This is a genomic window from Opitutaceae bacterium TAV5, from assembly GCA_000242935.3.
Classification (GTDB): domain Bacteria; phylum Verrucomicrobiota; class Verrucomicrobiia; order Opitutales; family Opitutaceae; genus Geminisphaera.
This window is the reverse complement of the sequence record CP007053.1, coordinates 1318152-1375822: the sequence shown is the minus strand read 5'-3', so window position 1 is coordinate 1375822 and position 57671 is coordinate 1318152. Positions and strand designations below refer to the sequence as shown.

General features: G+C 62.4%; 51 protein-coding genes and 1 pseudogene (2 of these 52 cut by a window edge). 33 read left to right on the top strand and 19 right to left on the bottom strand.

Annotated elements, in window-relative coordinates; genetic code table 11:
• The 9 genes from OPIT5_06320 to OPIT5_06280 all read right to left on the bottom strand — a co-directional run.
• Positions 1–4961, bottom strand: the 5' end (the start) of a protein-coding gene (locus OPIT5_06320; protein AHF89896.1) for a filamentous hemagglutinin. Its footprint begins 6040 nt before the window's first position; 4961 of the gene's 11001 nt are visible here — the first part of the coding sequence; the start codon lies at positions 4959–4961; its stop codon lies beyond the left edge, outside the window.
• Positions 4962–5150: 189 nt separating this feature from the next.
• Positions 5151–6074: a peptidyl-prolyl cis-trans isomerase gene (locus OPIT5_06315; GenBank protein ID AHF89895.1), complete on the bottom strand. Its 924-nt coding sequence runs from the start codon at positions 6072–6074 to the stop codon at positions 5151–5153.
• A 57-nt stretch (positions 6075–6131) separates the two neighbouring features.
• A complete protein-coding gene (locus OPIT5_06310; GenBank protein AHF89894.1) occupies positions 6132–6770 on the bottom strand; it encodes a hypothetical protein in 639 nt (212 codons plus the stop codon).
• A 9-nt stretch (positions 6771–6779) separates the two neighbouring features.
• Complete coding sequence (locus OPIT5_06305; GenBank protein AHF89893.1) at positions 6780–8498, bottom strand: hypothetical protein; 1719 nt, start codon at positions 8496–8498, stop codon at positions 6780–6782.
• Positions 8499–8514: 16 nt separating this feature from the next.
• On the bottom strand, positions 8515–9267 hold the full coding sequence (locus OPIT5_06300; GenBank protein ID AHF89892.1) for a hypothetical protein: 753 nt from the start codon (positions 9265–9267) through the stop codon (positions 8515–8517).
• Positions 9268–9669 carry a transporter gene (locus OPIT5_06295; protein AHF89891.1) on the bottom strand — a complete coding sequence of 134 codons (402 nt, stop codon included), beginning with the start codon at positions 9667–9669 and terminating at the stop codon, positions 9268–9270.
• Position 9670: 1 nt separating this feature from the next.
• On the bottom strand, positions 9671–11551 hold the full coding sequence (locus tag OPIT5_06290) for a biopolymer transporter ExbB (protein ID AHF89890.1): 1881 nt from the start codon (positions 11549–11551) through the stop codon (positions 9671–9673).
• A 23-nt stretch (positions 11552–11574) separates the two neighbouring features.
• Positions 11575–13152 (bottom strand): hemin-binding protein, encoded by a 1578-nt coding sequence (locus OPIT5_06285; protein AHF89889.1) that lies wholly within the window; start codon positions 13150–13152, stop codon positions 11575–11577.
• Complete coding sequence (locus OPIT5_06280; GenBank protein ID AHF94137.1) at positions 13152–13262, bottom strand: hypothetical protein; 111 nt, start codon at positions 13260–13262, stop codon at positions 13152–13154. The genes OPIT5_06285 and OPIT5_06280 overlap by 1 nt, the downstream gene beginning before the upstream one ends.
• Positions 13263–13704: 442 nt before the next feature.
• On the opposite strand from OPIT5_06280, the gene OPIT5_06275 reads away from it, so the two are divergent.
• From OPIT5_06275 to OPIT5_06250, 6 genes are all read left to right on the top strand, one after another.
• Complete coding sequence (locus OPIT5_06275; GenBank protein ID AHF89888.1) at positions 13705–14256, top strand: hypothetical protein; 552 nt, start codon at positions 13705–13707, stop codon at positions 14254–14256.
• Entirely contained in the window at positions 14253–14840 is a 588-nt protein-coding gene (locus OPIT5_06270) for an RNA polymerase subunit sigma-24 (GenBank protein AHF89887.1), read from the top strand. Before OPIT5_06275 ends, OPIT5_06270 begins: the two co-directional genes overlap by 4 nt.
• Positions 14837–14935, top strand: a complete 99-nt coding sequence (locus OPIT5_06265; protein AHF94136.1) for a hypothetical protein — start codon at positions 14837–14839, stop codon at positions 14933–14935. The genes OPIT5_06270 and OPIT5_06265 overlap by 4 nt, the downstream gene beginning before the upstream one ends.
• 45 nt (positions 14936–14980) lie before the next feature.
• Positions 14981–16075: an anti-FecI sigma factor FecR gene (locus tag OPIT5_06260; GenBank protein AHF89886.1), complete on the top strand. Its 1095-nt coding sequence runs from the start codon at positions 14981–14983 to the stop codon at positions 16073–16075.
• Positions 16076–16222: 147 nt separating this feature from the next.
• The gene (locus tag OPIT5_06255; GenBank protein AHF89885.1) at positions 16223–17404 is read left to right on the top strand and encodes an endoribonuclease L-PSP; all 1182 of its coding nucleotides are present in this window, start codon (positions 16223–16225) and stop codon (positions 17402–17404) included.
• 16 nt (positions 17405–17420) lie between these two features.
• Positions 17421–17630 (top strand): hypothetical protein, encoded by a 210-nt coding sequence (locus OPIT5_06250; GenBank protein ID AHF94135.1) that lies wholly within the window; start codon positions 17421–17423, stop codon positions 17628–17630.
• Between the two features lie 223 nt (positions 17631–17853).
• Here OPIT5_06250 and OPIT5_06245 read toward each other — a convergent pair whose 3' ends face one another.
• The 3 genes from OPIT5_06245 to OPIT5_06235 all read right to left on the bottom strand — a co-directional run bounded on the left by OPIT5_06245 (position 17854) and on the right by OPIT5_06235 (position 21410).
• Positions 17854–19263: an MloB gene (locus OPIT5_06245; GenBank protein AHF89884.1), complete on the bottom strand. Its 1410-nt coding sequence runs from the start codon at positions 19261–19263 to the stop codon at positions 17854–17856.
• Positions 19264–19490: 227 nt separating this feature from the next.
• On the bottom strand, positions 19491–19769 hold the full coding sequence (locus OPIT5_06240) for a hypothetical protein (protein ID AHF89883.1): 279 nt from the start codon (positions 19767–19769) through the stop codon (positions 19491–19493).
• 15 nt (positions 19770–19784) lie between these two features.
• Positions 19785–21410, bottom strand: a complete 1626-nt coding sequence (locus tag OPIT5_06235; protein ID AHF89882.1) for a hypothetical protein — start codon at positions 21408–21410, stop codon at positions 19785–19787.
• A gap of 319 nt (positions 21411–21729) precedes the next feature.
• Between OPIT5_06235 and OPIT5_06230 the strand changes: the two genes are divergently transcribed.
• The 16 genes from OPIT5_06230 to OPIT5_06155 all read left to right on the top strand — a co-directional run bounded on the left by OPIT5_06230 (position 21730) and on the right by OPIT5_06155 (position 37356).
• Positions 21730–24441: a conjugal transfer protein gene (locus tag OPIT5_06230; GenBank protein ID AHF89881.1), complete on the top strand. Its 2712-nt coding sequence runs from the start codon at positions 21730–21732 to the stop codon at positions 24439–24441.
• On the top strand, positions 24441–24809 hold the full coding sequence (locus OPIT5_06225; GenBank protein AHF89880.1) for a hypothetical protein: 369 nt from the start codon (positions 24441–24443) through the stop codon (positions 24807–24809). Before OPIT5_06230 ends, OPIT5_06225 begins: the two co-directional genes overlap by 1 nt.
• A 206-nt stretch (positions 24810–25015) precedes the next feature.
• Entirely contained in the window at positions 25016–25429 is a 414-nt protein-coding gene (locus OPIT5_06220) for a hypothetical protein (GenBank protein AHF89879.1), read from the top strand.
• A gap of 27 nt (positions 25430–25456) precedes the next feature.
• Complete coding sequence (locus tag OPIT5_06215; GenBank protein AHF89878.1) at positions 25457–26065, top strand: hypothetical protein; 609 nt, start codon at positions 25457–25459, stop codon at positions 26063–26065.
• A 2-nt stretch (positions 26066–26067) separates the two neighbouring features.
• Positions 26068–28767 carry a hypothetical protein gene (locus tag OPIT5_06210; protein ID AHF89877.1) on the top strand — a complete coding sequence of 900 codons (2700 nt, stop codon included), beginning with the start codon at positions 26068–26070 and terminating at the stop codon, positions 28765–28767.
• A gap of 4 nt (positions 28768–28771) precedes the next feature.
• On the top strand, positions 28772–29434 hold the full coding sequence (locus OPIT5_06205; protein ID AHF94134.1) for a hypothetical protein: 663 nt from the start codon (positions 28772–28774) through the stop codon (positions 29432–29434).
• 14 nt (positions 29435–29448) lie between these two features.
• The gene (locus OPIT5_06200; protein ID AHF89876.1) at positions 29449–29940 is read left to right on the top strand and encodes a hypothetical protein; all 492 of its coding nucleotides are present in this window, start codon (positions 29449–29451) and stop codon (positions 29938–29940) included.
• The gene (locus tag OPIT5_06195) at positions 29937–30743 is read left to right on the top strand and encodes a hypothetical protein (GenBank protein ID AHF89875.1); all 807 of its coding nucleotides are present in this window, start codon (positions 29937–29939) and stop codon (positions 30741–30743) included. Before OPIT5_06200 ends, OPIT5_06195 begins: the two co-directional genes overlap by 4 nt.
• A gap of 41 nt (positions 30744–30784) precedes the next feature.
• Positions 30785–31036 carry a hypothetical protein gene (locus OPIT5_06190; protein AHF94133.1) on the top strand — a complete coding sequence of 84 codons (252 nt, stop codon included), beginning with the start codon at positions 30785–30787 and terminating at the stop codon, positions 31034–31036.
• 5 nt (positions 31037–31041) lie between these two features.
• Entirely contained in the window at positions 31042–32262 is a 1221-nt protein-coding gene (locus OPIT5_06185) for a hypothetical protein (protein ID AHF89874.1), read from the top strand.
• A 174-nt stretch (positions 32263–32436) separates the two neighbouring features.
• On the top strand, positions 32437–33105 hold the full coding sequence (locus OPIT5_06180) for a hypothetical protein (GenBank protein AHF89873.1): 669 nt from the start codon (positions 32437–32439) through the stop codon (positions 33103–33105).
• Positions 33106–33114: 9 nt separating this feature from the next.
• On the top strand, positions 33115–34020 hold the full coding sequence (locus OPIT5_06175; GenBank protein ID AHF89872.1) for a hypothetical protein: 906 nt from the start codon (positions 33115–33117) through the stop codon (positions 34018–34020).
• A complete protein-coding gene (locus tag OPIT5_06170) occupies positions 34017–35126 on the top strand; it encodes a hypothetical protein (protein AHF89871.1) in 1110 nt (369 codons plus the stop codon). The genes OPIT5_06175 and OPIT5_06170 overlap by 4 nt, the downstream gene beginning before the upstream one ends.
• Before the next feature lie 2 nt (positions 35127–35128).
• On the top strand, positions 35129–35671 hold the full coding sequence (locus tag OPIT5_06165; protein ID AHF89870.1) for a hypothetical protein: 543 nt from the start codon (positions 35129–35131) through the stop codon (positions 35669–35671).
• A 10-nt stretch (positions 35672–35681) separates the two neighbouring features.
• A complete protein-coding gene (locus tag OPIT5_06160; GenBank protein ID AHF89869.1) occupies positions 35682–36608 on the top strand; it encodes an ATPase in 927 nt (308 codons plus the stop codon).
• A gap of 4 nt (positions 36609–36612) precedes the next feature.
• Positions 36613–37356 (top strand): LuxR family transcriptional regulator, encoded by a 744-nt coding sequence (locus OPIT5_06155; protein ID AHF89868.1) that lies wholly within the window; start codon positions 36613–36615, stop codon positions 37354–37356.
• A gap of 45 nt (positions 37357–37401) precedes the next feature.
• Here OPIT5_06155 and OPIT5_06150 read toward each other — a convergent pair whose 3' ends face one another.
• From OPIT5_06150 to OPIT5_06135, 4 genes and pseudogenes are all read right to left on the bottom strand, one after another.
• Positions 37402–37770, bottom strand: a complete 369-nt coding sequence (locus OPIT5_06150) for a hypothetical protein (protein AHF89867.1) — start codon at positions 37768–37770, stop codon at positions 37402–37404.
• Between the two features lie 305 nt (positions 37771–38075).
• Positions 38076–38396, bottom strand: a complete 321-nt coding sequence (locus OPIT5_06145; GenBank protein AHF94132.1) for a hypothetical protein — start codon at positions 38394–38396, stop codon at positions 38076–38078.
• A 332-nt stretch (positions 38397–38728) separates the two neighbouring features.
• Positions 38729–39029, bottom strand: a pseudogene (locus OPIT5_06140) (hypothetical protein).
• A 97-nt stretch (positions 39030–39126) separates the two neighbouring features.
• Entirely contained in the window at positions 39127–39585 is a 459-nt protein-coding gene (locus OPIT5_06135; GenBank protein AHF94131.1) for a hypothetical protein, read from the bottom strand.
• A 185-nt stretch (positions 39586–39770) separates the two neighbouring features.
• Here OPIT5_06135 and OPIT5_06130 point away from each other — a divergent pair, with 185 nt between their 5' ends.
• From OPIT5_06130 to OPIT5_06115, 4 genes are all read left to right on the top strand, one after another.
• Positions 39771–40814, top strand: coding sequence for a DNA methyltransferase (locus tag OPIT5_06130; GenBank protein ID AHF89866.1), 1044 nt, complete (start codon positions 39771–39773; stop codon positions 40812–40814).
• A 21-nt stretch (positions 40815–40835) separates the two neighbouring features.
• Positions 40836–41450, top strand: coding sequence for a DNA methyltransferase (locus OPIT5_06125; protein AHF89865.1), 615 nt, complete (start codon positions 40836–40838; stop codon positions 41448–41450).
• A 157-nt stretch (positions 41451–41607) separates the two neighbouring features.
• Complete coding sequence (locus OPIT5_06120; GenBank protein ID AHF89864.1) at positions 41608–41988, top strand: hypothetical protein; 381 nt, start codon at positions 41608–41610, stop codon at positions 41986–41988.
• Positions 41989–42295: 307 nt separating this feature from the next.
• Positions 42296–42640 carry a hypothetical protein gene (locus OPIT5_06115; protein AHF94130.1) on the top strand — a complete coding sequence of 115 codons (345 nt, stop codon included), beginning with the start codon at positions 42296–42298 and terminating at the stop codon, positions 42638–42640.
• 259 nt (positions 42641–42899) lie between these two features.
• On the opposite strand, the gene OPIT5_06110 is transcribed toward OPIT5_06115, so the two are convergent.
• A complete protein-coding gene (locus tag OPIT5_06110; protein ID AHF94129.1) occupies positions 42900–45587 on the bottom strand; it encodes a hypothetical protein in 2688 nt (895 codons plus the stop codon).
• 228 nt (positions 45588–45815) lie between these two features.
• On the opposite strand from OPIT5_06110, the gene OPIT5_06105 reads away from it, so the two are divergent.
• Entirely contained in the window at positions 45816–47249 is a 1434-nt protein-coding gene (locus OPIT5_06105; protein ID AHF89863.1) for an integrase, read from the top strand.
• Positions 47250–47409: 160 nt separating this feature from the next.
• On the opposite strand, the gene OPIT5_06100 is transcribed toward OPIT5_06105, so the two are convergent.
• Positions 47410–47976 (bottom strand): hypothetical protein, encoded by a 567-nt coding sequence (locus OPIT5_06100; GenBank protein AHF94128.1) that lies wholly within the window; start codon positions 47974–47976, stop codon positions 47410–47412.
• 98 nt (positions 47977–48074) lie between these two features.
• Between OPIT5_06100 and OPIT5_06095 the strand changes: the two genes are divergently transcribed.
• The 6 genes from OPIT5_06095 to OPIT5_06070 all read left to right on the top strand — a co-directional run bounded on the left by OPIT5_06095 (position 48075) and on the right by OPIT5_06070 (position 56417).
• Complete coding sequence (locus tag OPIT5_06095; protein AHF94127.1) at positions 48075–49592, top strand: hypothetical protein; 1518 nt, start codon at positions 48075–48077, stop codon at positions 49590–49592.
• 177 nt (positions 49593–49769) lie between these two features.
• Positions 49770–50813, top strand: a complete 1044-nt coding sequence (locus OPIT5_06090; GenBank protein ID AHF94126.1) for a hypothetical protein — start codon at positions 49770–49772, stop codon at positions 50811–50813.
• Between the two features lie 64 nt (positions 50814–50877).
• A complete protein-coding gene (locus tag OPIT5_06085; protein ID AHF89862.1) occupies positions 50878–52647 on the top strand; it encodes an ATP-dependent OLD family endonuclease in 1770 nt (589 codons plus the stop codon).
• Entirely contained in the window at positions 52644–54158 is a 1515-nt protein-coding gene (locus OPIT5_06080) for an ATP-dependent DNA helicase (GenBank protein AHF89861.1), read from the top strand. The genes OPIT5_06085 and OPIT5_06080 overlap by 4 nt, the downstream gene beginning before the upstream one ends.
• 164 nt (positions 54159–54322) lie before the next feature.
• Positions 54323–54877 carry a hypothetical protein gene (locus tag OPIT5_06075; protein ID AHF94125.1) on the top strand — a complete coding sequence of 185 codons (555 nt, stop codon included), beginning with the start codon at positions 54323–54325 and terminating at the stop codon, positions 54875–54877.
• Between the two features lie 190 nt (positions 54878–55067).
• Entirely contained in the window at positions 55068–56417 is a 1350-nt protein-coding gene (locus OPIT5_06070; protein ID AHF94124.1) for a hypothetical protein, read from the top strand.
• A gap of 171 nt (positions 56418–56588) precedes the next feature.
• On the opposite strand, the gene OPIT5_06065 is transcribed toward OPIT5_06070, so the two are convergent.
• Positions 56589–57671, bottom strand: the end of a protein-coding gene (locus OPIT5_06065; GenBank protein AHF94123.1) for a hypothetical protein. It continues 3651 nt past the right edge of the window; only the last 1083 of its 4734 coding nucleotides appear in the window; its start codon lies off the right edge, out of view; the stop codon is at positions 56589–56591.

The following is a 57671-nucleotide window of genomic DNA, read 5'->3' as shown; positions in this document are numbered from 1 at the left end:
GCGGACTGGAGCGAGGGGACGACCGCATACACGCCGGTGCCGGCGAGGAGGTCGCGGGAACCGCCGGTGCCGGGGACGAACTCGGCCGCGGTGATGTCGCCGCCGCCGGAGAGGTCGATCACGGCACCGGCCTGCACGTCGATGTCGCGCGCGGCGACCGTCACCCGCTTGTCCGGCGCGGCTTCGAGGAGCCAGAGAGCATCCGTGCCCGTAATCGATCCGCTTCCGCGGCCAAACCAATTGCCGTTGATGACATCTCCGTAGGGAATCGACAGGCCCTCCAAAGAAACGGACGTGAGGCTGTTTTCCCCGAACGTGACAGTGCCGACAGGTCCGGCGTCGAACGTGATCTGGCCGAGGGGGGCGCGAACGGTGCCGTTCTGCTGGATATTGGCCGCCGTCACGAGGAGGCTGCCGCCAGCGGACAGCGGGGCCGATCGGTCAACCGACGCGGTCGGCGACTCGAAGACGACATCCGCGGCGGGGGCGGTGATCGCGGCCGGCACGCCCGAGGCCGGATAGAGGCGGGCCGCCGAGAACGTGAGGGGTGCGGACGCCCGCAGGTCGGACACCAGCGCAAAGATGGCGTCGCTGAGAGCGCTTCCAACGGACCCAAAGCGGGAGGCACCCACGAACCGGATGTCGCCGGTGCTGTAAAACCCGGCGGCACCCACATTGGACAGGACGGTGTTGCCGGCGAAGTCGATTAGATCCGCCTCCACCCGCAATTCGCCTGGACCGGAGGAGGCCGATGGCGAGGTGGAGCCGCTGGCGATGCCATCACGAACGATGCCGGTATCGCCCAGAGAAACCCAAGGAGCCGCCACCGTGGCGGCGGGCGCGCTCACTTCGGGCGTGGCCTCGACGCGAAGGAGCGGCGTGTCGAGCGCGATACGCCGGCCCGCCTCCAGGCGAACGTCGCCGCGGAAGGTCACCCCGGTCATGGCGGTCAGGTCGAGCGTGGAGAAACCGGACTGCGCCAGCGTATCGGCCGAAAGGAACGCCTGTCCCAAAGAGGATGTGAACGCATCGCCCGGCCGCAGGGATTCGGGGAGCGCGGCGTCGGCGTCCTGTCGGACAACCAGCGTGCCGGTGGTGGCGCCACCAAAAGCCCCCGCAAGCGAACCCGCGACGACCGTGAGACTACCGTTCTCGGCCTCGGGCACGAGCCCGGCGGCGCGATAACTGCCGTCGAGGTAGCCACCGTCGCGCATCCGAATGGTGACAAAGCCGGCATCGCTCCACACCTCGACCGGCGCGGTGGCCGGCACGCCGGTAACGGAGGATGAAACGGACGGAGCGGAGAGCGCGGCCAAGTCGAGCGTGGCAAGGCCGCCGGACACGTCGATCAGCGAACCGGCTTCCGTGACCACACGGCCGGCCCGCGACGTATCGAGAACCACGCTGCCGCCGGACAGCACCTCGCCGGTGCGAAGGCCATGCAAGTTGACGGAGGGCAGCCATGCTCCAGGCGCGAGCAACTGCGCAGTGGAGGTCAGCCAGACCGCACGGTCCTGACGCTGCGGCACCAAGGAACCGAGATTGCCCTGATTCGGCAAGATGACGCGGGCGTCGATGGTCCCGCCGGGGGCGCGGACCGTGCCGGCGACAACCACCTGATCCACCGCGCCCAGCGATACCGAGCCGCCGAGCCCAGAGTCGATGACACTGCCCTCGGCCAGAGTGAGAGTGCCCCGGTAGTCGGTTGCCTGATAGGTGGCGCTGGTGGTGGTGATGACATAACTCCACCGGACGGAACCGGCGGAAAGAGAGAGGCTGGCGGATTTGCGGTGTCCCTCGGGCAGAAGGGTGAGCGCGCCGAGGGTGCCGGGAGCCGCGCCGGTGGCGAACGAGGCAGGGTCGAGGATGAGGCGGTTTTGCGCCGCGGGGGCGACGTGCGCGTCGCCCTCAACCGAGAGTGAAGCGATGCCGTGCAGGGAATAATCGGCAAAGCCGCCACGCCGGAAAAAGGCGTCGTCGAGCCAGAGGGTGGCGCCGGCGGGGTCTTCGGAAGGTGTGCCGACTTGGATGGCGCGATGGGTGAGCGAGAGGCTACCGCCGCGGCCGGCGGAGGTCGTGGTGGCGAGCGCATAGCCGCGCAGGCCGTCATAGGTGGCAAGGCCGTCGCCGAAAAGGATGTCGGTGGCACCGATGACGATGGAGCCGGCATTGCCGAGGCGGGAGAGGCTGCCCCTGGTATTGACGTAGCCGCCGCCGGACACGTCGATGACGCTGCCTTGCGCCAGGGTGATGACGCCGCTGGCGACGCCCTCGCCTTCAAGCGAAGGCAGGCTGTTGACGGGCGTAAGCTCGTTGGTGAGGAGGCTGACGGTGCCGCCGTGGACGGCGAAGGGGGCATCCACGTTTCCCGTGAAGGCGTTGACCCACTGGCCGCTCACATCGAGCACGGAGGATTCGCCAAGGGTGATCGCCAGTGGCGGACGGGGTGCCGAGGATTGGGTCGAAGTGGAAAAAGGCGGAAGGTCGGCATAATCGGCCCGCAGCGTGATCGAGCCGCCAGCGGCCCGGATCGTGCCGTCCACCGCGATCTCGCGGGCGGCCAGCACGGCGGAGCCGCGCGCGCCCAGGTCGAGCGTGACGCCTTGGGCCACGCTGATACCTTCGATCGCATATACATGGAGCGAGCCGACGCCGCCCTCCGCCAGCATCCCGGTGGAAAGAGCGGTGCGGAAATCGTCGGCGAGACGATCCCCGAAAGAAAAGTCGTCATCCAACCGAGCGCCGTCCGAGACGATGTCGGCACCGGTCAGACGGTAGTCGAGCTGCCAAGTGGGATTCGAGCGGGTGGCGCCGGCATGGCCGATGACGAGCGCCCCGCCGATGGGCGCGGCGGAGTTGCCTACCTGCCGTTCACCAAGGGTGACATGGGCGTTGATCTGCCCGTCGAGGGCGACGCGCTGGGCATCGAGCGAGACGGTGCCGGCGGCCTTGCCTTCGGTGTAGGCTTCGGAGAAGCGCGGGGAGGAGACGAAGGGCAGATAAAAATCCTCGGTGACGCCCCAGCGGCCGTGATCGACGGAATGGATGCCCACGATGCCGGTGTAGGATTCGCCCCAGGTCGCGTTGCCCACATCGACCGTGGCGCCGGAGGCGGAGCGCAGGCGGGTGACTTGGCCGACGGCGGCGGTGTAATTGACGGTGCCGCCGGAAACGTCGAGCACCGCGCCCTCGCGCACCACGATGTCGCCGTAGGCGCTGGCGGTGATGTTGCCTCCGGTAGCGGTGAGTTCCCCGACTCCGCGGCGGAGCTGGTTGATGTAGCCGGTGGCGTCGAAAAGCGGCGAGCCAATCCAGACGCCGGGCCGGCTCTCGATCCATTCGACGTCGGCCATGAAGGGGTCGTCGAAGGTGCCGGTGTCGCGCAGATCGACCCACACTTTCTTGCCGTAGAGGAGATCGTAAAGGAGCGGGTTGTCGCGCAGCTCATTGCCGCGCAGCTCGACCTCCACGAAGTTGCGCGTGCCGTCCGCGACCACGCCGAGACTGCCGGACACGTCGATGAGGGCGTTTTTGCCGATGTAGATGCGGGATGCGCCGCGCTCCGTCTCGCTCTGCTGGGCATAGGGCACCAGCAAGCTGGATACACTGGTCAGGGCGACGTCGCCAGAAGGGGCGACAATGGCGGAATCATCCCCGAGGTGAATCGTCTTCCCGTAGAGATCGACCTGCGAAGGATCGATCAGCGCGGTGGCCGTAACCGTATCGGTGGAGGAATACTCGGGGAGGATGTCGATGACCGTCCCAGCCTCGATGGTCAGAATGCCCGAACGGAGAAACCCGACACCCTCGAAGATACCGTTGTCGTTGAATTGGGCGAGCGCCTCGTCGCGGGCGTGCAGGAAGACGGAGCCGTTGGCAGTGGCCGAGGTGGTGGCGGCGAGGCGGCCGGCGACGGAGACATCCTTGCCGACAAGGGTGATGTTGCCACGCTCGGCGATGATCTCACCGGAGTTGGCGGCAAGGCCGGTGTCGGCGGTGTTGCCGACGACCTCGATCTCCCAGCCGCGCAGGTTGGACTCGGTGCTGGCCTTGAGAAAGGCACGCTGCCCGGCGGCGAGGATCGTCTGGCCGTCGGGGGTGCGGATCGTGCCGTGGTTGGCGACGTTGCCGCCGAGCAAGAAAACACGGCCGGAGGCATCAGTCTCGATGCGAGCGCCGGCCTCGACCTTGATGTCGCCGGGGACAACGCCGGCGACGGCCTGGAAGGTCGGGGTCTGCTGCCAGACAGAGGTGACGAACTCCCGCTGGAAGTTTTCGTCGGTGATATTGAGCGAGGAGGCTGTGAGGGCGCCGACGTTCACTTGGGAGGAACCGCCGAAGATGATGCCGTTCTGGTTGACGATATAGACCTGCCCGTCGGCCTTCAACTGGCCGAGGATTTGCGAGGGGTTGGTATCGGCGCCGGTGACGCGATTGAGGGCGATCCAGTCGGCGTTGCCGCGCTGGTCGAAAGTGAGCGTGGTTTCCTTGCCGATGTTGAAGGACTCCCAGGTGAGGATCGCCTTGGCCTGTTGCTGGACGATGTCCACCTGAGTGCGTGGGCCGTTTTGCGTCTGGACCGGAGCGGCGGCGCCGAGCCAGAGGGAGGAGCCGGGCGTAGCGCCGGGAGCGACGACGAGGCCGCCGGGAGCGAGGCCGTTGGGAACATTCGAAACTGCGGCCTGAGCGGCGGCGCGGGCCACATCCTGAGCGGCGCGCACGGCGGCGACCGATTGCGTGATGCGGGCAAAGGACTGGTTGGCCCCGCCGTGGCTGGCCGGCAACTGCGCCGCCGGGTTGGCGGCGGGAGGAAGGCCCGGCGTGCTCCCGCCGTTACGGGGACGGAACATGTCGTTCCCGCTCGCCGCGGCCAGCGGCAGCACACCGGAAAGCGAAAGACTGAGCTGTGTGGCGGCGAGCGCCCGGATGGCGCGGAAGAGACGGCGGGAGGCGGGAGACATGGCGGGAAGGACGGAAGGACGAAAAGGCGGAAGAGCTGACGGAACGCGGAAGCGCGGAGATGGCATCGCCGAAGGCGATGGCCCCGAAGGGGCTGACTGAATCGGGTGCCCTCAAAGCGGGCGGATGAAGGAACAAAGGCCGGAGAGAACCCGGCTGGCCGGAGGGACCAGCCGGGTCGGCGGAGACGTTTAGTTGCCGGGCTTGGCGAGGAGCTGGGGCAGCGCGAGTTCGTTGATCACGAGCGGATTTTGCTCCAGCAGGCGGGCGAGGTAGGTCTGGCGGTTGGCCTTGGCCTTCTCGGTGCGAATCTGCTGGGTGAGCTGGCCGCGGACCTGGTCGAAGGCGAGCGTCTGCGGCTCCTTCTCCTCGTGGATTTTCACGAAATGCCAGCCGTCATCCAGTTCGACGGGGCCGGCGATTTTCTCCAGGGCGAGACCGGCCACGGCAGCGCGGATTTCCGGGCGTAGTTGAGTCTCCAATACCCAGCCAGCCTCTCCACCGCGCTCGGCGCTGTTGCGCTCGTCGCTGCTCGTCCTGGCGATGGCGGCGAAGTCGGCGCCGGCAGCGGCGAGATCGTCCTCCACGGAAGCGAGCTTGGCGCGGGCCTTGTTGAGGGCGGCGGCCTCCTTGGGCTTGGCGACGAAAATCTGCGAGAGCCGCACCTGCCGGGGGACGATGAGCTGGGCCTTGTTGGCCTCGTAGAGCGCCTTCAACTCGGTCTCCGAGGGAAATCCCTCGGGCGGGAGCGAGACGGCCTGGAGATAGCTTTCGACGAGGGCGTTTTCGCGGGCGCGCTGGAGCGCGGTCGCGGCGGCGGGCGACTGGTCCCACTTCTTTTCGAGTGCTTCCTTGAGCACGATCTGGCGGGCGAGCAGCGAGCGCACGGCCTGGTTGAGCAGGTTGGGATCGCGGGCGAGCGCGGCCTGCTCCTGCGGAGCGAGCGTTTCGAGCGAGGCGCGGATGTCCTCGATCTTGATCTCGGTGTCGCCGGTGCGGGCGAGGACGCCGGGGCTGGGCTCCTGCGCGTGCAGGGCCACAGCGGCGCCAAAACTCAGGGCGGTGGATAGAATCGGTTTGATATTCATGGGTTGGGAAGAGGGAACGGTGTTCATGGGAGGAGCACGGCGGGGCCGTGCAGTTGAAGGTTAAGGTTCGGGTTGAAGTGAAAGTTAGCGGGTGGCCTTGTTGTCGGTGATGCGGTCGGCGTAGTCCTGCACGAGGGTCTGCAACTCGACGCGCTTGGTGCGGACGAAGGGCTCGCGGGCGGTGAGGGCATCGCCCAGGCCGAAGCGCTCCAGCCGCGTGAGGATTTCCTGGGAGAGACGCACCAGGGCCACGTTCCTGGTCTCGCGGTCGGCCGCGCGGCGCTCCCACTCCGCACTCACGGCCTCAAGGCGGTTGCGCTCGGCATCCAGTTTCAGTGCGAGGGCGTTCGTGTCCTCGGCGGTCTTTTTCCACTGCGCACCGGTCGCGGTCAGTTCGGCGATTTTCGTGTCTTTTTCGCCGATCTGTTTGTTCAGGGCCTCCGCCGTTTTCTCGGCGGCGGCGCGGTCGGCCTCGGCCTGCTTCTTCACCGCGGCCAGCTCTTTTTTGAAGGCGTCGCGCTCCTTCTCGATCTCGTCCTTCACGAGCTGGAGGGCGGCGAGGTCGGTCTGTGCCGAGCGCAGTTGCAGGGTCGTGGCGCGCAGGGCTTCGCGCAGGCGCAGCTCGGTCTGCGCGGCCGCGTCGGCGGGCTGCTGCGCGAGAGCGACACCGGACAGGCACAGGCCGACAAGCGCGTGTAGAAGAATTTTGGATACGGTTTTCATGAGGACGGGTCAGAACTTCGCGTTGAGGTCGATTTGGAGGGTATCGACGCTGAATTTGGGGCCACCGATGCTGTCGGAGCTCATCCAGAGGATGCGGGACCAGACGCGCTTCGAGAGCGCCAGGCTGGCGCCGAGCGTGTAGCCCTTGACGTTGGTGCCGCCGAGGCCGAAGTCGGAGTCGGTGAAGGCATCGACCACCGCGTCGGTCTCGACGTGGCGGTAGCCGAGGCTGACCTGCCAGTCCCACCGTTTGGTCAGCGCGGGGTGGCCGGCGTTGAACTGCACCAGCCAGCCGAGGCTGCCTCCGTCGTAAACGCCGCCGGGACCGAAATTGTTCACGGCCTCGGAGGCGACGTGCGCCTCGTCATAGGCGAGGTTTTTGACGACCTCGGCGTCGAGCCAGAGGTGAATCGGGTCGAAGCCCTTCCAGGAGGCGCGAGCGGTCAACGCGACTTCGCGGAAGGGAGACGCCAGGCCGAAGTATTGATACTGATTCGTGAGGGTCGTCCCATCCGGGTAGTATTCCGGGATGTTGCGCAGGGCCATGTAGGTGTTGCCCTTTTGGGCGAAGGCCGGGCGTGTGCCGTCGGTGTCGCCCGGATCGTTCGCATTGAGCGGGATGTAGGGGCTGGAGAGACGGCCATCGACCTTCTCGAAGGCGTAGTAGGCGGCGGCGACTTTCAGGTCGAAGTCCTTGCTGACCTTCCAGTCGAAGCCGAGCTGGGCGGCGTAGAGCCACTTGTCGTCGCTCTCGAACTTGGTGGGGTTGGTGGTCGCGAAGTTGAGGTCGGTGTTCCAGACCGGGAAGATGCCGGCGGTGAAGAACGGCGAGACAGCTTCGCCGATGCCGTAGCGGGCCTGAAGAAGCGCGCCGTCGAACCCGAGGTCGTTCGCCCAAAGGAGATTTGTGGCGAAGAAGGGATTGTTGAAGCGGCCGACGGTCAGGGTGAGTTCGCGGTCGCCATAGTCAGAGGGCATGTCGTAGCGCAAGTAAGCGCGGTCGATCCACGCGGCGTATTTGGAGAAGCCGGGGCCGGAGCCGAGGGTCTGGTTGGCGGAGATCGGCGAGTTGCTGTCGCCGGTGGCGAGGCGGATGCCGGTCGCGAAGTTTTCGCCGAGGTCGATTTCGGCGCCGAGGCGGGCGCGGATGCGGACGCGCGAGCGGTCCTGATCGGCGTTGTAAAACGGGGGACTGGTCGTGGTGTTGAGGTCGGAAATGTCGAAGGGCGACCCGGTGTTGATGGCGTTGAAGTTGATGAAGGGGTTCGCGGTCGGGCTGACGGCATTGTCGCCGGGAAACCCGATTCCTTCGTAGCGGAAGCGGAAGTCGCCGGCGAAGCGGTAGCGGGACACCCACTCGGGCAGGGCGCGGGGGCTGGCCCAGTTTTCCTCGCGGGCCTGCTTCATGACCTCCTGCTTGATGTCGTCGCGAATCTGCTCTTTCACGATCTCCGGCACGTAAGCCACGCGCATCTCGTCGGGCGCGGGAGCGGCGGCGGCCTGCGCGGCGGCGGTCTCGGCGGCGGCCTGCCGGATGAGCGCTTCGCCCTGATCGGGCGTGAACACTTTCTGCTCCACCAGCAGGCGGACCAGGTTGACCGCGAACTTCTCCGACGGATCGACGGCCGTCGCATCCTGCGCGGACAGGCCGGGTGCGAGGAGGGCGAGGGTCGCGGTGAAGAGGAGCGCCGTGCGGACGGTGACTGGCTTGAAGGGAACGATGTTCATCTGGTTTCTTGGAAAATTAGTGGGAGCGCTGGCCGGTGAGGCGCAGGACGATGGGTTGCGGCATGTCGGCCGGGGCCTCCCCCGGATTCAGGCTCACGAGCACTTCGGACTGGAGGGCACGGTCGAGGTCGGGATCGCCGGTGCTTTCGGCGAGTTCGGCGCGGACCACCCGGCCGCCCTCCACCCACAGGCGCACCACGGTGGTGAGTTCGGAGCTGCGGGTTTTCTTGTGATTCAGGAGGGCACGCTGAATCTGCGCGCTCAGGCGGCTGTTGTAGGCGCCCCAGCGGCTGCCGCCGCCTCCGCCACGAGGACCGAAACCGGAGCCGGTGCCGCCGATGATGCCGCCGTGGCCGCTGCCGGCCAAACCGAAGGCATTGGGCGAGCCGTCGCCCTGGATGTTGGTGCCCATCGCCTCGCCGCCGGCGTCAGGGGCATCGGAAGCCGGCGCATTGTCGGGTGCCTCGACGGGAGCCTCGGGCGTGGGCTCGGCGACGGTCATCTCCTGCGGATTGACCGGCGTGTCCTCGGGCCGGGGCTGCGGCTCCGGGCGAGGCGGCGGGGGTGGCGGAGGTGGAGGCGGCGGCAACGCCACGCGCACGACCGAAACCTCCGGAGCCGGACGGGGCGCGGGCTTGCCTCCCGAGGAAAACCGGAACGCAAGCGCCACCACTCCGCCGACTGCGAGGGCGGCGAGACTGAGCAGCACGGCCCGTTTCCGGAAAAAGCCGTAGATGCCCTTGGCGTCGTCTTGTTCGAGCGTGTCCATTTATTTCGGGGGCTGGGTTGCCAGACCGATTTGCGTGAGGCCGACGCGGCCGAACACGTCGAGGACATCCATGACGCCCTGGTATTGCGTGAGCCGGTCGCCGCGCACCACGACGGGGAAGTCGGCGTGCTTCGCCTTGTGCTCCTTGAGACGTTGTTCGAGTTGTTCGAGCGTGACGGGAACGGTATCCAGGAAAATCTTACCCTGGTTGTTGACGGTGACGGCCCGGCTCTTCGTCTCGCTGAGGGTCGGCGCCGGGCTGCTCTTGGGCAGCTCGACCTTGACGCCAGTCACCCCCGCCGTGGTCATGATGATGAAGATCAGCAGGAGGACCAGGTAGAGGTCCACCATCGGGGTGACGTTGATGTCGTCGTAGGACTTGTTGTCGTCGCCGGCGTCCATGTCAGGTTTCCTTTCCCTGGCGGTTGATGTCGGCCGGCGCGGCGCGGTCGGCCGGCGTCGGATAAAACTCGGCCATCGAGGTGACGAACTCGTCGATGAACATGCGCATGTTGGAGGTCATCTCCTTGATGCGGGTGTTGAGGTAGCTGTAGATGAACAGCGCGGGGATCGCGACGAGCAGGCCGGCCACGGTGGCGAGGAGGGCCGAGGCGATGCCGGGCGCGATGGAGTTGACCTCCACTTCGCCGGTCTTGGCGATCACGGCGAAGGTGATCATCACGCCGACGACGGTGCCGAGGAGGCCGACGTAGGGACCGCCGGCAATGCTGATCGTCAGATAAATCAGGCCGCGGTTGAGGCGGTGCAGTTCACGGGTGAGGCCGGAGTCGAGCTTCGTCTTGATCGCCAGCATCGAGCGGGAACTCAGGCCGTGAAAACCGTCCTTGTTTTGCAGGCGATGCCGGATCTCCTCCGAACCGATGTGGTAGATGTGGTAGAGCGGGGTTTCCTCGATCAGCTTCTGCGTCTTGCCGTTGACCGTGCCGCCGAACGACTTGACGCTTTCGGCGTTGCTGTGATCGAGGACGGTGAGGTCGGTGGACACTTGCTTCCACTGCGCGAGGAAGGCTTCGGTGCCCTTGTGAATGCGGTTGAGGTAACTGAACTTCCCGATGGCGACCGCCCAGCCGACGATGATCATGATGATGCACACGAACACCGCGATCCAGCCGTCGAACATCATGTTTTTGGCGATGTCGCCGAAGAGGAAAAGGTGCTGCGCAGCTTCCGTCAGCGCGCCGCCGTGCGCGCCGGCCCCCGCCACTTGGTCAGGGCCAATCGCGAGAATCTGCGTCTCCCCGCTCTGGCTGAGCGTGGCGAAACGGAGCGCGGCTTCGGACCGGGCGGTTTTGGCGATCTGCAACTCGACGAGTTCGCCACCGAAGCCGATGTAGCCCGGAATGGTGTCCGCTCCGAGGCTCGCGGGCGTGGCAAGGGCAGGCAGCGCGGCGGCGAGCGTGCCGCGGGCTTCTCCGCCGACATGGACGGTGATCTGCGAGCCCTCCGCCACCACGGAGAGATGCTGCCAGACACCGGCGACCAGCGGAGCCGACGCCGGGGTGCGCTGGGTGCGTCCGGCGGCGGTCACTTCCACGAAGGGCACGCCTTGATCCAGACCGATGACGAACGCGGCGCTGGCACCGTCGCGGCGGCTGTAGATCACGGCGTTGGCGGGGAGAATCACCGGCTTGATCCAGGCGCTCCAGGTCAGCGCGGCCCCGGCGGGCAGGTTGAGACTTTCCGAGGCGGGGATAGTGATCGAACGGGTTCCGTCGAAGAGAACGCCGGTGCCGATCAGCGAGCCTTCGACGGGCACGCCCGCGGTCGTGGAATGGTTTTCATTGCCGGAGTAGTCGCGCGCGGGCTGGCCGCGCTCGCCGAAGTGATACACGAGTGCGGTGGCGTCGTCGTAGGTGGCCTTCGCCTCCCCGGCCGGCGCGGCGGCGGGGTTGCCGTAGTAGAGCCAGATTTTTGCCGGCTCGCCGATCTTGACCACAGGGACCTTCACCCAGGCGAAGGCTTCTCCGAGGAGCGCATCGTATTGGGCGATGTGATACGGGAGCGGCGTCTTGTCGTCGGCCGCAACGAAGCGGAGGTCAGCTCCGTCCTCGCGGGCGGACGAAAAGCTGAAGTTGCCGATGTGCAGGCGCACCAGCACCGGCGCGTTCTCGACCGGCTGGGCCTCCGGCGCAGGCGCCTCCACCGTGAGCTGCTTGCGCAGGGTCCAGTTATCATCCCACCAGGCGTGCGCGGGGCTGGTCAGGGCCAGCAGTGCCGCAAGGCATGGCATCCATTTGCAGAGGGCGGTAGTCGCTCGTTTCATAGGTATCGCGTTGAAGTGTTGGGTTAAAATTCGCTCCAGAGTCGGAAGGTGAGCCGGGGGTCGTTTTTCTCGGTGTGCTCGCCTTCGAGCAGCGGCAGGCCGAGATCGAGGGAGCCGTTGAAGTGCTCCTTCAATTTGAACCGGAAGCCCGCGCCCACGCTGCCGAGCTGGAAGCGCGACTTCTGGCCGGGCAGCGGTTCGTTGAGGGTCAGCCCGGCCCACTCGGCGAAGGTGTGCAGGCGCAGTTCGTCGAAAAAACCGCCGAACGTCAGCGAGGGCGTGCGCAGTTCGAGCGTGGCCCCGAAGGCGTTGTCCGCGGTCACTTCCGATTCGAGGTAGCCGCGCACCGTGCCGAGGCCACCCGCGCCGAACTGTTCGCCGGAGAGCAAGGGCTGGCCGGCGAACTGTCCCTGAATCTTGCCGAAGAGTTTCCAGTCGTCGGGCAGATCGCGGGTCTGCGAGAGGTCGGCGCGGACGTAGAGGTAGCTGCCGCCGGACTTGTAGCGTTTGTTGTCCCACTCCGAGGGATCGCTGCCGAGGCCGCGGATGTGCAGGTGCGCGCCGATGTTGAACTGCGTCACGGCGTTTTCTCCCACCCAAGTGGACGAATACTCCGCCGACATTGGATAATAGGTGATCGGCGTTTGCAGCGCGCCGGGCGCGCCGGTGATGGTGAGGTCTTCCTCGAACTTCTTGTAGTCGATGCCGAAGGTGAGGTTGTGATAGTAGTTCGTCTTCGGCGGGAGCGAGATGATGGCACGGACGCCGACGATTTCGCCCCGCCCGGCCACGTCGAAGGTGCCCAGCGTCGAGACATCGCTGTCCTGCTTCACCGCCTGCACCAGCAGGCTCACCGGCTTGTCGGGTAGTTTGGCGAGGTAGAAGGCGGAGAAGACTTTCGCGTCATCCGTCCGCTCGGGTGCGACCTGAAAGCTGAACCCGGCCGAATGGCCGAGCTGCCAGAGATTGTCATAGCGCAAGGAACCGCTCAACCGCAGAGGCTTGGTGTCCGAACTGTAGCGGTTGTTCAGCTCCAGGCTGCCGTGCAAGGGCAGCTTGTCCTCGACGTTGAGGTCCACGTCCACCGTGCCCGGCACTACGCCGGCGCGCAGCGTCGGGATCACCTTGCGGTCGGAGTGCTGGTTGAGCGCCACGATCTCCCGCTCCACGTTCTGGAAGTTCGGGGTCTGCCCTTCGGCCAGCGATGGCACGGCCTCCTTGATTTCGTTCAGGTCGAAGTAGCGCGAGCCATGCACCCGCAGACGGCCTACGGTGCCTTCGACGACCTGGAGCCGCACGATGCCGCCCACCACTTCCTGCGGCGGTATCTGCACCCCGATCGACTGGTAGCCGGCGGCCTGATACGCCTTCTCCAGCGCCAACCGCGCCGCCTCGACGTCCTCGACCGTGCGCAGTTTGCCGAGATACGGATAGACCGCCCGCTCCACATCCTTTTGCGGCAGCTTCACCGAGCCGCGGATGCGGTATTCCCAAATGTCGAGGCGCCTCGGCTCCGCGGTCTCGGCGGCTTGCATCGTCGGACCACAGGCCAGGCACGCCAGGCAAAGGAGAGTGAGGACATGAAAGAAAGAGTGATGCACTACAAAGAAAAGAAATGGGTCCGCGCCTGACCGGCGCGGAAGACGAACGGAAGAGAGGACGTGAGGAGAAAAATCGGTTTGGTAAGGATGGCGTCGGTTTGGAGAGACAATTCGGGTCTCACCTACAGAGACCGGTTTTTCGGAGCCGACCTGCTAGAGCCGTTTGTTACGTATCGGTTACAAACCACGTCCCTCGATCCGGCCTTCCGCCATGCCGGACGAAAATCAATAAGTATCCATATAAAGGATACAAATTGACAATCACATGCCCATCAAGAGAAACGCCCCATCCATGTTTCGCGTGAATGCCAAATTTAGTGTTTCGCCCGCGTTCCGGTCTCGGCGTAGAAATTTTTTTTGGCCGGCCGGCCATTCGGCACTCACGCTTTTTTAACTTGGCAGTATTAAACCGCACCGATTGTTTTCCCGTTCCTCCGCATGGATAAACGCCTTGAATAAGTGGAGGCGGTTCCGGGAGGTGGCGGAGAAAACGCCACAAGAATGTCACGCGGACACTAGCAGGTTGTCGCATGAAAATGGGTCTAATTAGGCGTGAGCTCTATCCATTTTTGCCGCGCCTTCTTCCAGCACCTCTGGTGCGCGGGCATCGGCTGTGCGCCCGGCGGGGCGGCGCGCACGGTCGGGATGCTCGCCACCGTGATAGTCTTGGGAGCGGTCGGAACGGGCCTGCGGGCCGCGGACGCGGCCTCCGAGGACGATCCCATTCCCTCGAATGTGTCCATCGACACTTCCTCGCTGGGCAATCGCCCGGTCACACTGGTCAGGATTCTCCAGGAGGTGGAGAAGCAGACGGACTTCCGGTTCGTTTACGTCGCCAGTGATCTTCCGCTCAAGACCACTCTGCTGCTGGAATCCGGAAATACCGTTCCCCTCGACCGGCTCCTCAAGGACATCACGGTGATGCTCGACGTCGTCTTCCAGCGCTACGGAAAAATAATTGTCGCTCTTCCGCGCTGGACATCCCGGCAGGCCGACGCTGCCGCGCGGGACCGAGACGCCTCGCCGGTCACAACCATCATAGCCTTGAAGGGTCGCCCGTTTTTGTCCGCAACGCCTCAACTCAACCGGAGGTTTGATTCATGAAACCGGAATTCTCCAGCGACGAAGAGCTGATCGCCGCGCTTCGGAACAGCGACGAGCACGCCTTGCAGCTTCTGCTCAAAAGGTATCACGTCACCCTTTCCAAGTTCGCCTTCCTCATTTTGAAACGGCGCGATCTCGCGCAGGAAGCCTCGACCAATGTTTTCGTCAACATCTGGTGCCGACGGCGGTCGCTCCTCATCAAGACCTCCCTGCGCAGCTATCTTTACAGTGCGGTCAGCAACCAGGCGCTCAAGCTCCTCTCGCGGCAGCCAAAGCACGAACCTATCTCCCTGGAAGAAGTCTCTCCCGAGGAACTGGCGGACACGCGCAGGACCGACACCGAACTGCTCTTCAAGGAGTTTGAAGCCCAGATCGAGGACGTGCTCTCCCGGATGCCCGACCAGCGGCGGCTTATCTTCCGCATGAGCAAAATCGACGGAATGCTCTACAAGGAGATTGCGGATACGCTGAATATTTCCGAATGGACCGTGCAGAATCACATGGTCCAGGCCAACCGGCAGATCGCCGAAGCTCTCCCCGAGTTCCGCGCAAACTGGCTGAACCGGGATACCGAAGACCGGTGATTATTCCCTCTTCCCTGGCCGATGCCGCATCCCTTTTCCGGCGGGACTCCGTCGTATGGAAACATCTTTTTTCAAAAATTCTCGCGCCGCACTAGCAGGTTCAACCCCGCTTTTCGGGTCATTGTATGATGAAGTCTCCCATGAACACCGAGGATAACGATCTCCCCGCCTTCTACAAACTGGCGACCCGTTATCTTGTGGGTGAAGCCTCCAGCCGTGAACGTGACCGCATGGTCAAGATGCTCCAGCAGCCGGATCGCCGGCAGCTCTTCGATGCCATGCGGGCCGAGTTTGAGGGGAACGCTCCTTCTGGAAGCGACGATTTCGGTTTGGACGAGGTCAGCCGCAAACTCGCCGAGCTCACTGCCGGCGGAAGGAAAATCGTGCGGATGCCCAAGCGTCGCCTGCCTTCCTGGAAACCCTGGCTGCTGGCCGCGTGCGCCACGCTGGCCGTCGCCGTCGCGATTGTCGGCATCCAGACCGGACGGAACACCAACCGGCAGGCGTCCGAAATCTCATGGGTGACTTACGCCACGGGTCCGAGAGAGCGCCTGTATGTGAGTCTCCATGACGGCAGCAAAATCGTCCTGAATGCCGGCAGCACCTTGTCCAGCCCCGACTCCTTCGACGATCACACGCGCGTCGTCCGCCTGAGCGGCGAGGCATACTTCGATGTCAGCCGGGACGAGTCGCGTCCCTTCGTCGTGGAAACCACGACCCTGCGTGTCACGGTGCTGGGCACGCGCTTCAACGTGCGCGCCTTCAACGACGGCTCGCAGGCCCAGGTTGCCCTGATCAGCGGACGGGTAAAAGTGTCGGGAATCGGGCCGTCGGGCGAACTCGCGCCGGTGGAAATGACTCCGGGCCTGCAATACTCGTTCACCGCCAGAACCGGCGAAGGCAAGGTCGAGCCCGTGGCCGCCGAAGCCTCGATCCAGTGGACGAAGACGAAGGAGCCTCGCGCCTCCGCGCAAGCCCCTCTTGTCTTCGATCAGGAACCCCTGGCCTCGGTCGCGAGCAAGCTGGAGCAACGCTTCGGCGTTCCCTTGGAGATCAGCCAGCCGGAACTCGGGCAAAAAAAAGTCACCGGCCGCTTCGAGACTGAACCCCTGGAAGAGATTTTGAAAGTCCTCCGCATGGCCGGCGCATTCGACTATCGCCTCGTGCGGAAGGGCGAACAGATCGAGCGGGTGATTCTGTCCGCTCCATCGAAGCCAATTTCCTCAGAAAAGTGACTTCGGCCGGCGGCGCGCATCCTCGCGCCGAAGGCAGAGTCGCGTCCCGCCATCCCCTTCGGGGGAGCTGTTCTTCATGAAAACGATCCTGACAAATCCCCTCACCGGCCGGCGATCCGGCCGGAATCAACCGGAGGAATCGGACTCATGATCGTGTTTTTTCGCGAGGTCGGTTCGCTGCTGGAGACGGAGGCTTCCCGGCCTTCGTCCCGCCGCCCCTTCAAGATCGAACGCTGCCAGAAGCAACATGCGGCCCTCCAAAAAGCGGTGAGGGACCTGGGGCATGAGGTGGAACTCATTCCTCCCGCGCCGGAGTCTCCAACCGGCGTCTTCGTGAGCGATGAGGCGCTGCTCCTGTCCGAAGTGGCGGTGGTTCCCCGATCCGAACAGCCTCGCGCCGACCTCGACTCCATTTCCCGCGTGCTCGCCCAGCATCGCCCGGTGCAGCGGATTTCCGAGGGGGAAACGTTCAGCGGAAGCGACGTCCTGCCGATTGGCCATACCCTCTATGCGACGCTCTCTCCGCGCACCAACGCCGAGGGCATCGCCATCCTGCGGGAAATCACCCGCCCGTTCGGCTATGACGTGAAAACCGTCGAGGTGCGCGGCGAGGTTTCCTTGCGCGAAGCCTGCTCCTTCATCCCGCCCCGTTTCCTCCTCATCAATGCGGAATGGATCGACCCGGACGCCTTCGAGGACCTGTCCGTAATTCACGTCGCGCCGGACGAACCCGCCGGCGCCCCGACCCTGACTTTGGCAGACACCACGCTGGTCAGCGCCTCCTTCCCCGAGACGGAAAAGCGCCTGCGGGCCGCCGGCATCGCGACCCGCAAGGTGGATATTTCGGAGCTGGAAAAGGCGGGCGGCCATCTCGCCCGCCTGGCGCTGGTCAAAGAGCCGCGAACGGTAAGACCGGCGCCGGTGGAGCATGGCTCGGCTCTAAAAGTGGTGGAGACGCCGCAAGTGCCGTCGTCGGGGAAGGCGGCCCACGCGATCATTCACGGCGGCCTCGCGTATGTGTCGGCCCAGCTTCCGTTCGATCCGAATGCACCGGACGTGCCCAAATTATCGCCGGAGGAGCAGACCGAGCGGGTGCTGCGCAACGTCGCCGCCGTGCTTCATGCCGCCGGGAGCAGCCTGTCGGACGTGCTGCACGCCACCGTGCATCTGGCCGATCCCAAGCACCTCGAACGCATCGAAGCCACCTACGAACGGGTGTTCGCCGGCCATCGACCCACCCGCTCGGTCATCTCGAACCGGGCTCTGCCGGCCGGCGTGCTGGTCGAGATCGAGGTCGTCGCCGCCGTGACAAAACGAACCAGCATTTGAACACCAATCACAAGCCATGCCCGAAAAATCCACCGACGATCGTTACATTTTCATCCACCTGAAAGAATCGAGTCCAATGCCATTCATGATCCATGAGCCTCCAACGGACGCCGATCTTGTGCGCGCCCAGGCCGGAATTGTCCGGATTTTCCGCCTGGCGGACATGCACTACTTTGGGACGGAGGGAAGGTGGCTGCCGCTTGAAGAGCGGCCGTCCGAGACCTGATCGGACCGCTGGCGGCGCATCCAACCAGCCGCTGACTTTTTCGGAAGCAGGATCGAAGAATTTTAGGCCGCAGTTCCGTTGCCTTGCTTTAAGCGTAAGGCGCTAAAGCCCTTTCAGAAGGAGCCGATCACGGGGAGACTTGCATCTAAATAAGCATGTTATTCGTATCAATTATCTTACAAAACCCCAGGCCGTCGGCGACGTTTTGCGTCTAAATGGTTTTTCAGGCCCAAAAGGGAAGGTAGCTCCGATAACGAAGGGAGGTCGCAGTGGCATCGGCCAGCTTGATCTTACCCGCTTCCACCGTCTCGCGAATAATTCGGGAAACCGTCTCTGCCCGTTTCTCTGGCAGTTTGAAGCGCTCTCGCAGGCTCTGGTTGGTCATCCGTTCGTTCATGACGTAACGCAGGCAACAATGCTGATAACAGGCACGCACCCGGTCACTGCGATCCATGTCTTCGACATCTTTGTGGCCAAACAACACCACAATCGTGCGTCGCTCTCCCACGCGAAAATCCGGAGCCGGTAGCTGGAATGCCTCGGTAGCCTGCACGACTTTGTCGATGCCACTACCCTTCTCTTCGCAGATGCCGAAGCGGCGCATGAGGTCGGCGAGCCTTTCGTTGCGAGACTGGTATTCGTCAATGAACCGGTCCGTAGGGATAAAGGGCCGGCCAGGGCTGGAAATCTCCAGTCGGTCCGAATAGATTTCAACCATGACAGAGGTGCCGCTTTCCGTGAAATCCTGATGAATGAGCGCGTTGGCGACCAACTCGCGGATGGCCAGTTCGGGAAACATCTTCACGTCCTCGCGCAAGGCTTGCCCGATTACCTCGTTGGCCGGGATTTGCCCGTTGATGAATTCGATCAATCCTTGGAAATCCACCGCATAACCTTTCGTGCGAGGCACCTCAGGTCGTGCTTTCAATTTACCGGTGCCCTCGTAGGAGACCACGCGAGGCGCTTTGCGATGCAGCCCATCGAACTCATCAAGCCGCTTCGCGAAGAGCACGGCACCAAGGTTGGAAACCGCCCAGCCAGCGCCGTCGCTAGCGATAATTTTTTCCCGACTCAGCCGATCAAGAACAGCGTCGCGGGTCGCCGGATAGGGCAGTTTCAGCAGATCGAAATAGGCTTGGGTGTCGAGAAGCCGCACGACGTCGTCCGGCGTGCAATTGGGTTTGGCGACTTGGGCTAGCCAGTCCGGCTGGCCCTCAGCGAAAATCTGCCGTAAACGATCTTCCGTCATAGCCACCGTGTCCTCGGTGGAACGCATCAGATACGCACCCTCAAATTGGTAAGCCGTGCCGACCGGACGCGGCGGAATATGCAGGATGACCACGCGGCCATCCGGGTGGGCCACTTCCTCAACATCCACCCGGAACCGCAACTTGGTGAAAATCTTGCTCGCAAGGTCCGATGTATCGGGGAATGCGGTGCTGCCGACAACCCGGCGAGGAGATCTGTCCGATACTCCCATCACAAACTTCCCACCACCTTCGTTCGCCAAGGCCACGCAGTAGCGGTAGAGCTTGGTCAGATCGTATTGGTTCTTTGCTTCCTTGAACTCCAGATGTTCGCTCTCCCGGGGAGCGGTTAGCCAGTGTTCCAGTTCTGTGGTGCTTATGCTCATTCTCTGGGTCATTAACGTCAGAAACAGCGTTGTTTCCCGTGCAAGAAAGGCGAGCCGGTTTCCTCAAGGATTCTGGCAATGAAGGGCTCGGAAGGAAAATGGGCGTGACGTGGTTTGGGTCGCCAGAGCTCCACGCACCTATCCTTGCGGTGCGTAGCCACGGCCCGTCCAGCGCCCAGTCGCTGGCGTGCCTGACTGGGCCGACTGTGCCCCATCTGTGGGCAAAATCACTGCGTCATTCGCTGTCCCTGCCGCTGGGTCAGTTCCTCCCGGTGGGCCTGCTGCAAGTCGCGGCGGGCTTGGGCGCGGGTAATGATGCGCTCGGCGGTCGCGAGGTCTCCGCCGGCCTCAAGGAACGCCTTCACCTCATGCTTGGTGCGGATGTGATCGGCCGGGCCCATTTCCTTGACCCGGAGTTTTTCGGTGATGAGACGAAGCGCTTCCGGCTCGTTGCGGAGCGCGACAACAGTCGCCGCGGTGATGGTGGAGCTGTCGTTTTTGGTCATGACAGAGGTGGGCGGTTAAGCCGGTCTGAGGGTTACTTTCCTGTAGCCGTTGGTGCAATGGCGAACGACCGCGGTGTGGTCCGGCAGTCGTCGAAATTCATGGGGTTTGATGCGGTATTCCTCGACTCGTTGATGAGTGTAGGACGTGTGATCGGCACCGGAGGTGCGGGAGGAACGCTCCACATAATGTTTGCCGAGGGCGTTGGCGCAACGCAGGGCGTCGGCCTCGGAGGCGGCGCGATACATGAAAAGATTCTTCAAATTGAGGGCCAAAACCTCGGCTTGTTCCTTGGTCTGCGGCGGAATCAGGGACTCGAACGCCTGCGCGGAGACGATCAGCATGAGCATACAATCGCGCAGCCGGTCCACCACGTTGAAGTCGCTCGTGCCATCGTGACTGGCGGTGATGGCGTTCTGAAATTCGTCGCCCACGTAAATGAGCTGATTTAGCGCATACTTTTCCCACGGCGGAAGCGCATAGCGTCGGAGGGCGTGCCGGTAGAGCAGCAGCTTCATCGCGGTGAAGATATATTGCCGCTCCGTGGTAAAATCCTGCGGCACGTCGATGCAGAAAATCTTTCCCTGATCGACGTCGGCGATGGAACAGGTGTCGGGTTCGTCGGAGCTGAACACCTCGGCGATCTCCGGGGTGCCGAGGTATTCGAGGTAGTTTTGGGAGGTGCCGATTTCGCCGGCGCGCTGCTCCTTCGCCTCGTGCTTGAGGTAGGTTTGTTCCAGGGTTTCGGCCAACTGAATGCGCCGTTCGGTCGGCGCCAGGTTGGTCAATTTGTCCAGCGCGGCCCGCAATTCCTTTTCCGAGGTGAGCAGCGCGTAGGCATTGGTGGCCGTGGCCGGCCGGCCGATGTCGGCCAAAAGTTCCAGCGCCCGGCCAATGTGGGACGCGCCCTTGATCTTGAAAAAACTCTTCTCGTCCTTCGGGTTCAGGGCCGCCGCCGTGTCCACCAAAATGCGGGCGCGGGTCGTGAAAGGCAGGCGGACGTCGCTGGTCACGTTAAGCCGGTGGGCAGGCTTTTCCGTCTCTCCGACCATCCGCGGGCGCAGGTGAATCAGATCCTTTTCGCGACCGTATTTCTTCGCGAGGGCTTCAAGCTGGAACCATTCGTCGCCCTTGTTGGCGATGACGACGCCGCCAAGCTTCGGGTTCCGTTTGAGGAGCGCGGCGAGCAGCCCGTTCATGCCGGAGGTCTTGCCGGAGCCGGTGTCGCCGGTGAAAAAGAAGTGCCGGTTGGCCTTGTCGCGGGTCCACCGGAAGCCGGCATAGGTGAGCACGATTTCCCACCGGTCGGCGACGATGCGGCCGGCCGGATCGCGCACGAAGCGGCGATGGTCGGCGAAAAGCAGTAGCGAACCGGCGAGGATGCAGGCCGCCGCGCCGGCCACATACGACCACGGAGGCGGCAGGCGTTCGCTTCCCGCGAGGCCGGAAAACGCGACAAAAAGCGCGAAGGAAAGCGCCGTCGGAGCGCTCAAACCGGGCTCGTTGTGGTGCAGATTCCGGTGGATTTTCCAGCCCGCGAGGACGAGAAAAACGAGCGCGAGGACGAACAAACCGACCGTGATGGCGTGCGGATCATACAGCCATTGGCGCAGCAAGACAGGTGGTGGAGGAAGCGCCTTCATCGCATTTCGACGCATCAAGGAAAGCCGGATACGGGCGACGGGCGAGAGGGGGCGCATACCGAAAAAAGGATAGATGCGGGCGTGTCGGATCGTGCGGGCTCGGGGGCTCCGAAACCTAAGCCCCGGCATAGGGTATTGCGTCTGTTGCCAAAAAGGGGGAGCGACCCACGCCCACCCCAAGGTTTCGCCGTGACCAAACCGGCACCGAAAAAACGCGCGAGCTTTCCGTGCGCTACCGCATTCGGGACAGCACGATTGCCGTGGATTGGGAACACGCGCTCCGTTGAGCCGCGACACGATTCTGGCGCTCTGTTAAGGCATGATCACCGTCGGGGTCATTCGCAACGGAGCCACCTACCTTTCGCATCACCTGCGGAAGAACGACTATTGGGCGGAAGGCGAAAAGGAAGTGCGCGGCGAGTGGATCGGTGAAGGTGCGAAGGCGCTCGGCCTGGCCGGCGCGGTGACGGACAAGCCGTTCGACGCGCTGCGGCAGAACCGGCATCCGGAGACCGGCGAGCCGTTGACCGCCCGCGACCGGGAAAACCGCGTGGCGTTTTTCGACGTGCAGCTTTCGGCTCCGAAGGACGTGAGCGTGCTGGCGATGGTCGGCGGCGACGAACGCATCCGGGAGGCGTTCGTCGAGTCGGTGAAAACCGCGCTTGCGGAGATGGAACGCTTCGCGGCGGTGCGCGAGCGGCGCGGCGAAGCGGTCGGCACCGAAGCATTTCGCCTGACGGGCAATTTCGTGGGCGCGCTGTTCCTGCACGATACGAGCCGCGACCTCGATCCGCAGTTGCACGCGCACGCGGTGCTGGCGAACGCGACGTGGGACGCGACGCGCAACGAATGGCTGGCCTTGCAGCCGGCGGAGATGCTGCGGGCCTCGGCGTATCTCCGGCAGGTCCTGTATCGCGAACTGGCGGGCCGGCTGCGAGCGCTCGGCTACGAGCCCTATGAGATGAACTCGAAGGGGTTTTCCGTGCGCGGCGTCGAGCACCTGCGCGAACGCTTCTCCAAGCGAGCCCGGCACGTCCGGCAACTCGCCGAGGAATTCGCGAAGCAAAAGGGCCGGAAGCCGACCAAGCGGGAAACCGAAGTCCTCGTGCGCGAGTCGCGCGAGGACAAGCTGACGGAAGTGAGCACGCCGGAGGTTCGCGCCAGGCAGCGGAAGGAACTGAACGCGGACGAAGCGCGCCGGCTGGACGATCTTGTGCGGACGGCGCGGGCGAAAGCTCCGCGCGAGCAACCGTCCATCGGGCAGGCGCGGCGCGTGCTGGACGCCGCGCTGCGGCACGTTTACGAGCGCAGCAGCGTCGCCCGCGAGGGCGAGGTGCTGAAAGCCGCGCTGGAGCTGCATCCCGATTTCTACCGCTGGCGGGAGCTGACGCAGGCATTGGCAGAGCATCCCGAAGTCATCCGCCGCGAAGGTGAAATGAGCCTGCGGGCGATCCGGGACGAGGAGTCGGCGACCGTGCAACGCGTGCAAGCGGGCCGCAACACGCGCTTCCCGCTCGGAAACCCCGCGCACCTGCCGGCGAGCCTGACGCCCGGTCAGGGCAACACGGGGCAGGCTCTGCTCAACAGCCGGGACTTCGTGACGGTGCTCGTCGGCGACGCCGGCACCGGCAAGACGACGCTGCTGACAGCGGTGGAGCAGGCGCACCTGCTTTCCGGCGGCCGGCGTTTCATCCCGCTGGCGCCGACCACCCGCGCCCGCGATGCCCTGGCGGGGAGCGGGTTCGAGGCGGCCGACACCGTTCAGCGTTTCCTTGTGAGCGAGGCGATGCACACGGAGGCGGCGGGCCGCGTGCTGTTGGTGGACGAGGCCGGGCTTCTCTCCACGCAACAACTCGAACACCTGACGCGGATCGCGGAGGACGTGCGCGCCCGCGTGCTGCTGGTCGGCGACACAAAGCAGCACTACAGCGTCGAACGTGGCGACGCGTTGCGGAACGTCGTGACACATTCGGGCACCCCGGTCGTCCGCTTGGCCGAGGTGTTGCGCCAGCGCGGCGAAGCGGACCGGCAGTTCAGCCGCCTGCTCGCCTCCGGCCGCATCGGCGAGGCGTTCTATTACGCGGACCGTCGCGGCCTGTTTCGCGAGGCCGGCGACGACGAGGCGATGTTCGCCCAGGCGGCGGAGCACTACGCCGGGAACCGGAAGAGCGGCGTCGAGACGATGGTGGTCATTCCGTTTTGGGAAGAGATTGACCGCTTCAACCAGCACGTCCGGCCGGCGCTGCGCCGGGTCGGACTGCTGGGGGACGCGGAGGTGTCGCGCGAAGCGGTGCGGCCGCTGACATGGACCGAAGAACAGAAGGCGCATTGGGACCAGTATCAGGTCGGCGACCGGCTGCTCTTCATTCACGACGTGAACTTCCACAAACGCGGCACCGCGGCCGAGGTCGTGGCGATCCTGCCCGACGGCCTGCGGGTGCGGGCCGAGTCGGGGCGGGAAACGAAGATCACGCGGCGGCAACGCGCCGCCTTCGACGTGGGCCGGGCGCAAACGCTGCCGGTGTCGGCCGGCGAGCAACTGCTTATCCGCGGCCAGGACAAGGATCACGGGTTCGCCAACGGCGACCTGAAAACCGTGGCGGCGGTCGATCCCGAAAAAAACCGCATCGTATTCACAGACGGCGGGGAGCTGCCGCCGACCTTTGCCGCGTGGACCTACGGACACGCGCAGACGACCTACCGCTCGCAGGGCAGCACGTCGGAGGAGTCGCTGATCGTGCTGGGCGACGTGGCCGCGCGCTCGCTCAAGCTGCGGCAGTTCTACGTCGGCTCGACCCGCTACCGGGGCAGTCATGCGATCTACGTCTCCAGCCGTGCGGAGATTCTTCGCCAGTTGAGCCGGCCCGATCCGGGCCGCGAACTGGCCACCGAGTTCCTGTCCCGCCACGGGATCGCGGCCGAGATGCGACAGGCGCGCGGCCTGCGGGCCCGTATGCGAGCGGCGTGGCGGGCCGCGGCCGACGCCTTGCGCCGGAAGCAGGCCGGCCACCATGAGCGAAGGGAGGCGTGATGGAACGGCCAAGCTTCAGGAAGCCGAAGGAGCACTTCGACACGGATGCGCACCCGAGCCACGTCACCTTCGACGACGGCAAGAACACGCGGCGAAACATCCCGTGGATGCACTACGCCGAGGCGCGCTGGGATTACGCGGAGCCGGACACGATCAAGGTGGAGATCGGCGATTGGGTGGTTTTTCTGTCGGGCCACAACCTCGGCCCGCTTTTCGCCGCCATTGAAAACCACACTCTCGCGCGGGTGCGCGCCCACCCGGAATTCGCGGCGGATCGCGAGCGCGAGGCCGACACATTTGTCCGCGAGGTCCGTTTCGTGAAACCCGCGCCGCCCCGCAAGGGACAGTTGGAACTGGGCCTTGGATAAGCGGCGGGCGCATCTCTGTCGCGACGGGCTCCAATTTGGTTCCCGACCTTTCTCTATCCTTTTTTCGGTATAGACGGCCCCTTGCTTCGGGCAGGATGGGGTTCCCTTTATAGAAGCACGGAGCCACCCCGGCCGCACGGCGCGGCCGGGGTGGCTGCGAGGGAAACGGCCCCCATACGTGCCGGCACAAAACGGAGAAAACCACGATGACAACCCTGATTCTGGTGACGCCGTATCTGGCGTTCGTTTGCGGTGTGGCGTTAATGGCGAGAGCGCTGCACCTGTGGGAAAAGGAACCTCGGGAGGTGGGAACACGAGGCGTTTGGCGAAAGCTGGTGCTGATGGCTGTCGCGGTCCTGGCGATGCCCAACCTGGCTCATGCCCAGGTCGATCTGCGAACCGCGACCGAGTCCGGCAACGCGATTCTCATGTATCTGTGCGGAACGTTCGCCGCCGTCGGCATCGTCGCGGCGGGCGTCGCGATGATGATGGGCCGGCAAAGCATCGCGAAGTGGGCTTTTGTCGGCGCGCTGGTCTCGGGTCTCGCGTTCCCGATCGTGCGAACGATATGGGGCAACATGGGCATCGAGGCGTCGGGCGTCAGCTCGTTCGCGCCCTGACAACGTCACCCCAGCAAACGCACGACGATGAACGCCTCCCACCTCAACGAACACGACGCCAACCAGGGTGCGCAGTCCTCGGGGGAATTCCTCGGGATGACGGGCAACACCGGCTGGTATCTGTTCGGTTCGGGCGGAATGACCGTCCTCATGGTCATCCTGCTGTGGGGGATGCTCGGGTTGTCGCTCCTGATGTGCCTGCTGATCGGCGTGGTGCTTTGCACACTCTCGCTCGCGTATGTGTTCGCCCTGAAAAACAACAGGCCGGAGCACTACGACACGGACTTTTTCGAGTCGGCGTTGATCGAAGCCGGCGTGCTCGAACTCCAGTTCGGCCCGCGAACGCAACGCCTGATGAATCCCTTCACCGGGATGGCGTCGCCGGGGACGGCGGCTCCCGCCCGGCCGTTCGCCCGGCTGCCGTTCAAGGCGGCACCGCGGAAAATTCGCTCGTTGGGAACGCCGGCGCCGGCCGCCGAGACCGCAACCAGCGAGCCCACCGCGACAGAAAAACCCAAGGTCTCCGCCAAGAAAGAACCGGTGGTCACGCAGGCGGCCTATGAGGAGTTGCAGGACCGGCTGCACGCGGCGGAAGAGCGGCTGGAAGAAGCGTTCATCGAACGTTTGGAGGACTGACCATGCGCGTGGAACCCATCGACGGATTTTTCGGGGAAAACCTGATCGTCTTCGGCGGCCTGCATCGGGGTGGCTTCATCTCGCGCGGCTTCGAGATCACCGCACCCGACCTGGAGAATGCCGATCCCGTCCATCACAACGCGCTCGAAGCCGACCTGGTGGCGATGCTCGCCCTCCTGAAAGGCGATTGGGGAATGCAGGTGCAATGGATGCCGGACTCCGATTTTCGGCGTCCGCTCCAGCGCTACCGGTCGGAAACCCTGGAGCACGCCGCGAACGATTGGGAGAAGCGCCAGCGCAACGAACGTTTCGTGCGCTTCATGAAGATGGGCAAGGAAGGGTTGCTGCGCCGCGAACGACTCCGCGTTTACTTCACGATCCCGGTGGACGCGACCGCGGTCGGCAAATCAGGGCAGGCCACGCACGAAGCCCTGGTCGCCGCCTACGCGGAGCAGTTCAACCAGATCGGCCAGTTTCTCCAGGCACTCCTGAGCGGCAGCGGCGGCACGGTGCGGCCGATGACGGACGCCGACCATTTCCTTCACTACTTGGAGTTCCTGAACCCGTCGCTGCCGGAACAGAACATCTCCGACCCGCTGGAATTCTTCGACCCGGAGAAATCCATTCAGGAAAACTGCTGGCACAGCGAGGGCCGTCCCTTGGACAAGCCCGACACCGGCTTCTACCTCGACGGCTACTACCACGGGCTGCTCGTCCTGAAATCCCTCCCGAAGCGCACCCATCCCGGCATCGCGTATCTTCTCACCAAACTCGCGCTCCGCGACTACGCGATCACGGTCAACGTCGCGGCGGTGGACGTGGAGGAACTGATCGAGAAGGAGCAGAAGGAACTGAGTCGCGTCGAAGGCGATTACGAGAGCGTGAAAAAGATCAAGCTGCTGGCGGCGATGAAGACGAAGGCCGCGAAGATCGCCCGCTACAGCAACGGAGACAGTTCACCGTATCGCATCCAGTATATCATCCGGGCGTGGGATAAGAACCGGGAGGAGTTGCGAGCGAAGCTGACGGCGCTGAAAGCCTCCGTCGGCAACATGGAGCGGGCGGTCGCGTATGAGCCGGCGCTCGAAACCTCGGCACGGAATTTCTTCTACTGCTCGTGGCCGGGCTGGACGCATAGCCGCTACACGTCGCTCTGGCATGACTATGACGACGCGCTGGTCGCGAACATTCTGCCCTTTTCTTCCACTCCGGCCGGCTATCTGGAGACCGCCGAGTTCATCTACGAGGGCGCCAACGGCAACCTCGTCGGCGGGCGGACGTTTGTCGGCGAAGGCAACAACCAGACTCCGCAAAACGCGGTCGTCATCGGCACGACCGGATCGGGCAAGAGCGTCAACCTGATCGACATCCTGACGCAGACGGGGATGTATTTCGCGTTCACTACTATCGTCGAGGAAGGCAACGCCTACGCCGTCTATGTGCGCACGGTCGATCCTGACGCGCGTTCGGTCATCGTCCAGGCCAACGGCAAGCTGACAATGAACTACCTCGACACGCGCGGCCTGCCGTTGTCGGGCCTGCACCTGAGCGCGGCGGCGGCGCTGCCTATGCTCATGGTAGGCCAGTCGAAGGACGAGGACCGCAACAAGCTCCGCCAGGCGTTGCTCGCGAATTCCATCGGTCGCTTGTATGACGATTTCGCCCGCTGGTATCTGAACAAGCGCCCGGAACGGCGCGGACTGCTCGCCCGGCGGGCCTGCGCGCTGGAGGAGTATCGCCGCGAGCGCATGGGTCCGCAGGCGACCGACCTGGATGCGTTCCTGGAATTCGTCGAGTTCGAGAAGGCGAAGCCCGATGAAGCCGCGGCGTTTGTCGCCGGCATCGGCGAGGCGGAGGTGCTGCGCTTCGAAAAAGACAGCGTCGGCTCCCAGCGGGTGCGCGACCTGATCTTTTCGGAGTTCACGCCAGCGGACTACCCGCAGCACGGCCATTTGCAGGAGTTGCTGTCGGCGGAGGCGTCGGGGCCGCACGCCGACGAAATGCGCTACCTCGCCACGCTCCTGGAGCCGTGGACCTCGGGCGGCGCCTATGGGGAACTCTTCGATGGTGTCTCCAACGTGAACCTCACCGGGAAGATCGCGCATTTTGAATTGGGCTACATCCCGGAGTCGGCGGAGGAGCTGAAGGCGGCGGCGGCGTTCCTGATCTCGAACTATACCCGTTCGCACATGATGCGGCTGCCGCGCGCCCTGCGGAAACGGAATATTTTCGAGGAGGTGGCGCGCTTCGCCCTGATTCCGTCCGGCAAGAAGGTGCTGAGAGAGAGCTATCAGCAGTTGAGAAAATACAACGTCTGGAACGTCGCCACCGTCCAAAACTACGAGCAGTTCAGTTCGTCGGACATCCGCGGGCCGGTGCTCGGCAACAGTCGCATTCTCTTCCTCCTCCGGCAGAGCGACCGCTCGGACATCGAAGACTTGAGCCAGGATTTTCCGATTCCGGAGGCGGTGAAGGATGCCGTCATGCGGCACCCGGAGCCGGAAAAAATCATCGGTCGAAAGTATTCGCAGTTCACCTACTACCACACGGACGAACGCCGGCCGATGATCGTCACCATGCGCAACGCGGCCTCGCGGGAAATGCTCTACTGCGCGTCCAGCTCCGGCGCGCACTACGACCAGCGGGAAAAGGAGCTCAAGAGCTACGACAACGTAGTGGAGGGAATCATCGCCAACGCCTGATCCCATGAAAACCGAACAACAGCTCATCACTGAGGCCCGGCGGATCGAGCAGCTTGGCCGAATGGAATGGGAGCGGTATCCCCGTCCGCACCCGGCATCCTCCGACCTCGATCTGGCTGAGATTCTGGTGCTGTATCGGTTTCCTTCGGTCACGAGTGAAGAGCGCGAAGCCAACGACGGTCCGGTGCTCACACGACGGATCGAACGGCGGATTGAAATCGAACTCGATGCGGCAACGCCGGAGTTTTCCTTGGTCACGGAGGAAGTCGTCACCGATGCCGATGGCCAGGTTGTCCGTCATGAACATCCCGACGTGTCTTCCAGCAGCGAGTCGGCCTTCGACGTTTTGAGCGAAGGACAGGTCTTGACGGACTACGACCAATTGGGCTGCCAGTTGCTGCCCTTGGTCGAACGGATGGAGTCGCGCGACTTCGGCGATCCGACGAGTGCGGACGACATCGCCGAGGTGGAGCGAATCGTGGAGGCCGGCGTGCTGCCGGCGACGGACCGGCTGCGAATCAAGGCGGAGATCGTCGAATTCCTCGAAGGCCGCCTGGAGGCGGGTGCCTTCGTCACCCATGTCATCGATCGTCATTTTTGCCGCGAGGGCCGGTGCGAGACCGTCACCGAACGGCACGGCCACCGGATCACCATTGAAGAACCCTAGACGAAAGGAAACCCATGCACCGTATTCTCGAAGCCCTGGCTTTTGCGCATCCCTATCTCATGGGGCTGCTTCTCCCATTCGTCATCCTGCTGACAACGTCCGGCTGCGCCACCACCGGCGGGGAAACCGCAGGCGGCACGCGTAATTTCGTGACGACCGGCGCGACAACGGCGGCCGGCGCCTACATTGGCTCGAAGCAGGGCAGCGATCCGGGCCGGGGGGCCGCCATCGGCGCCGCGGCCGGCTTCGTCGTCGGCGAAGGAATCAATTACCTCAACAACAAGGCCCAGCGGGAGGCGTATCTGGCCGGCTACGAAAAGGGCCAGTCCAACGCCGTGAAACAACAATACTGGATCGCCCGCGACAACCAGCGCCCGTCGCTCGATGACCATTACGAGGAGGGTTATTATGAAATCGACGTGCCGGCGAGCGACCGCGAGGGCGTGCAACGAGAACCGACCAAACGGGTGATCCGGGTCGTCATGCCGAAGGAGGGCGAGTCATGAAAACCTTCGTCACGCTTTTTGTTGTCGTCGGGTTCGCCTCGCCCCTGCCCGCGCAGTGGGCCGTCATCGACGCGGCCAACCTCAAGCAAAACGTCGTCCAGTATGCGGCCCTGGTCGATCAGCTCGCCAACCAGGCGACGCAGATCAGCCACCAGGTTCGTCAAATTCAACAGTTGGAAACTCAGCTCACCCGCATGGGCGACCTGGCGAACGTGAAAGACCTGGTCGGGTTTCCCGAACTCAAACTGGAAATGGCCCTGCCGACGAAGATTCAGACATGGACGGATGGGCTCGTCCGAATCGACGGATACGGCCTGTTCGGGGATACGCGCGGCGGGGTGTTTCGTGAGATAGCCCACGAGTTTCCTGATTTCGACGGACGTTTTATCGTGCGTGAAGCGGAACCCTACAAGCGGGCGCACGAAGTCGCTGCGAAGGTGGACAATTTCAAGGAGGTGCAGAGCGACGTTTACACCCGCCGGGAACGTCTGCGCGAGGCCATCGCCCGCACCAGCGAGGCGGTGCGGCTCGCCGCCACCGAGGCCGAGGCGCGGAAGCAGGAAGCGGTCTTGAACGCGCAATACAGCCAGCTCGCCGCGCTGGACGCGGAGGTCGCCCTGAGCGCCGCGGAAATCCAGGTGAAGGCGGCCGAATCATCGGCGATGGCAGACGCGCAAAACGAGGCGGACGCCGAGGCGCGGAAGCGCCTTGCGCAACAGGAGGCCCGGAAATTGGCGACGACGTTCAAGCCCTATTACGGGTGTATGCTCCAGTATGTGACGGAACGGAGTATGTCTCCCTGATCGCGCAACGGGGAAAGCAAAAAAATGTCTTATACTCACCTATGAAAACGATCCTCAAAATGGGTTCTGTCCTGATGGCTCTCGTGGCGGTCGGGTGCTCGGATCGGGAGGCGGAGGCACGCAAAGCGCATGAAGAAGCCGAGGCCAAGGCGCGAGCCGAGGCCGCCCGCAAGGAAATGGAAGCCCTGCCGAAGGCGTTCACGTCGCCGCCGTTCTTCCAACGCAACGTTTCAGACCCGACACCGGCTCCCGCTCCTGATTCAGAGGAGAAAAAGAAAACCTCCAACCCTTGATGTTTATGGCCGTTCCGCCCGGAAGCATTCTGCCGTCCTCCTACTTCGAGGGATTGTCGTCGTTGTGGGGCGGCTGCGCCTACATCGGAAGCGCCATTGTCGCGGCGGGGCTGGTCATTCAGACGGTGCGCAGCCGGCCCGACGCGGGAGTCTTCGCGTGGCTGATCTCGAAGGTGCTGCTTATCGGGATCGCCACGCTCTTCCTGCGCGAGTGGCTGATGCGGCTGAACGACATCGTCTTCGCGTTTGCGGACATGCTGGGGGTCGATCCGACCGCGGTTGACGAGCGCTTCGTCGAATTCATCGCGGGCAAGACCTCGACCGAACCGAACGCCAGCGTGTGGGACATCATTTGGGGCACGAAGTCCATCGGCACGGCGATCACCTACGCGTTTCTCTGGCTCTTCGGCTGGTTGTCCTGGGGCGTTCAGTATGTCGTCAAATTGGTCGGCGGTGTGCTACTGACGGCCGGCTGGGCGCTCAGCCCCATCTTCCTTGCCTTCTTCATGCTTCGCCCGATGACCGGCGTGGCCCAGAAATACATCATCGGTCTCGTGGCCTTGGTCTGCTGGCCGTTCGGTTGGGTGATCGCGGCGGTCGTGACCAACGCGATGCTGGAAGCGGCGGCCTCGGCCAGCCTGGTTCCCGTCATCGTCGTCGGCGCGCCGGTTGCCGGTCCGGCGCTGACGGTCCTGCTGATCGGCGCGTGGATGCTGGTCAGTTCCGTGCTCGCCCCGTATGTGACGACGAAAATCCTGCTCATGGGCGTGAACCCCGCGGCAGAATTCGCCCGCGGCGTCGGCGGTATCGCCCAGGCCGCGTTTGCGGGAGGTGTTGGTGCCGGCGTGGCGGCGGCTACCGGCGGCCTCGGTGCGGCCGGCGTGGCCGCCGCCGCGGCCACCGGGGCAATGGCGGGCGGAACAGAATCGGCTGCACGCGGGGGCGGATCAGCCCGAACGACCGGCACCGCAATCGGAGGCTTGTCGGGCTTCTACGCCGGTGGCCTAATGCGCAAAAACACCGCCGCGGCGGAACAACGCGCCGCCGCTGATTCTCGTCAGGCCGCTGCCAGTGAGGCAATGGCCTCCGTTTTCACACAACACGCCCGGAACCAGCGGCAGAGCCGGAGCGGGTTCGATCAACAGCCGCACACGGCCGATCCCAACCAGGCCGCCATCGACATAGAATCTTATGATCCTTCCAAACCTGATGATTCCAAATCGTAGATACACAGAAGCGGAGGAAAAATCCGCTCGTGCCGCGGAACGTATAGCCGATGCCCAAGAGACCATCGCCCGTCATCTTGGTGAATTTCTCCGCGATCTTGATTCGCAGAAAGAAACTCCGCCTGCCGGCGGCAAGACGGAACCACCCAAGCCTAAACAAACCCGGAGGTAATCATGATCGCCACGGCCGAATCGTCCCCGACACGCGAGGCCCGCACCTCACCGGGTTTCGGCAAGCCGAAGTCGGCGTTGCTCTCGATCTTCGCCGGCCGGCGCCGCGAATCCCTCGTCTGGTTTTTAGTCGCGGTCGCGGCGTGGGTCTGGTCGGCGTGGGATCGGCATCGCCTGGTGGTGCAACTGACGCAGAAGCGGGAAGTCGTGCTGATCGACAGCCTCGGCACCTACTACGTATCGCCGGTCGTGGACATCCAGAACGCGAAGGATCTCCACGCGATGCAGACGAAGCTCGCGTGCAAGGCGCTCTTCGAGCGCAACCCCGCGGGCCTCGACAACCCGGAACTCTTCAAACAGCTCTTCCTCCGCGAAGCCGTGCAGGTGGCGCAGGCCGCGCTCGACAGGACGAGGGCGGAGTTCGAGGCGAAGTCGCTCCACCAGAAAGTCGAAATCGGTATTCCAGAAATCCTGAGCACGCGGGACAACGCCTTCTACACCTCGGCCGACGTGCAGTTGATCCGCGTCGGCTCCTACCAAGGAGCGCCGATCACCGAAGTGATGCGCTACCGGGTGAAATTCAAATTCCTCGTCAACCCCGACCTGACCCGCAACGGGCGTTTTCCGACGGCCGTGGCCGCGTTTCAAATCGAACCCGCACCCAAAGTATGAGGAGGCCGTATGTGGAAATATCCCGCACTCTTGCTTTGCACGGCGGCGCTGCTCACGGCGCAACCGATAAGGGAGGTCACGCTTGATCCGACGCAGGCGGTCGATCTTCCCGTCTCGCGGGAAATCACCACGGTGATGTTCCCCGGTCCGCTGACGGCGGTGGCCGGCGCGGACATGCTGATCGACACCGGCAAGGCCGCCGTGGAAGTCGAGGAAGGCACGTCGGTGCGGTTTCACGTCACGCACGCGCCCGGCTCGCATTTCATCCTGCTGCGCAGCCTGCAACCGGACGCGACCGGACGGCTGACGGCGATCTACGAGGGTTCCGCCTATGTGCTCAACCTCCGGTCGGTGGCGGGAGACTCCGTCGCGAGCGCCATCTTCAAACGCGCGGCGGTGCAGACGGCGGTGCAGGTGGATGCGCCGCCCGAGCCGGTGCGATTCACGCCTCGGATCGGGCTCAGCCTGCTGGACCGGGCCCGCGCGTATCCGATCCTGGTCAAGTCGCTGCCGCGGGCCGTCGAGGGCGTGACGTTGAGCGCGCAAAACCGGAAGGTGGAACTGCCCGACCTCGAAATCGACGTGCAGGAGGTTTACCGCTTTTCGAAGGAGGACGCGGTGGTGTTTCTCCTCCGGCTGAAAAACACCGGCGACGCGACGCTCGATCTCGTGCCAAGCACGTTCGCGGCGCGAGTCGCCAACGAACGGTTCGAGCAGACCATCGCGAACGGACCGCGCACGCTGTCGCCGGGCGAAAGCGCCGACGCCGAGTTCGCCATCGTCGGCCTGCCGGACGGCACGCGCAACGATCTCAGCGCGGACAATGCGTTCACGATTCTGGTCAACACCTCGCGCCGCGAAGCGGTCGTGGAAACACCGATACAGGTCACGGCGAAGGAGGCGCCGCAGTCATGAATCCCCGTCTCGCCGGCGATTTTCTCAAGAGCAAGTTCGGCCTGTTTATCGTCTTCGTGGTCGTGCTCTTTTCCGGTCTCTGGATTTACGGCCATCGGCAGGCCGAGCAGAAAGAGGCGGCGCGGCTCGCGGCGCAGAACTCGAAAAAAGTCGAGCTGGGCCAGGTCAAAGTGCCCCTCGATCAGGGCTTGGAAAGCGGCGTGCCGCAGGCCGCGCGTCCGCCGTCCATGAATCCGGGCGTGACCGGCGACACCAGCGGTATCGTGCCGTTCCGGCCGCCGGTGGCGTCCACCAAGGTGGTTGTCGCCCCAGCGCAGGGGCCCGCGCCGGCCCCCGCGGAGGTGAAACCGAAGAAAATCCGCCATGCCTCGCTGCTGGCGACCTACGAGGCGCCGCCCGCCGCGCCGCCTCCGCCGCCGGCTCCGCCGGAGCGTTTCATGCCGTTCGGCACGCTTTTGAAGTGCAAACTCGTGAACACGCTCGACAGCTCCAACCAGCAAACGCCGGTCATCGCGGTGCTGCTGGAGGATGTCTGGCAGAACGGGAAAAAGATCATTCCGGCCAACACGCTGGTGCATGGCACGGCGTCGGCCGGACGTATCCGGGATCGCATGATCGCCTCGGGCACCTGGCGTTTCGTGTGGCAGGACGGACGGGAACTGGCGTTCAGCGGCATCGCCCTCGATCGCGAATACGAGCACGACATCGACGGCTACGGCATCACCGACGGTTCGGCGGGCATGAAGGGGCGCGTCCTGGCGGCGGACAACTTGCAGGAATTGAAGCTGCTCGCAGCGGCCGCCCTGAGCGGCTTCGCCCGCGGCACGCAGGACCGCACGCAAACCGTGCTCGGCACGACGATCACCGGCTCGATTTCCAGCGGCGTGCGCGAAGGCGCGGCCGATGTTTTTGAGCTGTATGCGCAGCGCGTCCTCCGTGACATCGAGGAAAACGGCTACTACGTCCGCGTCGCGGCCGGGAAGGAATTTTACGTGTATGTCCTCGAAGCCATCGACCCGGCGAAGGCGAATGTCGCCGGGACACGGCATCAGGCCGCCACCGGTGCGGAGCCGGCGGCGCAATCCCCGAACCCGAACCAAGGATGATTATGCGCCCTGTATTATGCTTGCTGGTGCCGCTGGTCGTGGCGGGTTGCGCCACGCGGCGGCCGGTCGCGGTGGTCGAGCCGCCGCCCGTCCAGATCGCGGCCGCCTTGCCGACGAAGGCGGTGGAAACTCCCTACGACGTGCGCGGCTATCGCGAGGCCGCCCACTCGGCGTTGCGCCACGAAGCGCACGCGGTCTGGCGCCGCAGCCGCGTGCCGTTGAATTTCGAGGGCGAGCTCGTAACCGTCTCGCGGACCGGGTTCGCCCCGGCCAGCTACGCGCCGTTGCCCGAAAACGACGAACTCGCGGCGGAGCTCGCCACACAGAAGGCGATCACCGCCAACCTGCGGACGGTGCAGGCGGCGGTGGTAGAAACCGAACGGCAGGTGCAGGCGCAGTATGCCGCGCTCGTCCGGCAGAGCGCGGAAGCCCTGCGGTTGCGCGAGCAACTGGAGGCGGAACGGGCGCAACTGCGGGCGGCTGCTCCGCCGCCCGCGGCGCCGGTGGAGTTGCCTGCATCCAATCCGAACGAAGTGCGCTGGTAGGAGGCCCGCGATGACGCTCACCGAATCCCAGCGCGAAAAACTCCTGACGCTGCCAGCGCGGCTGAAAGCGTCGCTGATCGGGCAGGACCTGGTGATCGACCAGGTCGCCGAGCGGCTGCAACACGGCGAACTCGGGCTCACCACGCCGGGCCGGCCGAAAGCGAGCTTCCTGTTTCTCGGTCCCACCGGCGTCGGCAAGACCGAGCTGACCTTGTGCTTCACCGACTACCTGATCGGCCCCGGTCGCGTGGTGCGGCTGGATATGTCGGAATACCAGACGGTGGACCGGCTGGCCTTGCTGCTGGGCGTTTCGGATGAGGAGCCGGGCCGCATCGCGGAGGGCTACGACGCCTGCGAAGGACGAGGCACGCTGCTTTTCGACGAAATCGAAAAAGCGCATCCCCGAGTCCTCGATGTCCTGCTGCAACTGCTTGACGCCGGGCAGATCACCGCCGGTCGCAACCGGGTGCTGGATTTTTCGGACTGGTATTGCGTGCTGACGAGCAACATCGGGGCGCAGCGCATCATGACGCTGCGCAAATCGAAATATGAGACGATGGAACGCCTCGTGCGGCAGGACGCGCAGCGTGAGATGCGTCCGGAGATTTTCGCCCGCATCACGCTCGCGGCGGTCTTCAACAAACTCGACTACGACGCGCAATGCCGGATCGCGGAGGGCATGATCGCGAAGGAATGCGCCGCGCTGCTGGCCCGCGGCTTCGCGGTGGAGCCGGACCGCGGGACGCTGGATGTGATCGTGCAGCGCGGATACCATGAACGCCTCGGCGCCCGCCCGATGCGCGATGCGACGGAACTGCTGGTTCGCAAGGCGCTTGCGAGGGAACTGCTGGAAGGCCGCACGGGGGCGGGCCTCCTCCGCCCGCATCCCAACGGCATGGAACTGCAACTGCATCCGGTCACACCGGCATCGAATTGAATTTATGAACACGTCATCCTCCGCCTTCGCTCCCCGCATCGTCGTCCTGAAATGGGATCGTTTGTATGGCGACATGATCCGCCGGCAGATTTGGGATCTGTGGCCGGACGCCTCCGTCCAGGTGTTCCAGAGCGGTTTCGATGCACTCGGTTTCATTCAGGAAAGAACGCCGGACCTATTCATCGCCGGCGCGAAAATCCAGGACATGGACGGTCTGGAGCACCTGGAGCCGTTCGTCGATTCGGACCTGCCCATCCTGATCGTCACTTCGCAGAAGGACGAACAAACCATCAACCTGTTGCGGACCGTCCGCTACGACGGTCTTCTTGACGGGTTCATCGAAGGGCTCGACGCCTTGCCGGGCGTCTTGCGGCTGGTCATCCAGCGACGAATCTACGTCAGCCCGACGTTTCGGGACCGGCTGAAACCGGTCCGCAACATCACGCTGGATGCGCTGACGCGCACGCAACGGGTGGTGCTGTCTGTGATCGGCGACGGCTCCACGGATGACGAGGCCAGCGAGCGGCTGGGCATCGCGCCGGGCACGGTGAACCAGCACCGCAAGGCGATCATGGCGAAGCTGAAACTGCATCACAGAGGCCAGCTCATGCTGTATGCGCTCCAGCAAGGCTACGTGCGGGTGACGGCGGACAACATTTACTATCCCGGTTTCCAGCGGAAGCTCCAGGAGCGGAAGAACGGTGAGCCGGGTGCCGTGGAAAAAGCGGCGCCTGTCGGGGGCAAATAATCTTCGAGCGCGGCCAGACGAAAAAAGGGGCCGAAGCCCCTCGTGTCAGTCTTCGTTAGGAAGCATAAGGGTGAGGACGGGTTCGCCAGCGTCACCGGGTCCGATGTGGAGTTTGAACGTGTGGGTTTGTCCGGTGATGATGACCTTGAAGAGCACTTGGTCGGTTTTGCGGTTCGTGCGGATCGCCAGCTTCGCCATCGTGGAGATGTCGTGCAGAATCCCATTCACGTCCTGGCCTGGGGTTTTCAGGGCTTCCTCGATGATCGCCCAGACCGTGGACGTGCAGACCAAGGGGAGCCACCAGTGTTGCCGGGTGACTTCGATCTGGCTCAGGTCCACCAGCACGCCGTCCTTGATGGCTTGGGCGCGCGAGTAGGAGTAGATGATTTCCCCGAACGGATTTTCGTTTGTCATGATATGCGCCGTTCGGCCTGTGGGGGCGTGTGCCACACCTTGTGACCTGATCGCCTACAGCCGATTGGCGGTTCTCGCCCCACACCCGAAAGTCAAAGCGGTGGACGGAGCGCCGAGGCGGCGGGCCTGCCCGCAACGAGGGGGAAGCGCAGTGGTCCCGCGTGGTGGAGCCCGCGTAGCGGGACTACCTTGACCGGGTGTAGAATGGCGAAACCAGCGGCTGGCTGTTGCTGGAAGAATTCGAGCGCCAGCGAGCATCCGGTCGCACAAAAAAGGCACGGCGGAAGCCGCGCCTCGTGCGTGCGTCAGAGCCAGCGGTGCCGGAGCGCGTAGTCGTCCCCGAACAAGATGCGGGAAAGCGAGGACACCGCCTGGTAGCCGACGTCCAGCCCGCAACCCCGCACGCGCAGGGCCTCGGTGCGCTGGTCGTAAGTCCATTCGAGCGCACAGGCGACGCTCCAGGTGATACGGATGATTTCCTGCTCCGACACGTAGTAGAGGTCGAACGTGCGCGACATGCCGGTGGAGCTGACACTGCGCAGGCAGGTGTAGATGACGAGCCCCGGAGTGAGCCGGGCCTTGAGGTAAGCGATCGCCTTTTCGCGTTCGGCAGAATTCGTCTTCATAAAACACGCCGTTCGGTCCGTGGGGCGTGTGTCACAACGCGCGACCTGATCGCCTACAGCCCGATTGGCGGTTTCGCCCCCACCCGAAAGTCAAAGCGGTGGACGGAGCGCCGAGGCGGCGGGCTTGTCCCGCAACGAGGGGGAAGCGGAGTGATTTCGCTGGAGGTGGAGCCCGCCCCGCGGGACTACCTTGACCGGGTGTAGAATGGGGAAACCAGCGGCTGGCTGTTACTGGAAGAATTCGAGCGTCAGCGAGCGTCGTTCGGGTTGTCTTGGCGGCGAAGGACACGAAAAAGGCGGCCGGGGTTGCCGGCCGCCCGTTGAGGCGAGGGTTATTCGCTCTGGTCGGATTTCAGTTCCGCGAGACGTTCGAAGATGAACGTGTGAGCCTGGTCGGCCAGCTTGGCGACGAGCGGGAGGTCATCACGGCCGAAGCTGTCGGTGTCGTGATAGTTCTTGGCGTCGTCCACGTAGGTCCGGGCGAAGGTCACATTGTAGAAACTTCTTCCGGTCGGTTTCGTTCTCCCACACGGCGGCCTTGATGCGGCCGAGGCGGAAGGTTTTTACCGGCAGCTTGGCGCTGGCGGGGGCGTTCCTGGTTTGCGGAGCGGAGGGAGCGGTTTTGGTAGGCATATAGTTCCTTTTTTTGATTTTGTGAGGAGCGGGATTGCTCTCTCGCCCCAAGGCGGGGGTGCCGGCCGGGACGAGGGGACGGTTGGGGGGATTCCTTTCAAGGAGGACCCGAACGCTCCCTGTCCGCGCAGCGGCGGACCGGCTGGAGGGGCCGCCAGAGAGAGCAAAAACGATCCGGAAAAAAGGAGCGGTCCGCGCAGGCGGACTTGCCGGACAAAATGCGAACCGCCCGGGGCAGTGAACGCATTCGCTGGCGCTGACGGGGAATGACACCGTGCCGGCCGTGGCCCGCGGGGATCGAGAACGAAGCCGGTGGAAGTTCGACGTGGCCTCGCCCGGATGTGGACGATGTCAGGAGACGACACCGCAGGGCGGGATGACCTTCCGCACGGGGCGGGCCGATCAGGACGTTCATCACGGCTCGCGGAACTGAAAGACGGTGCAGGAGCGTATTCGCCTCGTGGACGGCCGGAAACTCCGGCCGCCGTGTGTCCGCCGCCGCCTCGCTGTCTTTGTCGGGCTGCATGGCTTCAACCTTGGATTGCGCGGGGCGCAATCCAACGGGGTGCCTCTGCCGAAATCACGGCACGCCGCGCCTCCTGAACCCGGCACGCACGCGGCGTTGTGGGGAATGTGCCGTGCGCGGTTCAGAATGGACGATGAAAAAAAAGTCTCCAACCAGCGGCGCGTTCCACCACGCGCGAAACTCAAACTCCGTCGGCGTTTTCGGGCGAAAGGAGGCTGCGTGAGCTGGCTCTTTTCGCAGGCGCTGGTGGAGGAATACTCGGCGGGCAACTCCTCGGCTGGCGGTGCGTGTGCGCCGTTGAACGTGATGCCTTCGCCGCAGCCGTTCTGGCGCAACGACAGAACGATGGCTGCCTCGAACCTTTCCCGGTTTGGTCCGACGTGTGCAGTTTTGACGGCCGCCCGTGGCGCGGCCTTGTTGACGTCGTATCAGGCGGGTTTCCGTGTCAGGACATCAGCGCCGCCGGCAAAGGCGTGGGCATCGATGGAGCGCGCAGCGGGCTCTGGCGGGAAATGGCACGCATCATTCGCGAGGTGGGACCCCGTTATGTCCTCGTGGAGAACTCCCCAATGCTCACTCTTCGAGGGCTGGGACGTGTTCTCGGAGATTTGGCCGCGTTGGGGTATGATGCACGCTGGGGAGTGCTCGGAGCCAGTGATGCCGGCGCGCCGCATCGTCGGGAGCGGATCTGGATTCTGGCCGGCGCCGACGTGCAACGGCTGGAGGTCGGAGGGGGCGATTATGCAGTTGAGAAAACTGGTCGAGGTGGGGGCGATCACGGTGGCGGAGGCCGAAGCGATGGCGGAGGGGACTATCACGCCTCCGCGCATGGGCGTATGGCCCACACCGATGACGAACGGCTTGCGCGGAGGGAGCCGGGCCAAGAGGACGGCGCCCGTCCGGGAAATGTGGCCGACGCCGCACGGATTCAGTCCGGACGGGCGGAGCAACGGCCCGAGCGGGAACGAACTGGGTCGGGCCGTGAACCAGGCGGAGCGGGCGTTCCCGACGCCGACGGCGTCAGCGTCGAAGGGTTGTTCGCCCACAAGCCTGACGCGCAAGAGCGGCCGGTCGCGGGTGAACGACCGGCTGGATCATCGCGTGATGGCGGAGAATGGTGGCAGTCTGAACCCGACGTGGCCGCTCGGGTGGACCGACTTAAATGCCTCGGCAACGGCCAGGTTCCGGCAGTGGTTGCGCTCGCATGGCGGACACTCCGCCAAGGATGGACAGCCGGTCGAGTGACCGGCCGGACTTGAGCCGGATGCCCGCTTCTCGTCATGGAGAACATCGCACGAATCCCGGTGCCCGAAAGCGAGCGTCACCTGCGGGTGGCGCTCGCACGGGAACGTGTGGTCGGCGGTCTGATTGAGCCGCCCCGCGGGAAACTTTACGGCGTCATCTACGCCGATCCGCCGTGGCGCTACAACGACGCGACGCCCAATCGCGCCATCGAAAACCACTATCCGACGATGAGAGACGAAGAGATATGGGCGATGCAGGTGCCCGCGTCGAAAGACGCCGTGCTCTACCTTTGGGTCACGGTTCCCAAGCTGTGCGAAGGGCTGCGCACAATGACTTCGTGGGGATTCACGTATAAATCGCACGCGGTTTGGGACAAGGTGAAGCTCGGCATGGGTTATTGGTTTCGGGGCCAACACGAACTGCTCATGGTGGGCACGCGGGGCAGGGTCCGGCATCCTGCCCCCGCGCTGCGCATTTCATCGGTGATTCGCTGCCCGCGGGGACGGCATTCCTCCAAGCCCGATTATGTGCGCGACAGGATCGCGGCGTGGTTCCCGGATGCGCAGCGCCTCGAAATGTTTTCCCGGCTCAAGCGCCCCGGCTGGGACGTGCTGGGGAATCAGGTCGAGCACGATCTCTTCTCGGGATAGCCCAAAGTGGAGGTGTATCTGTCTGGTTAGCGATAGGCGCTCACTCCCGAACTCGGCACACGCGCCCGCTTGTAGGCATCCGCGCGTGGCGGGAAATTTCAGGCATGAAAAGGACGGAGCGAATTCCGTCCTATGAATTCAAAAACAAGGATAACCAATGAAAACGCACATCGAACCAACAAAGGAACCGGCCACGACAGCGGATGGCGTCAAGGCATCGCGCTTTCAAATCTACCGCCAGACTCGTGCCGGCAGCTATGTGGTGGGTTTCCAGTCGGATTCGGCGACTGAAGCAATCGAGGCGTTCCTGTCGGCGACGCCGCTCTTCGATGGCGGCGAACTTCGCATTTGGGATCGCCGGGAGCAGAGCGTCGCCGCATCGGTGGAGTGGGGACGGGAGAAAACTGACTTCGGTTTCGCCGTGCGCCACCGCACGAATGTCTTCCACAACCGGCTGCTCGGGTTGGTCGCTCGACACATCCAAGACCGCGAATCCGTGCGCGAGGTGATCCGGCGGCAGATGGGAATTCTCATTTAGGGAGCCGAAGACTTGCTGCACGCGGGTAAAGAAAGCTGCGGAGAATCCGATGAGACTAGCTGTTCAGCCTGTTCGGAAGCCGATGACCGCCAGTAATGGCGAGCCTCGGCTTTCGGCATTTGGCGAGGGTTTAAGGCAGCCTCCTTCGCAGAAGGAACTGGCGGCAATTTTACAGGTGACGACACGCCATTTGCGACGCTGGGAGGACGCGGAAGCGGCGGCCGGCCGCTCGTGCTCTCGGCCCTACTCCCACGCGGATCTATGGCGCCTGTATCAATATCGTGGACGCAAGGGATGGGATCGCAACATGGCGACGCGCCTCGGCCTTGCTTCTGTTTTTGAACGTTTCGACCAAATCCGGTTCGGTGGAGAAAAGAGAGAGCCGAAGGATGGGCAATCCATGATGGCCGCCCTCATGCTACGGAGCATTGCGATAGATGGAGACGAGGAGGCCGCCGGCGAGGCTTCCCTTCCACGTATGTTCGGAACTGGATTGGCCGAGGTCGCTAGGTCACAGCTCCGTGTGATCGTAAGTTGCGATCAAGCCTGCGACCTTCTCGTGAAGGCTTTCTTTGAAGCGTCCTTAATTGCCGAAGCCAAAAATCCGACCAAGGCAGACGAAAGCAATGTGGCTTCAATGCTTTCAGCTTAACGGAGAGCCGAGGCGATTGTCGCGCCGCTCGTTTCACACTTCAGCGCGTTCAACGATGGCGAGGTCGAGGACTTCCTGAGAGCCGCCCTCGGGAATTCGCAAGTATCCTCGGGGCCGAGATGAACGACCACGTCTGGACTTGCGTTGCGCTGTGCCCCAACTGCCACCGCGAGACTCACATATCCCCCGACCGCGACAGAATAAACGCCGAATCGCTCGCAATCGCAGCTCGGTGGGCTCCGAGGGAGAAAGCCGGGGCCTAGTGCCCGTATATCTCCTGCCTGCGGCGGAACGCCACGTCTCCGCCTTCGAGTATCTTGAGCACGGCGGCCTTCGTCTCGGTTTTATCTATAGCGCCGCGGTCGAACGCCTTTCCGCCATCGTCCGCGCGCCGCATCGGGAGCAACAGCTCCGCGTCGCCAAGCACAGCGATGTTTGCGTTGTGCGTGACGAGCACCACCTGCCGCCTTTCCTTAATCGCACGCAGGACCTTCACGACGGCCGAGAAGATGAAGGCATTGTCGAGGTCGTCTTCCGGCTGGTCGATGACGAGCGGGATATTGGACTCCGCGAGCATCGCGATGGTGAGCATGATCGTGTGCTTCTGGCCGTCGGAAAGCTGGTTCACGGGGATGGTCTTAACCACCGTGCCCTTGGTCTTCACCGTAATGACCGGGCAAGGGGCCTTCCACATCGCTTCGAGCGCGTGCAGCTTGTCATAAAAGAAAAGCTTTTTGCATAATTCCTGAGCCCATGCCGCATCCATGCCCCCGGCGGCGGCGATCCCCACCTTGTCCTGATCCCAGACAAGCTTTGCCAAGTCGGAGGGAAACATCTTCGAACAGAGCGCCGCGGCGGCGTCCTCCCTGAAGTGGGTGCCCTGCATCGCGTCCAAGATGAACTCCTTGAACTCGTCGATGATGCCGGACGGTTCGTAGTGAACGTAGACGAGATAGTCCTGGATGGTCTTACTCAGGTTCTGATTGATTGAAGCCAACTGGGCCTTTCGCCGCTGGGTTATCTCCCCGCGGACTGCCGCGAGGGAAGCCAAGTATTCCGTGCGGTCTTTGCGCAGCTGTTTAAGCTGAGGCGACTGCCCGTTGATCTTCGTGATCTCGAGCGCGAGCGCGGTCTTCTGCTTGAGGAGCGTGTTAAGCTCCACGATATTTCCCGCAAGGCCCTTCTTCTGGAGGTCGGTTATCTTCCCGTTTAGTTTCGCCTCTAGAGTCGATTGCGCGGTCCTCAGCTCGGCGAGCGCCGCGGTAACGGCGTCAGATTCCATCTTCAGGGCGGCGTTGATCTCCTTTGCCTTCGCTGCGAGCATGGCGTTAACTCTGTCTATCGCCTCCTTCACCTTGAGGAGCGCCGCAGCGCTCTCGGGCGAAGCAGTTATCGGCTTCGCGACGGCCTCGATGGCCGCGTAGTCGCGCTCAAGGACTGAAAGCGAGATTCCCAGCTTATAGCTGTCCCGCACCTCAGCGAGCGACGTGCCGAGGCTCTTCTCGCCCGTGAGCTGGCCCTGCTCGGCGGCGATTTCCTTGAGCTTTCCCTCCTCCGCAATCGCGAGCTTCTTGTTAACCTCTCCGAGTAGCCGGTTCTTCTCCTTCAGTTGTGCCGAACTCCCTTCAAGCGGGATGAGCTGCGCGCTGTTCTGCGCGAGCGCCGCCACCAGTTGGGTTTCCTTGCTGAGCAAATCCGATAGCGTGAGATGCCGGTCGAGGAACTCCTGCAAGAGAAGCGGGGCTTTAAGCGGGTTGTCGGCGACCTCGGCCAATTCGCCCTGCCGATAATACTCAACCCTGAAGGCATCCAAGGGCACATCGACGATGGTCCCCTCGTCCTTTGCCTTAACGATAGGCTGCCCGCCCTGCACGCGTTCGTAGCGGTAACGAGTATCGTTTTCGTCTTCGCAATACACGACGACCGTCCCAGGACAGTTGTCGTGTCCCTCCAACTCGTCGTCGATCCCGAGGCCGTGGGCCAGCGTCTTGAGAGCGGAGGACTTTCCGGTGCCCCGCCCTCCGATAAAGCAATTAAGGTTGCTGCTGAAGTGGTATGTCTCTCCGTCGAGGAATCCGCCCGACACGTGCATGCCGAGGATGCGCGGCAAAGATCGTGGGATCGTAGCGACCGCGCGGACGCGCGCATCGGGGTCTATCAGCGCGATGCGGAACGCGTCGAAAGTCAGCTCGTTCAGCTTGAACCGGGTGAGCAGCTTGCCAGCGCGGCCGGCGACGAATGCTTTAAGCGAATGCGCGTCTGATCCTTGAACATGGGCAAGTTCGGGGCGCCCCATCGTGGCGGGAGACGCTACGCGGGCGGCACAGAGCTTTCTCCGATTTGCGCCATCGTCGGTTGCCTCGTCCGTGTCGGAATACCAGCAGAGGTGCGCCGCGTCGTCGCATTCGAGCCCGTAGAGACCTGGGCTAAGCAGCACGTCTTTCTTCCAATTCTGGTAGCCCGGCGTGAACATCTCGAAGCCGCTCTTCGCGCGGTCGATGTGCGCCGCGATTGAGACGCAGCCTAGGTGAGCCGCTTCCTTAATTACGTCTGCCATCGACATCGCCGTGTGCGCGTCTTGATCGCCCGGCTTTCCCACGAGGTTGATCTTTCCTAGCAGGTTCCGTATCGCGATTGCCTTGTCGGGTGCGGCGTAAACGAGCAAATGGCCGTTCGCCGTGGAAATCTCTACGCCTGCCAACACCAGAAGTTGGCCGGAATATTTCTGCGCGTATTCTATAGACTTCTGCGTATTCGTGTCGGCGTTGTGATCTGTGATGGCGAGAATGCCTATCCCAAGTTTAACCGCCTCGTCCACGATCGCCTCGATGGTCATCGAGGCATCTTTTACGTCGTGGGAGCCGCCGAAGGAATGGACATGTAGGTCGGCGTTAAAGAACTGCGCTCCGCTGTCGGCCTTTTCGATGTCCTTAAACGTGATTGGCATGGGTGTATGGTAACAGCTTGGATTGTTGCTGATCCTTTAGCCAACAAATCTCACGGAGTTCTATTTGGTGCCCGGAGCGGGACTCGAACCCGCAAGCCCTTTCGGACAGCGCATTTTAAGTCGGCGTTATGGATAGGGACAGCCTCGTGAGATGTCCGCTTTTTCGGCAAGCATGTCCGCTTTGTCGACTCGGCGAGACAACGACTTACGGGGAAAAGTCGTCCCATCATGAAAAAGTCGCTCGAAAACGAAACCACCCGGCAAAGTCAAAAAAGTGGGCAAGAAGTGGGCAAGAATTCCGCCGCCCCAACCACCACGCATGGCAGCCTCGCCCGCTTGAAACAGCGCATTCAGCGCAACACCCGGAAATACTATGGGGCCGATGCGGCGCCGCAATACCTCATCCGGATTCAATGCCGTCGGCACCGCGAATGGTTTGAGCTGGGGGCCGATCTCGACGCCGCCGCGAAACTGGCGCGTGAAATCGATCAACACCTCCGGTTGCATGGCTGGGATGCGACACGGAAAAAGTTCAAGCCGGCGTTTGAGTCGGAGCTCTGTGACCTGACGGTCGGCGGTTACATCGCAATCGTAGCCCAACACGGTCAGCTTCATCCCATGACGCTCAACGGTTATGCCGCGCTGTTCCGCCGGATCGCGGCGAGCATCCGCGGCATCACCCTGACCGGAACCGACAAATACACCGGTGGCCGAAAGCCGTCCAAGTGGCGCCAGATGGTTGACAAGATTTTGCTCAACACGATCACGCCCGAGCGGGTGGTGGAATGGCGCGACGCCTACGTGGCCCGTCGGCCGGCGGGGACCGAGGCTCGCGTGCGCGTCGAGCACACCGCGAACAGCTTCATTCGCAACGCACGTTCGCTCTTCGCCAAACGAGTGCTCAAGCGGGTGCTCACGAAATGCCCAAATCTCGCCTTGCCTGACCCGCTGCCGTTTGCAGGTGTCGAGCTTCTGTCGGAGCGGGAGTCGGATTTTTTCTACATCTCGGAGGTGGATGCCAAGCAACTGATCGAGGACGCCTTCAAGGAGCTCTCGGGAAATCAGATCATCATCTTCATTCTCGCGATTGGAGCCGGGATGCGGCGCAACGAAATCGACAAGCTGCCGTGGTCGCATGTGGACCTGCCTTCGGGAACGGTGACGGTGGCGCCGACCAAATACAGCCGGCTGAAAAGCGATTCCTCGGTCGGCAAGATTCAACTGGAACTGCGTTTCGCCCAAAAGCTGCGCGAGCATGCATCCGAAAGTCGTGATGAGTTCGTCCTGGCGTCCGATGTTCCTCCACGGCTGGATGCGCCTCAGCGCCATTACCGTTGCAAGAAAGACTTCACGGCGCTTTGTGCATGGTTGAAGACGAAGGGCATCACACGCTTCACAAACCGCATTCACACGCTGCGAAAGGAATTTGGTTCCCATTTGGCGCAACGGCACGGCATTTTCGCAGCAAGCGTCGGCTTGCGACACTCGACCATCGGCCTCACTCGGAAATACTATGTTTCGAGCAAGATTGAGCCCACATCTTTCTTCGCAACCGAGACTGCTATGGCCACGCCAGCGCTGGATGTGGCCAAGCTTGTCGAACTAGTGCAAAAGGCGATTGAACAAGGGGTGATCAAAATTCCGACAGCGTCAGCGGCCTAAATCATCGTCATCCCATGGCATGCAATGGCGACGGTGCTGAGTTTGCCACTAACAGCAGGCAATCCCTGCGGAGAGAATGCTGTCCCTTGCATCGTGTGCAAAACATTCTGTCACTGCTGGGATTTCTCTGGTTTGGAAAACTGCGCTAACCATGGAGAAATTACACTCCAGCCAGTTTCCGGGTTTGAACCGCCAATGCCATGTTGTAGTAATTCAGCTTACCGGCGCGCACGATCATCGCGGCTTCTGGGGGAGTCATATTCGTAACTTCCGCCGCATTCATGAAGAAATTGGGTTGAGAAAGTAGTAACCAGCCGATGAAGACTTCGAAGATTGGCCGTTTCCCAATTTTCCAAGAATTGTAGGTTGCGACGGCGTCCGCCAGCATCGCTACTTGCCCCTTTACTGAAAAAAAGTGCGTCTCATGCGGGTCCTTTCCGCCATGCTTGAAGAAATTTGGGGATTGTCGGAAGAGTGCCAGCGCCAGATCCTTCATTTCCGGACGGATGTTATGCCCCTGCAGCATTGTCGGACTACCACCGAATCCGGCGTTGAGCGAATCGATGATTTCATGTGCGGCGGCACTGAGCGTGCAAATGGAAACAGGATCACCGTCAGCAAACCAGAGGGTGATTGCCGTTTCCAGCTGACGGACCGCAGCGTCGAGTTTGGTGACCGGCAGCTTGCCGTCCTTGGGAATATCGGAGGGGATTTTAACGCGGGCCATGTGGCTTCTGTCGCGGATCAGCCCTGCCGCCGCAATTGGAATATGCGCACAATCTGTTCGTATTCACTAAAGCCTAGGCATGCTATGGTTTCACGAGCATGAAGCCCGAAGATATTGTTGCCGCCATGTTGACCCGCTCCACCTTGGGTGGGCAACCCGAAGCGGAAGCCTTACAGCGGCTGGCCGAGTTGGTTGATGCCGCTGACGATTGTGGCAGCCAAGCAGGGGTCGAACATGCCATTGCTTTGATCAAGACCTTCCGAGCCAATTGCTCCGCATTGGGCGTTGGTCATCTTGATTACTACGAGGCAAACGCTTGGCACGCCTTACGCCGATTACGGACGAAGCGAGGCGATGATGTTTGGGTTTGGGAGCAGCCCGAATTTGAACAGGAGGCGGTCTGCCTTCGGCGCGCTTTGCGCGCCAGCGATCATCCGGAATTTCCGCCAGGCAGGCAGCTGCAGATCCTGACCAATCTCGGGAATCTAATGAGCGTGCTTGGCCGAACCGTTGAATCCATCGGTTACTATGACCGTGCGCTCGCCCGCTACCCTCGGTTTGGAATGGCGCTGGCGAATCGCGGACAGGTCTTCGCCACTTATTCAAACTACGACTACGATACAGGGCATCGGGCCATGTTTTTGTCGCAGGCTCGTGATGATTTTACAGCGGCCTTGAATCAGGAACTCGAGGGCGAATCCCGGAAGTTTTTCGAAGCGAGAGTTGCGGAGTTGGATGTTTGCGGGTTCGCACCAGGATTAAAACGCTTCGATCTCGACGGGTTCGATCTTGGTGCGAACGAGAAGGAAAAACATTTTCGTCGTTGGATTCTGAATGAGCGACTTTTCATTAACACACTGAACGATCTTGGTTCTTATCCGGTAGCAGCGAATGATTTTCTGCACTTGCCCACTATGGTTATGGAACGGGCAGTCGGAACTGCCTTCCATGGTTTTTTCAATCAGCTGAAACAGGAGTTCGCCGCGGCACGATGGCTGGCCTATGAATCTCTTCATGATGACGCATCGGCGATGGCGGATCGCGGCCTGCGGCTGCTGGACGCCCGGGATGGCGCGGTGTTTGGGATTGGGATCGAAAAATTGAAGTTCGCGTTTCGTTCGTCTTATTCGCTCTTGGACAAGATTGCGGTTTTTCTGAATGCCTACCTCCGTCTTGGGCTACCGCCGCATAAGGTAACGCTGCGCACGGTCTGGTTCGAGGACAGGAAGGGGGAGCCGCGACGGCTCAATCCTGCGATCCCGACACGTAATTTACCGCTGCGCGGTTTGTTTTGGCTGGCCAAAGATTTTTCGGAGACCGGATCGGAGTTCGTGGCAGCAATGGAGCCTGATGCCCAAGACTTGGTGCGAATCCGAAACCGGCTCGAACATCAGTTTTTGCGAGTGACCTCCATGCCGGAACAGTTCTGGAGCAAGGACCTTGCCTTTAATGTGCCTGAAGAACTCTTGCAGCGCCGAACTCTGCGACTCCTGCGGTGCAGTCGGGCTGCGTTGATCTACCTCGTGCTCGCCATCCATGCCCACGAGAACAGTGAGGGTAAACGCGACAATGCGAAGCCGTTTATCTCCGATCGCTTGGAGGACTTGCCGTCGTGAAAACGCGTTCCGACGCCTCATCTGTCAGAATTGGTCAGGTCCCCGGTTCAAGAGGTTGCACGACGGGCTCAGTTGAATGCGCTGCGAGGTGATATAGAAGCATGGGCGAAAAGACGGAAGCTTTGGTTCGACACGTCATTCTTCGAACCATTCGTCTATCGCCGAGAGCGCCCTCGATTGGCGGAAGTTCTCCTTATCATCAGCGAGGGATCTCTTGGCGAGATCCTCAGGTGGGGCACGAGTGAGAAACACGAGGATCAATTTCACGCTATCCTCAAACGCCACGGATTTTGGTATTCACTAGAGAACCACTACATCATTGTTCTCTATCAAGAGGATGAGCAGCTGCAGCAGGAGTTCTTGATTATGGAGCGGTGGCGCTGGGTGCAGGAACTCGCCAGTCGTCGTCTCTACGATATCCACGCTGAAGTTTTCGAACACTTTGGCCAGAAGCCGGAGGATTTGAAGCGCCTCACGTGGAGGCAATATGAACAATTCCTCGACTCAATTTTTCGCAATCAAGGTTTTTTCACCGAATTGGGGCCTGGGCGAAATGACGGTGGGATCGATATTCGCCTATATCAAAGCGCCACCGTGCCTGAGCTGGTAACGATCGTCCAAGCACGCCGATATACGCGCAAGCCCATTGGGCTTGAAGCGGTCGCAGCGTTGTTCGGGCATGCCGTGAAAGAAAGGGCCAAGCATGCCATCTTTGCGACTACTTCGCGATTTTTACCGGGGGCACGCAAGTTCGCCATCAGTATGGAAAACGAGATTGACCTACCGACTATCGAAACAGCCGAGTCCGGCAAAGTGGCGGAATGGTGTTTAGATATTTCGAAACGGTTGGAAAAATTTTATCAGACCGGCGCGGATGGGCCGCCGCTTGTGCCCTTGTCAGCGCCACCTCCCGAACTTGTTGGGAAGATCGTCGTGCATCGGGGCGGGGTCAATATGACGACAAACGATTTTGCCGTGGTGGAGGCGGATTTCCCTTTTGAGGCAATTCTTCGTCCGATCGGTGCCAGGCAGGTAACCGGTGACAGTCAGGTCGGTCAGGAGATTCCCGAGATCACAGCCAGTGCGAGATGGACTGAGCTGGCTCGGGTCACCGCCCGCAAGGAGACATCTTCCTGCGCTGGTGGCATTGGTTTTATTGCCGAACGGAAAACGTTCTTTCTCTGGGACGGACAGCCCTTGTGGTTCAACTACTGCGACTGAACCGGAAGGCGGTTTGTTTCTACCTGCGCTTGAGTCGCTTGTCGACTACACTAAGGTCGAGTTCATGAGCGCCTCGGCTACCCCCTCAAAACCTACGACTCTCAAACGTTTGACCATAGAGCGGTTCCGTGGCATCAAGTCGTTGACGTGGGATCCGGTGCCGGGCGTTAATTTCGTCCTCGGTGGAGGCGATGCAGGCAAGACAACCATTCTCGAAGCTATCGCGCTCCTGCTCAGCCCCAACGCGAGCTATTCGATCAGCGACACCGACTATTGGGAGCGTGATGTCGAGAAGGAGTTTTTGATCGAGGGTATTCTCTCACTCTCAGATGGGATTCCGGTCAGCCATCAGAAACAGATGAATTGGCCTTGGCATTGGGACGGCAAGGACATCGTGCCGGCGGCTGTCGAAGGCGCCACCGGTGGCGAACCTGTCTACCGGTTCCGCGTGCGGGGCACCGCCGATCTCGAACTCGCTTATGAGGTGGTTCAACCCGACAACGAGACCAATTCGCTGCCGGCTACGCTCCGGCGTGCCATTGGCTTGGTGCGGCTTTCCGGCGAAGACCGCAACGATCGTGATCTTCGCTTGGTGCAAGGTTCCGCACTCGACCGAATGCTCGATGACAAGGGATTTCGGGCGCGAGCGGCGCGCGAACTCGCGGACGATCCCGTGGACGAACTGCTCGCCGAAAATGCCAAAAAGGCGCTCGGGCAATTGAACACCGCATTCAAAGGAAATGCCCTGCCGGAACCGCTGGGCCTTGGTATCACCGGCGGAGCCGGCATGTCGTTAAACGCTTTGATCGGGCTCACCGCGCCGAAAGGAAGCACGTCACTGCCGCTTGTCAGCTGGGGTGCCGGAACGCGTCGGCTGGCATCGCTTACTATCGCCGGGGCATTGCATGATCGTTCGCCCATCACATTGGTGGATGAATTGGAACGCGGATTGGAATGCTATCGTCAGCGTAAGTTGGTCCGTGCGTTGAAGGACGCGACATCTCAGGTTTTTGTAACCACCCATAGCGCGGCGGCCTTGGAGGCAGCCGAAGGTTGCGCGTTTTGGTATCTCGATGCTGGCGGAAACATCGGGCCGCTCGCCGGTGCGGCGCTCCAGCGGCAGTTGCTCAAGGATCCGGAGGCTTTTTTGTCCCGTTTCACCGTGGTCGCGGAAGGTGCGACGGAGGTTGGATTCGTGGCCGCTTTGCTCAAGAGAACAATCGACGTTCCGCTTGCTGACCACGGCATCCATATCACCGATGCTGGCAGCAACGAGGGGGCGCTCGACCTTCTCCAAGCATTGGGCAAGGCAGGGCTAGCCTTTGGCGGAATGGCCGACAACGAGGGCTTGCATTCCGGCCGGTGGGCCGAAACCAAAAAGAACCTCGGCGACAAACTCTGCCGATGGGAAAAGGGCTGTTTGGAAGAGGAGATTATTGCCTGCCTCGATGATACCCAGATCGAGGCATTTATCCGTGACTCCGAGGACCAGTTGACGGGTGTCCGGTTGCGCACGCTCGCTGATCGGCTCGGATTAGAGGACAAGAGTTTTGCCGTGATTTCGGCGAAGGCGGGAGTGGATCTGCGCAGAGTGATGGTCGAGGCCTGCTGCGGAACTGTCCCGGATGATAAGAAGGGGGCGGAAAAGTCCGTTAAGCGATCCTATCAGGCGCACGCGCAATCGTGGTTTAAGTCCCGTCGAGGCGGTTACGAACTGGCTGACAAGGTCATGGTGATGAAATTGTGGCCGCAGCTGAAGCCCGTGATTTTGCCGTTCCTCAATGCGATCCGCACAAGCTCAGGGTTGTCGGCGATCGAGGATTTGACGGCATGAGTGAAAAGAGCGCCGCAGACGCACTTCGCTCGGACGCATGTCTCGTCGTCGTGGAAGCGCCGGCCGGATGTGGCAAGACTTACCAAGCGGCGACCTTTGCCGGCGCCTGCGCGGCCGGGCTGCGGCCGGGCCGGATGCTTATTTTAACTCACACCCATGCCGCCTGCGATGTCATCGCCAAGCGGCTCTCGGGCACACAGGACGCGGAGATCCGCACCATTGACAGCCTCATCGTGGAGATCGGCACTGCCTATCATCGTGCAATTGATCTCCCGGCGGATGTGAGTGCATGGGCGCGGCAATCGGATGATGGTTACGATCAAGTGGCGCAGCGGGTGGATCAATTAGTCGGCCGGGCACCGCAAATTGCCGCTGCGTTGGTCCGGCGGTATCCCGTCGTCCTTTGTGACGAGCATCAGGATTCGAGCGCACATCAACATGGGTTGGTCATGAAGCTGCGGGACGCCGGTGCGCGTTTACGAATCTTCGGCGATCCGATGCAGAGCATTTACGGGAAAAAGGATGAATTCACCGCAGCGCAAGCACAGTGGAAGGCCCTTTGCGCGGAGGCTCAAGCCGCCGAGCGGCTCGATGTCGGGCGACGGTGGGAAAAAGCAGCACCTCAATTGGGTGAATGGATTCAGCATGCTCGCGAGATGTTGCGGGCAGATAGGCCCATCGACCTGCGCGGCAAGCTGCCGGCGGGACTCACGGTTTTTCGAGCGGACAATTACGCCTCGGGTTACGGAAATTATCGATTGGATGGAAAAGAGCGCGTGCCCATCGACAAATTCCTCGATCCGGAGGGCGCGCTCCTCGTGTTGGCTCCGCAAAACCGGACGGTCGGTTGCCTGCGTGGTGTCTTCAACCGCAGATTGCCGATTTGGGAGGGGCATACTCGTGGGGCTCTCGACGTTCTCGTTCGGACAGTGACGGCTCACGCGGGGAAGCCCGCAGAGGTGGCAGCGGCCGTGTTGGCATTTCTTGATCGTGTCGCCGTGGGTTTCTCCGCGAGCGCATTTGGCAATCCGTTCGCGGAGGAGGTGAGGACCGGGGCAAGCAAGCCTCGACGTGGCAAGCCTGCGTTCATACAGGAGCTCGCCCGCATGGTGCTTGCCGACCCCACACATAATGGGGTGGCTACCATGCTCCATCGCGTGGAGGAGCTTGCGGCGGAGGAGGCGGCATTTTCCGGTATCAAAATAGACCATCAGCGGGAATATCGCGAAGCGATTCAACTTGGCGGTTTCCCCGACATGGCGCAGGGCCATGCTGAACTTACGCGACGGCGCTCCGCCATGCGTCCCGCGCCACCTAGGAAGGCGATCAGCACGGTTCACAAGGCGAAGGGATTGGAGTGCGACCGTGTGCTGGTTTTACCGTGCGATAAGGCGCACTTCGCGGACAAGCCGCAGCATCGATGCCTGCTGTATGTCGCACTGAGCCGGCCCGTGCGTCAGCTTGCGCTGGTTCTGCCTACGCATGAGGTGTCGCCGCTTTTCGTGATTTGATCGCGTGAGCTTGGCGCGATGCGCGTGCCCGGGCTTGCCGTATCGAATAGGGATCTCCATGAGTCGAGACGGTGGCACAACTGGAAAAGAGTTTTCGCGCGACACTCAATCGGGCGTCAACCGAACGTCCAGTGCAACGCTGGCTGACGAAGCATCCGCTCGTTTTGTCCGCATGCCTGCATGGGATTGTTTATCCGAACCAGGTGATCAGCCAGTTTAAGTTTGGGACCGATTTTGTGGCGGACTTCGTTGCTTTTGGTGCGTTCTCAGGCGCCTGCTGTTTCCATTTCGTCGAACTGGAGCCGCCGGGAGAGCGGCTTTTTACCCAGAACGGCGTTGCCGCCAAACGATTCAACGGTGCGCTCGCCCAAATCTCAGCCTGGAAGATCTTCGTGGAAAAGCATCGGGAAGAGGTTCTCCGAGAGCTGGCCAAGGTATTCAGCCAGCGGGAGCTGGTCTTCGGTCGGAAAGGAGAGGAGCCAACCGACACCACCGGGATGCCACTTTACGATCCGTGCCAATGGATCGTATGGGACTATCACATCGTGATCGGCAGGAGAGACTCTTTATCTAAAGCGGAATTAGGGAAAAAGTCCGCTTATCTGACCCAGGCCGAGGTGGACGTTATGACCTATGACCGACTGCTGGATCAAGCCAGGGCGTTCGACGAAGAGCCCGAAACCGGGATGCACGATCGACCGCGTGCAAGAGGCAGGTAACACAAGCGGCTGAGTTGAAACCCGCGAAAAAGTGGGCAGGACTCCATACACCATGAACTACACCTGAAGGTGACGTGATTAGAAGAGAAACGTCTCGGCAAAGGGGTATCCCGGCGTCACTGTTACTCACCATGATCACCACCCATCAGAACAAGCCCTCACGAGCCGGGGTGCATCACTTCGCAGACGCATGAGAGAAAGCAACGTTCCTCTTAAAACGTTGGCAGAACGGCTAGCCTTGCCCGGATTGTGTGACCTAGAGAGGACATTGAACGCCCGCGTCGCGCTCTCTCAACGGAAGGCGCCAGACCGAAACGAACTCATCATCGCGCACTACGGGGCAAACTCGGGCTCGCCGGTGGTTCCGTTGCTCCAGACGTATGGCGAACTCCGCCTCGCACAGGAATCGATTTCAGCGAGAAACCTGCTGCACCAATTCGAGCAGGCTGCGATCTCGACATCGTTCGAGGTTCTCAAGGGTTTTCCCGTGGAGGTGAATAACACGGCCTCGATGGAACTGGTGGCCGCTGAAGACTTGGAGTCGGCTCCGAAATACCTGATCGAACTCGCGACGCGCCACCGTGGGCACTTGAGTTCTGCCGGCCCTCTGGTCGTTTATGGTCAGCCCGCCTTCGAAACCGTGGAACAGGCGGTGCGGGCTTGGGTGCCGCTCCGGCCGTTCCACGGCAGTAGCGATGGTCGACTCGGCAGCATTCTGATCGAAGTGCCGCTCGCCGGTCCCCGGCTGGGCGCATTCAACCTTGAGAGCGAAGACAGCCTCCGAGTCGCGATCAAGGGCAGTTCGGACGCGATGCCCATCGAGTTGTCGGAGGTTTGGCACTCAAGCGACGGCAACCTCGTCGAGACCTTCGCGCATCCGATCGCGGGAGATTCTGTCGTTGTAGCACGACCGCCAACCGCGGATCAGGTGGCCATGTGGCTCGTCCGCCGCGATTCGATCGTCACGGATTTTTTTATCGAGAATCCACATCGGTGCACCCGAAAACAGCGCATCCTCTTTCCGCAGCATGCAAAAGTTGCGGAAGGTGACCCGGCTATCGAGATTGATGCCGGAGAAGGGGAAACCACTGAATTGAAACCCTTCATTAAACTGACCTCGGACAAAATTGATGAAGTGGTTCGCACCGTCGTGGCATTCGCCAACACACTAGGCGGCACGATCTTCATCGGGGTGAATGACTATGGGGAGGTCGACGGTATCGACAAAGAACTCTGGGATGCGACGCCCAAGGACGAAAGAAAATCCCTAGATGAGTGCGCGAAGAACTATTGCGCAGAGATACGGAAGACCGTGCTCGATCGGGTTAGCGCTATGCCAGGCGTCCGGGTGGACATCGTCCGCGTCCGAGATAAACGGGTCGTCCGCATCCGTGTCGAGGAAGCCAAGCGCAAACCCTGTTCGGACGTGATCCGCAACGAATTCTGGATCCGCAAAGGATCGAATACCCGTCGGCCCGACACCGAACAATTGAGGGGATTGATGGCCGAGCGGAACTCATTTCCTGGTGCCTTCGATTAACCGCTAACGCGACGTCCAAGCCCAGCTTCGGCTGTGAGCGTTCGCACAAAGCCAACGCATGCGCATGCAGTCACGTAGCGTCCGATCAAATTGATGCGCGTAGCCGCGCCCGGCGGCCGGGAGTAGAGGATTGCCAAATGTTGCGTAGGTAAGTGGCAGCTTGCCTGCCCTTCAACTGCACGGCTTCCACCACGGTGCCATACGCGCAGACACGTCATTGACCTTTTCTCCGCGACAGAAGTCCTTAGGCTTTCTGCGGCCGATTTCTTTTTCCCCTTCCGTGCCGCGGCGATCAGACCAATTTTGCCAGAAGGACGTAACAAGCGCGGCGACTTCCGGGACCATCGCCGGCGGGCGAGTCCAAGCGATCGCCGTGGGCTGCATGATCGGATCGAGAACGATGAGCATGGCCGCCACCTCTGCGCAGTCCGCCGTCGCAGTGCGGACCAGCTCGCAGATGTCCTGCCACAACGCCTCTGCCACCAATCTTTCGCGCAACACTTTTCGAGCCCACTTTGCCTGATCACGAACAAGAAGTGATGGATCGCTCTCCTCAAGATGCTTCAACCGAGGTTCGTCATCGGATGCTCCTCCGAAAGCAAGGATGCTCACCGCCAACCCACGCTCCTTCCCTAACGGAGCGCTCGCGTAGCGCGTTCGTGCCTGAATTCTCAGCCATTCGATGCTTCCGCCTAACATCGCGGCGATGACACAGCGCAGGATGTCTTGATCATTGCCGCACTCTTCTAGTGCGCGGAGGCGCCAGCTCTCCGCTCGGGGACTGTCTTCGATGCTGAAGAGTGAGAAGCAATCTTCGGGAACGGCGCCCAAGACCCATACGCCTACTCGGCTTTCCCGCTGTTTCCGTCCAAAGCCTTCTACACCGACCGCGCAAGCGGCCTCCAAGTCGAGCCTGCTCCATATGCGCCGGACAGCAGAACAAAATGAAGCCAGCTCGAAAAAGTGTTCCGGCGCGGCTTCCAATGCGGCGGTCAAGGCTATCGCGAAACGGCAGAACTCATCAGGAACCAGACGTGCCCACGTTTCCAAGGCGGCTGCGGACGCGAAGAAGGTCAGATGTCGGTCGGGTAGCTCTTCGTAGTGTGAGGACGCTCGATCAAGTGCCTCGTTCAGTCGATCCACTTTCTCTTCGGCAACGGGCTTACCCTCGGCATGTTCTTTCAAAGCTTTGAACAGGGAGCTGTCGTTTCGGTCGATGCCCCAAACCGTGCTCAGGGCGCTGTGTGAGCGACC

Excerpts from the sequence above, each read along its gene's own strand:
- OPIT5_06315 (AHF89895.1), bottom strand. The coding sequence starts at position 6,074 with ATGAACACCGTTCCCTCTTCCCAACCCATGAATATCAAACCGATTCTA.
- OPIT5_06310 (AHF89894.1), bottom strand. The coding sequence starts at position 6,770 with ATGAAAACCGTATCCAAAATTCTTCTACACGCGCTTGTCGGCCTGTGC.
- OPIT5_06305 (AHF89893.1), bottom strand. The coding sequence starts at position 8,498 with ATGAACATCGTTCCCTTCAAGCCAGTCACCGTCCGCACGGCGCTCCTC.
- OPIT5_06300 (AHF89892.1), bottom strand. The coding sequence starts at position 9,267 with ATGGACACGCTCGAACAAGACGACGCCAAGGGCATCTACGGCTTTTTC.
- OPIT5_06295 (AHF89891.1), bottom strand. The coding sequence starts at position 9,669 with ATGGACGCCGGCGACGACAACAAGTCCTACGACGACATCAACGTCACC.
- OPIT5_06290 (AHF89890.1), bottom strand. The coding sequence starts at position 11,551 with ATGAAACGAGCGACTACCGCCCTCTGCAAATGGATGCCATGCCTTGCG.
- OPIT5_06270 (AHF89887.1), top strand. The coding sequence starts at position 14,253 with ATGAAACCGGAATTCTCCAGCGACGAAGAGCTGATCGCCGCGCTTCGG.
- OPIT5_06260 (AHF89886.1), top strand. The coding sequence starts at position 14,981 with ATGAACACCGAGGATAACGATCTCCCCGCCTTCTACAAACTGGCGACC.
- OPIT5_06255 (AHF89885.1), top strand. The coding sequence starts at position 16,223 with ATGATCGTGTTTTTTCGCGAGGTCGGTTCGCTGCTGGAGACGGAGGCT.
- OPIT5_06250 (AHF94135.1), top strand. The coding sequence starts at position 17,421 with ATGCCCGAAAAATCCACCGACGATCGTTACATTTTCATCCACCTGAAA.
- OPIT5_06245 (AHF89884.1), bottom strand. The coding sequence starts at position 19,263 with ATGAGCATAAGCACCACAGAACTGGAACACTGGCTAACCGCTCCCCGG.
- OPIT5_06240 (AHF89883.1), bottom strand. The coding sequence starts at position 19,769 with ATGACCAAAAACGACAGCTCCACCATCACCGCGGCGACTGTTGTCGCG.
- OPIT5_06235 (AHF89882.1), bottom strand. The coding sequence starts at position 21,410 with ATGAAGGCGCTTCCTCCACCACCTGTCTTGCTGCGCCAATGGCTGTAT.
- OPIT5_06230 (AHF89881.1), top strand. The coding sequence starts at position 21,730 with ATGATCACCGTCGGGGTCATTCGCAACGGAGCCACCTACCTTTCGCAT.
- OPIT5_06225 (AHF89880.1), top strand. The coding sequence starts at position 24,441 with ATGGAACGGCCAAGCTTCAGGAAGCCGAAGGAGCACTTCGACACGGAT.
- OPIT5_06220 (AHF89879.1), top strand. The coding sequence starts at position 25,016 with ATGACAACCCTGATTCTGGTGACGCCGTATCTGGCGTTCGTTTGCGGT.
- OPIT5_06215 (AHF89878.1), top strand. The coding sequence starts at position 25,457 with ATGAACGCCTCCCACCTCAACGAACACGACGCCAACCAGGGTGCGCAG.
- OPIT5_06210 (AHF89877.1), top strand. The coding sequence starts at position 26,068 with ATGCGCGTGGAACCCATCGACGGATTTTTCGGGGAAAACCTGATCGTC.
- OPIT5_06205 (AHF94134.1), top strand. The coding sequence starts at position 28,772 with ATGAAAACCGAACAACAGCTCATCACTGAGGCCCGGCGGATCGAGCAG.
- OPIT5_06200 (AHF89876.1), top strand. The coding sequence starts at position 29,449 with ATGCACCGTATTCTCGAAGCCCTGGCTTTTGCGCATCCCTATCTCATG.
- OPIT5_06195 (AHF89875.1), top strand. The coding sequence starts at position 29,937 with ATGAAAACCTTCGTCACGCTTTTTGTTGTCGTCGGGTTCGCCTCGCCC.
- OPIT5_06190 (AHF94133.1), top strand. The coding sequence starts at position 30,785 with ATGAAAACGATCCTCAAAATGGGTTCTGTCCTGATGGCTCTCGTGGCG.
- OPIT5_06185 (AHF89874.1), top strand. The coding sequence starts at position 31,042 with ATGGCCGTTCCGCCCGGAAGCATTCTGCCGTCCTCCTACTTCGAGGGA.
- OPIT5_06180 (AHF89873.1), top strand. The coding sequence starts at position 32,437 with ATGATCGCCACGGCCGAATCGTCCCCGACACGCGAGGCCCGCACCTCA.
- OPIT5_06175 (AHF89872.1), top strand. The coding sequence starts at position 33,115 with ATGTGGAAATATCCCGCACTCTTGCTTTGCACGGCGGCGCTGCTCACG.
- OPIT5_06170 (AHF89871.1), top strand. The coding sequence starts at position 34,017 with ATGAATCCCCGTCTCGCCGGCGATTTTCTCAAGAGCAAGTTCGGCCTG.
- OPIT5_06165 (AHF89870.1), top strand. The coding sequence starts at position 35,129 with ATGCGCCCTGTATTATGCTTGCTGGTGCCGCTGGTCGTGGCGGGTTGC.
- OPIT5_06160 (AHF89869.1), top strand. The coding sequence starts at position 35,682 with ATGACGCTCACCGAATCCCAGCGCGAAAAACTCCTGACGCTGCCAGCG.
- OPIT5_06155 (AHF89868.1), top strand. The coding sequence starts at position 36,613 with ATGAACACGTCATCCTCCGCCTTCGCTCCCCGCATCGTCGTCCTGAAA.
- OPIT5_06150 (AHF89867.1), bottom strand. The coding sequence starts at position 37,770 with ATGACAAACGAAAATCCGTTCGGGGAAATCATCTACTCCTACTCGCGC.
- OPIT5_06145 (AHF94132.1), bottom strand. The coding sequence starts at position 38,396 with ATGAAGACGAATTCTGCCGAACGCGAAAAGGCGATCGCTTACCTCAAG.
- OPIT5_06125 (AHF89865.1), top strand. The coding sequence starts at position 40,836 with ATGGAGAACATCGCACGAATCCCGGTGCCCGAAAGCGAGCGTCACCTG.
- OPIT5_06120 (AHF89864.1), top strand. The coding sequence starts at position 41,608 with ATGAAAACGCACATCGAACCAACAAAGGAACCGGCCACGACAGCGGAT.
- OPIT5_06115 (AHF94130.1), top strand. The coding sequence starts at position 42,296 with ATGGCGACGCGCCTCGGCCTTGCTTCTGTTTTTGAACGTTTCGACCAA.
- OPIT5_06110 (AHF94129.1), bottom strand. The coding sequence starts at position 45,587 with ATGCCAATCACGTTTAAGGACATCGAAAAGGCCGACAGCGGAGCGCAG.
- OPIT5_06105 (AHF89863.1), top strand. The coding sequence starts at position 45,816 with ATGAAAAAGTCGCTCGAAAACGAAACCACCCGGCAAAGTCAAAAAAGT.
- OPIT5_06100 (AHF94128.1), bottom strand. The coding sequence starts at position 47,976 with ATGGCCCGCGTTAAAATCCCCTCCGATATTCCCAAGGACGGCAAGCTG.
- OPIT5_06095 (AHF94127.1), top strand. The coding sequence starts at position 48,075 with ATGAAGCCCGAAGATATTGTTGCCGCCATGTTGACCCGCTCCACCTTG.
- OPIT5_06085 (AHF89862.1), top strand. The coding sequence starts at position 50,878 with ATGAGCGCCTCGGCTACCCCCTCAAAACCTACGACTCTCAAACGTTTG.
- OPIT5_06080 (AHF89861.1), top strand. The coding sequence starts at position 52,644 with ATGAGTGAAAAGAGCGCCGCAGACGCACTTCGCTCGGACGCATGTCTC.
- OPIT5_06070 (AHF94124.1), top strand. The coding sequence starts at position 55,068 with ATGAGAGAAAGCAACGTTCCTCTTAAAACGTTGGCAGAACGGCTAGCC.